This is a genomic window from Janthinobacterium sp. GW823-FHT03B06, from assembly GCF_058796955.1.
In genome coordinates this window covers 652,209-708,443 of record NZ_JBXAJE010000003.1, presented here as the reverse complement: position 1 = coordinate 708,443, position 56,235 = coordinate 652,209, and the positions used below count along the sequence as shown (strand labels likewise).

50 protein-coding genes (2 of these 50 running past the window's edge) are annotated in these 56,235 nt (G+C 62.5%); 28 read left to right on the top strand and 22 right to left on the bottom strand.

The annotated features are described in order from the left end of the window. On the top strand, nucleotides 1-615 hold the 3' portion of the coding sequence (locus AC1RBA_RS14265) for an insulinase family protein (protein WP_492418735.1). The gene continues 2,256 nt to the left of window position 1, outside the view; only the last 615 of its 2,871 coding nucleotides appear in the window; the start codon falls outside the window, past its left edge; the stop codon is at nucleotides 613-615. Between the two features lie 123 nt (nucleotides 616-738). Here the strand turns inward: AC1RBA_RS14265 and AC1RBA_RS14260 are convergent, their stop codons facing one another. Beyond that, the gene (locus AC1RBA_RS14260; protein ID WP_070223284.1) at nucleotides 739-1,143 is read right to left on the bottom strand and encodes a VOC family protein; all 405 of its coding nucleotides are present in this window, start codon (nucleotides 1,141-1,143) and stop codon (nucleotides 739-741) included. Nucleotides 1,144-1,200: 57 nt separating this feature from the next. Next, nucleotides 1,201-2,091: a helix-turn-helix domain-containing protein gene (locus tag AC1RBA_RS14255; RefSeq protein ID WP_492418733.1), complete on the bottom strand. Its 891-nt coding sequence runs from the start codon at nucleotides 2,089-2,091 to the stop codon at nucleotides 1,201-1,203. A 129-nt stretch (nucleotides 2,092-2,220) separates the two neighbouring features. On the opposite strand from AC1RBA_RS14255, the gene AC1RBA_RS14250 reads away from it, so the two are divergent. Beyond that, nucleotides 2,221-3,252 carry a methyltransferase domain-containing protein gene (locus tag AC1RBA_RS14250; protein WP_409027509.1) on the top strand — a complete coding sequence of 344 codons (1,032 nt, stop codon included), beginning with the start codon at nucleotides 2,221-2,223 and terminating at the stop codon, nucleotides 3,250-3,252. 117 nt (nucleotides 3,253-3,369) lie between these two features. Continuing rightward, nucleotides 3,370-4,122: an SDR family oxidoreductase gene (locus tag AC1RBA_RS14245; RefSeq protein WP_070223291.1), complete on the top strand. Its 753-nt coding sequence runs from the start codon at nucleotides 3,370-3,372 to the stop codon at nucleotides 4,120-4,122. Here the strand turns inward: AC1RBA_RS14245 and AC1RBA_RS14240 are convergent. Then, nucleotides 4,119-5,018, bottom strand: coding sequence for a LysR substrate-binding domain-containing protein (locus AC1RBA_RS14240; protein WP_070223293.1), 900 nt, complete (start codon nucleotides 5,016-5,018; stop codon nucleotides 4,119-4,121). The genes AC1RBA_RS14245 and AC1RBA_RS14240 overlap by 4 nt on opposite strands. Before the next feature lie 112 nt (nucleotides 5,019-5,130). Between AC1RBA_RS14240 and AC1RBA_RS14235 the strand changes: the two genes are divergently transcribed. Beyond that, nucleotides 5,131-6,396, top strand: a complete 1,266-nt coding sequence (locus AC1RBA_RS14235) for an MFS transporter (RefSeq protein ID WP_492418731.1) — start codon at nucleotides 5,131-5,133, stop codon at nucleotides 6,394-6,396. Here AC1RBA_RS14235 and AC1RBA_RS14230 read toward each other — a convergent pair. Further along, entirely contained in the window at nucleotides 6,393-7,052 is a 660-nt protein-coding gene (locus AC1RBA_RS14230; RefSeq protein ID WP_070223362.1) for a helix-turn-helix transcriptional regulator, read from the bottom strand. The two genes, AC1RBA_RS14235 and AC1RBA_RS14230, sit on opposite strands and share 4 nt — an antisense overlap. 125 nt (nucleotides 7,053-7,177) lie before the next feature. Between AC1RBA_RS14230 and AC1RBA_RS14225 the strand changes: the two genes are divergently transcribed. The 5 genes from AC1RBA_RS14225 (at nucleotide 7,178) to AC1RBA_RS14205 (ending at nucleotide 13,935) form a co-directional block, all read left to right on the top strand. Then, nucleotides 7,178-7,660 carry a DUF2165 family protein gene (locus AC1RBA_RS14225; protein ID WP_492418729.1) on the top strand — a complete coding sequence of 161 codons (483 nt, stop codon included), beginning with the start codon at nucleotides 7,178-7,180 and terminating at the stop codon, nucleotides 7,658-7,660. Nucleotides 7,661-7,743: 83 nt separating this feature from the next. Then, on the top strand, nucleotides 7,744-8,844 hold the full coding sequence (locus AC1RBA_RS14220) for an efflux RND transporter periplasmic adaptor subunit (protein ID WP_492418728.1): 1,101 nt from the start codon (nucleotides 7,744-7,746) through the stop codon (nucleotides 8,842-8,844). Between the two features lie 12 nt (nucleotides 8,845-8,856). Further along, the gene (locus AC1RBA_RS14215; RefSeq protein ID WP_492418726.1) at nucleotides 8,857-11,949 is read left to right on the top strand and encodes a MexW/MexI family multidrug efflux RND transporter permease subunit; all 3,093 of its coding nucleotides are present in this window, start codon (nucleotides 8,857-8,859) and stop codon (nucleotides 11,947-11,949) included. Next, entirely contained in the window at nucleotides 11,946-13,334 is a 1,389-nt protein-coding gene (locus tag AC1RBA_RS14210) for an efflux transporter outer membrane subunit (protein WP_492418724.1), read from the top strand. The genes AC1RBA_RS14215 and AC1RBA_RS14210 overlap by 4 nt, the downstream gene beginning before the upstream one ends. A 25-nt stretch (nucleotides 13,335-13,359) precedes the next feature. Next, nucleotides 13,360-13,935, top strand: coding sequence for a DUF1349 domain-containing protein (locus AC1RBA_RS14205; protein WP_492402488.1), 576 nt, complete (start codon nucleotides 13,360-13,362; stop codon nucleotides 13,933-13,935). Nucleotides 13,936-13,960: 25 nt separating this feature from the next. On the opposite strand, the gene AC1RBA_RS14200 is transcribed toward AC1RBA_RS14205, so the two are convergent. The 3 genes from AC1RBA_RS14200 to AC1RBA_RS14190 all read right to left on the bottom strand — a co-directional run bounded on the left by AC1RBA_RS14200 (nucleotide 13,961) and on the right by AC1RBA_RS14190 (nucleotide 16,246). Beyond that, on the bottom strand, nucleotides 13,961-14,305 hold the full coding sequence (locus tag AC1RBA_RS14200) for a hypothetical protein (protein ID WP_099408196.1): 345 nt from the start codon (nucleotides 14,303-14,305) through the stop codon (nucleotides 13,961-13,963). Nucleotides 14,306-14,417: 112 nt separating this feature from the next. Next, nucleotides 14,418-14,828 (bottom strand): DUF4440 domain-containing protein, encoded by a 411-nt coding sequence (locus AC1RBA_RS14195; RefSeq protein ID WP_492418722.1) that lies wholly within the window; start codon nucleotides 14,826-14,828, stop codon nucleotides 14,418-14,420. Further along, nucleotides 14,825-16,246: an MFS transporter gene (locus AC1RBA_RS14190; protein ID WP_492418720.1), complete on the bottom strand. Its 1,422-nt coding sequence runs from the start codon at nucleotides 16,244-16,246 to the stop codon at nucleotides 14,825-14,827. The genes AC1RBA_RS14195 and AC1RBA_RS14190 overlap by 4 nt, the downstream gene beginning before the upstream one ends. A 121-nt stretch (nucleotides 16,247-16,367) precedes the next feature. On the opposite strand from AC1RBA_RS14190, the gene AC1RBA_RS14185 reads away from it, so the two are divergent. Continuing rightward, nucleotides 16,368-17,270, top strand: a complete 903-nt coding sequence (locus AC1RBA_RS14185; RefSeq protein WP_070223312.1) for a LysR family transcriptional regulator — start codon at nucleotides 16,368-16,370, stop codon at nucleotides 17,268-17,270. Nucleotides 17,271-17,385: 115 nt separating this feature from the next. Beyond that, complete coding sequence (locus AC1RBA_RS14180) at nucleotides 17,386-18,219, top strand: hypothetical protein (RefSeq protein WP_162995800.1); 834 nt, start codon at nucleotides 17,386-17,388, stop codon at nucleotides 18,217-18,219. Between the two features lie 22 nt (nucleotides 18,220-18,241). Here AC1RBA_RS14180 and AC1RBA_RS14175 read toward each other — a convergent pair whose 3' ends face one another. From AC1RBA_RS14175 to AC1RBA_RS14160, 4 genes are all read right to left on the bottom strand, one after another. After that, complete coding sequence (locus tag AC1RBA_RS14175) at nucleotides 18,242-19,297, bottom strand: bifunctional nicotinamide-nucleotide adenylyltransferase/Nudix hydroxylase (protein WP_492418718.1); 1,056 nt, start codon at nucleotides 19,295-19,297, stop codon at nucleotides 18,242-18,244. Beyond that, nucleotides 19,294-21,009 carry an NAD+ synthase gene (locus AC1RBA_RS14170; protein ID WP_492418716.1) on the bottom strand — a complete coding sequence of 572 codons (1,716 nt, stop codon included), beginning with the start codon at nucleotides 21,007-21,009 and terminating at the stop codon, nucleotides 19,294-19,296. The genes AC1RBA_RS14175 and AC1RBA_RS14170 overlap by 4 nt, the downstream gene beginning before the upstream one ends. A 96-nt stretch (nucleotides 21,010-21,105) precedes the next feature. Then, nucleotides 21,106-21,621 (bottom strand): ClbS/DfsB family four-helix bundle protein, encoded by a 516-nt coding sequence (locus AC1RBA_RS14165; protein WP_275527878.1) that lies wholly within the window; start codon nucleotides 21,619-21,621, stop codon nucleotides 21,106-21,108. Beyond that, entirely contained in the window at nucleotides 21,618-22,262 is a 645-nt protein-coding gene (locus AC1RBA_RS14160; protein ID WP_070223320.1) for an ArsR/SmtB family transcription factor, read from the bottom strand. Before AC1RBA_RS14160 ends, AC1RBA_RS14165 begins: the two co-directional genes overlap by 4 nt. Nucleotides 22,263-22,325: 63 nt before the next feature. Here AC1RBA_RS14160 and AC1RBA_RS14155 point away from each other — a divergent pair, with 63 nt between their 5' ends. After that, nucleotides 22,326-22,814 carry a DUF2938 domain-containing protein gene (locus AC1RBA_RS14155; protein ID WP_492418714.1) on the top strand — a complete coding sequence of 163 codons (489 nt, stop codon included), beginning with the start codon at nucleotides 22,326-22,328 and terminating at the stop codon, nucleotides 22,812-22,814. A 9-nt stretch (nucleotides 22,815-22,823) separates the two neighbouring features. On the opposite strand, the gene AC1RBA_RS14150 is transcribed toward AC1RBA_RS14155, so the two are convergent. Then, nucleotides 22,824-25,253: a DUF3772 domain-containing protein gene (locus AC1RBA_RS14150; protein ID WP_070223322.1), complete on the bottom strand. Its 2,430-nt coding sequence runs from the start codon at nucleotides 25,251-25,253 to the stop codon at nucleotides 22,824-22,826. A 268-nt stretch (nucleotides 25,254-25,521) separates the two neighbouring features. On the opposite strand from AC1RBA_RS14150, the gene AC1RBA_RS14145 reads away from it, so the two are divergent. Continuing rightward, nucleotides 25,522-27,201, top strand: coding sequence for a methyl-accepting chemotaxis protein (locus AC1RBA_RS14145; RefSeq protein ID WP_492418712.1), 1,680 nt, complete (start codon nucleotides 25,522-25,524; stop codon nucleotides 27,199-27,201). 112 nt (nucleotides 27,202-27,313) lie between these two features. On the opposite strand, the gene AC1RBA_RS14140 is transcribed toward AC1RBA_RS14145, so the two are convergent. The 3 genes from AC1RBA_RS14140 to msuE form a co-directional block, all read right to left on the bottom strand. Continuing rightward, nucleotides 27,314-28,342, bottom strand: a complete 1,029-nt coding sequence (locus AC1RBA_RS14140) for a methionine synthase (RefSeq protein WP_492418710.1) — start codon at nucleotides 28,340-28,342, stop codon at nucleotides 27,314-27,316. 24 nt (nucleotides 28,343-28,366) lie between these two features. Beyond that, nucleotides 28,367-29,347, bottom strand: a complete 981-nt coding sequence (locus tag AC1RBA_RS14135) for a DUF1852 domain-containing protein (RefSeq protein ID WP_492418709.1) — start codon at nucleotides 29,345-29,347, stop codon at nucleotides 28,367-28,369. A gap of 70 nt (nucleotides 29,348-29,417) precedes the next feature. After that, nucleotides 29,418-29,999 (bottom strand): FMN reductase, encoded by a 582-nt coding sequence (gene msuE, locus AC1RBA_RS14130; RefSeq protein WP_492418707.1) that lies wholly within the window; start codon nucleotides 29,997-29,999, stop codon nucleotides 29,418-29,420. 127 nt (nucleotides 30,000-30,126) lie between these two features. Between msuE and AC1RBA_RS14125 the strand changes: the two genes are divergently transcribed. Beyond that, nucleotides 30,127-31,026: a LysR family transcriptional regulator gene (locus AC1RBA_RS14125; RefSeq protein WP_492418705.1), complete on the top strand. Its 900-nt coding sequence runs from the start codon at nucleotides 30,127-30,129 to the stop codon at nucleotides 31,024-31,026. 27 nt (nucleotides 31,027-31,053) lie between these two features. Here AC1RBA_RS14125 and AC1RBA_RS14120 read toward each other — a convergent pair whose 3' ends face one another. Both AC1RBA_RS14120 and glmS read right to left on the bottom strand, forming a co-directional pair. Then, nucleotides 31,054-32,097, bottom strand: coding sequence for a serine hydrolase domain-containing protein (locus tag AC1RBA_RS14120; protein WP_492418703.1), 1,044 nt, complete (start codon nucleotides 32,095-32,097; stop codon nucleotides 31,054-31,056). A gap of 262 nt (nucleotides 32,098-32,359) precedes the next feature. Further along, complete coding sequence (gene glmS, locus AC1RBA_RS14115) at nucleotides 32,360-34,189, bottom strand: glutamine--fructose-6-phosphate transaminase (isomerizing) (RefSeq protein ID WP_492418701.1); 1,830 nt, start codon at nucleotides 34,187-34,189, stop codon at nucleotides 32,360-32,362. A gap of 161 nt (nucleotides 34,190-34,350) precedes the next feature. Between glmS and AC1RBA_RS14110 the strand changes: the two genes are divergently transcribed. Beyond that, the gene (locus tag AC1RBA_RS14110; protein WP_070217697.1) at nucleotides 34,351-34,824 is read left to right on the top strand and encodes an Lrp/AsnC family transcriptional regulator; all 474 of its coding nucleotides are present in this window, start codon (nucleotides 34,351-34,353) and stop codon (nucleotides 34,822-34,824) included. Between the two features lie 652 nt (nucleotides 34,825-35,476). Here the strand turns inward: AC1RBA_RS14110 and glmU are convergent. After that, nucleotides 35,477-36,853, bottom strand: a complete 1,377-nt coding sequence (glmU, locus tag AC1RBA_RS14105) for a bifunctional UDP-N-acetylglucosamine diphosphorylase/glucosamine-1-phosphate N-acetyltransferase GlmU (protein ID WP_492418699.1) — start codon at nucleotides 36,851-36,853, stop codon at nucleotides 35,477-35,479. Between the two features lie 26 nt (nucleotides 36,854-36,879). Here glmU and AC1RBA_RS14100 point away from each other — a divergent pair, with 26 nt between their 5' ends. The 5 genes from AC1RBA_RS14100 to AC1RBA_RS14080 all read left to right on the top strand — a co-directional run bounded on the left by AC1RBA_RS14100 (nucleotide 36,880) and on the right by AC1RBA_RS14080 (nucleotide 40,264). Further along, nucleotides 36,880-37,785 carry a DUF6279 family lipoprotein gene (locus AC1RBA_RS14100; protein ID WP_492418697.1) on the top strand — a complete coding sequence of 302 codons (906 nt, stop codon included), beginning with the start codon at nucleotides 36,880-36,882 and terminating at the stop codon, nucleotides 37,783-37,785. A 211-nt stretch (nucleotides 37,786-37,996) separates the two neighbouring features. Beyond that, nucleotides 37,997-38,656, top strand: a complete 660-nt coding sequence (rsmD, locus tag AC1RBA_RS14095; RefSeq protein ID WP_121670785.1) for a 16S rRNA (guanine(966)-N(2))-methyltransferase RsmD — start codon at nucleotides 37,997-37,999, stop codon at nucleotides 38,654-38,656. A 112-nt stretch (nucleotides 38,657-38,768) separates the two neighbouring features. Continuing rightward, complete coding sequence (gene coaD / locus AC1RBA_RS14090; RefSeq protein ID WP_034752633.1) at nucleotides 38,769-39,266, top strand: pantetheine-phosphate adenylyltransferase; 498 nt, start codon at nucleotides 38,769-38,771, stop codon at nucleotides 39,264-39,266. Between the two features lie 14 nt (nucleotides 39,267-39,280). Next, entirely contained in the window at nucleotides 39,281-39,547 is a 267-nt protein-coding gene (locus AC1RBA_RS14085) for a YfhL family 4Fe-4S dicluster ferredoxin (RefSeq protein ID WP_070218911.1), read from the top strand. Between the two features lie 108 nt (nucleotides 39,548-39,655). Beyond that, nucleotides 39,656-40,264, top strand: a complete 609-nt coding sequence (locus tag AC1RBA_RS14080; protein ID WP_492402474.1) for a chalcone isomerase family protein — start codon at nucleotides 39,656-39,658, stop codon at nucleotides 40,262-40,264. A 65-nt stretch (nucleotides 40,265-40,329) separates the two neighbouring features. Here the strand turns inward: AC1RBA_RS14080 and AC1RBA_RS14075 are convergent, their stop codons facing one another. Next, the gene (locus AC1RBA_RS14075) at nucleotides 40,330-40,635 is read right to left on the bottom strand and encodes a hypothetical protein (protein WP_070218913.1); all 306 of its coding nucleotides are present in this window, start codon (nucleotides 40,633-40,635) and stop codon (nucleotides 40,330-40,332) included. 206 nt (nucleotides 40,636-40,841) lie between these two features. Between AC1RBA_RS14075 and AC1RBA_RS14070 the strand changes: the two genes are divergently transcribed. Next, the gene (locus tag AC1RBA_RS14070; protein ID WP_034783859.1) at nucleotides 40,842-41,822 is read left to right on the top strand and encodes a LysR family transcriptional regulator; all 981 of its coding nucleotides are present in this window, start codon (nucleotides 40,842-40,844) and stop codon (nucleotides 41,820-41,822) included. Between the two features lie 46 nt (nucleotides 41,823-41,868). Here AC1RBA_RS14070 and AC1RBA_RS14065 read toward each other — a convergent pair whose 3' ends face one another. Then, nucleotides 41,869-43,428 (bottom strand): methyl-accepting chemotaxis protein, encoded by a 1,560-nt coding sequence (locus tag AC1RBA_RS14065; protein WP_492418695.1) that lies wholly within the window; start codon nucleotides 43,426-43,428, stop codon nucleotides 41,869-41,871. A gap of 204 nt (nucleotides 43,429-43,632) precedes the next feature. Beyond that, the gene (locus AC1RBA_RS14060; protein ID WP_010393827.1) at nucleotides 43,633-44,088 is read right to left on the bottom strand and encodes an Lrp/AsnC ligand binding domain-containing protein; all 456 of its coding nucleotides are present in this window, start codon (nucleotides 44,086-44,088) and stop codon (nucleotides 43,633-43,635) included. A gap of 207 nt (nucleotides 44,089-44,295) precedes the next feature. On the opposite strand from AC1RBA_RS14060, the gene putA reads away from it, so the two are divergent. Then, nucleotides 44,296-47,949: a trifunctional transcriptional regulator/proline dehydrogenase/L-glutamate gamma-semialdehyde dehydrogenase gene (gene putA, locus AC1RBA_RS14055; protein ID WP_492418693.1), complete on the top strand. Its 3,654-nt coding sequence runs from the start codon at nucleotides 44,296-44,298 to the stop codon at nucleotides 47,947-47,949. Between the two features lie 75 nt (nucleotides 47,950-48,024). On the opposite strand, the gene AC1RBA_RS14050 is transcribed toward putA, so the two are convergent. Beyond that, the gene (locus AC1RBA_RS14050; RefSeq protein WP_492418804.1) at nucleotides 48,025-48,783 is read right to left on the bottom strand and encodes a 5'-methylthioadenosine/adenosylhomocysteine nucleosidase; all 759 of its coding nucleotides are present in this window, start codon (nucleotides 48,781-48,783) and stop codon (nucleotides 48,025-48,027) included. Nucleotides 48,784-50,254: 1,471 nt separating this feature from the next. Here AC1RBA_RS14050 and AC1RBA_RS14045 point away from each other — a divergent pair. From AC1RBA_RS14045 to AC1RBA_RS14020, 6 genes are all read left to right on the top strand, one after another. Next, complete coding sequence (locus tag AC1RBA_RS14045) at nucleotides 50,255-51,880, top strand: GMC family oxidoreductase (protein WP_492402470.1); 1,626 nt, start codon at nucleotides 50,255-50,257, stop codon at nucleotides 51,878-51,880. Nucleotides 51,881-52,013: 133 nt separating this feature from the next. Continuing rightward, nucleotides 52,014-52,784, top strand: a complete 771-nt coding sequence (locus tag AC1RBA_RS14040; protein WP_035823437.1) for an ABC transporter ATP-binding protein — start codon at nucleotides 52,014-52,016, stop codon at nucleotides 52,782-52,784. Continuing rightward, nucleotides 52,784-53,512 carry an ABC transporter ATP-binding protein gene (locus AC1RBA_RS14035; protein ID WP_492418691.1) on the top strand — a complete coding sequence of 243 codons (729 nt, stop codon included), beginning with the start codon at nucleotides 52,784-52,786 and terminating at the stop codon, nucleotides 53,510-53,512. Before AC1RBA_RS14040 ends, AC1RBA_RS14035 begins: the two co-directional genes overlap by 1 nt. Nucleotides 53,513-53,582: 70 nt before the next feature. Next, complete coding sequence (locus AC1RBA_RS14030; protein ID WP_492418690.1) at nucleotides 53,583-54,791, top strand: ABC transporter substrate-binding protein; 1,209 nt, start codon at nucleotides 53,583-53,585, stop codon at nucleotides 54,789-54,791. Nucleotides 54,792-54,952: 161 nt separating this feature from the next. Continuing rightward, nucleotides 54,953-55,837: a branched-chain amino acid ABC transporter permease gene (locus tag AC1RBA_RS14025; protein ID WP_070218919.1), complete on the top strand. Its 885-nt coding sequence runs from the start codon at nucleotides 54,953-54,955 to the stop codon at nucleotides 55,835-55,837. Nucleotides 55,838-55,868: 31 nt separating this feature from the next. Then, nucleotides 55,869-56,235, top strand: the start of a protein-coding gene (locus AC1RBA_RS14020; RefSeq protein ID WP_492418688.1) for a branched-chain amino acid ABC transporter permease. Its footprint extends 614 nt past the window's final position; 367 of the gene's 981 nt are visible here — the first part of the coding sequence; it begins with the start codon at nucleotides 55,869-55,871; the stop codon falls past the right edge of the window.

The window sequence follows — 56,235 nt, the reverse complement described above, 5'->3', positions numbered from 1 at the left end:
CCAGCCGTTGCCGCCGCTCCGGCTGCCTTGCCACTGGCCAACACGGCCCTGCATGCGACGAGCCAGATCAACCATTGCTTCGTTTCCTGGGCCGTGCCCGGCGTGCACAATCCGGACGCTGCGGCCCTGGCCGTCGCTGCCGAGCTGATGACCAACCAGGTGCTGCATACGGCCCTGCGCGAAAAAGGCGGCGCGTATGGCGGCAGCGCCAGCTACGCGGCCGGCGCCGGCACGTTCACGCTGAGCTCCTACCGCGATCCGCGCCTGGCCGGCACGTTCGCCGACTTCGGCACGACGCTCGACCAGATCCTCGACGGCGATTTCTCGCAAGAGCAGGTGGAAGAAGCGATCATCTGCGTCATCAAGGGCCTCGACAAGCCGCACTCGCCGTACGCGGAAGCGCTGACGGCGTGGAACATGCAGCAGCGGGGCACGACGGAAGCTGTGCGCCAGCAGTTCCGTACCGGCGTGCTCAATTGCACGCTGGCGCAGATCAAGGACGTCACGCGCACCTGGCTGAAAAACGGCCAGCAAAGCCGCGCCGCGTTTGCGGGCAATACGACGCAAGACCTGGCCGGCCTGGACGTGGTCGATTTGCTGGCGCTGGCTTCCTAAGCTGGCCGCAGACGTCGGATTACGCGCGGCTTTGCCGCGCTAATCCGACCTACCCGATCTGCCTGAGCCGTAGCGTAGGTCGGATTAGCGACGGCACGCCGCGTAATCCGACACCACCACCGATCAGCCAGGTACGGCGCCTGCTTCCATGTACATCAATTCCCACTGATGCCCATCGGGATCCTGGAAACTGTGGCCATACATGAAGCCGAAATCGATCGGCTCCTTGTAGATGCTGCCGCCCGCCTGGACGGCTTTTGCCACCAGCGCATCGACTTCGCCCCGGCTCTCGGCCGACAAACACACGAGCACTTCCGTCGCCACCTTGGTATCGCACAGCTGCTTGGGCGTGAATTGCTTGAATTTGTCGTGCGTCAACAGCATCACGAAGATATCGTCGGCAACGATCATGCACGTCGCCGTTTCATCCGTGAAATGGGCATTGAAACTGAAGCCCAGCGCCGTGAAAAACGCCACGGAGCGTTCCAGCGACTGGACGGGCAGATTGACAAAGATTTTGCGGGCCATCATGTCTCCTTGTGGGTCGTAGTTATGGATGCTGCCCGCCGATTCTACACCGCCTTTTTACGCGCCCGCGCGTCCCACAGTCTTCGGCGCGTAGCCGAAATAGCGGCTGAAGGCGGCACTGAAATTGGCCGGGTGACGGTAGCCCGTTTGCCAGCCCGCCTGCGCCACCTGGCAACCATTTTCCAGCAGTAACTTTGCCCGCTGCATGCGCAGCGCCAGCAGGGTGCGCTGCGGGCTGTCGTTGTAGCGGTAACGCCATCCCTGCTTGAGCTTGAACAAACTCAAGCCCGCTTGCGCGCACAGGTAATCGAGCGTGAGTGCCTGCGCCATCTGCTCCTGCATCAGCGCGTAGACGCGTTCCAATTTGACGATGTCGGCCTCGGACCAGCGCGGTACAAGAACGGGCACAGGCCGCAGTCCCCGCAGCTGTTCCGCCAGGATACTGAGCACGCTGATATGCACGGCCAGCGGGTCCGTCGCGCGCAGCAGCGAGCGGGCGTGCAGGGTAGCGGCCGCCGTGGTGGCCGCATGCGCCAGCTGGCGCGCGCCGCCGTGGGGCAGCAGAGACGCCAATCCCTCCGGCCAGTAGCGCGCCAGCGCCTCTTCATCGACCAGCACGCGCAATTGCGCCGCCCGTTGATGCGCCTCGAAACGGCGCTCGCCGCTGACGTGGCGAAACACCGTCATGGTCGTGTGACCGCCCTGGAAGCGCAATTGTTCGCCATCGCGCGTGGCGTAGGCAGACGCGCCTTCCAGGCCGATGGTGATCACCATGCCGCCCCCGTCGTCATGCTGCGATGGCTCGACGAGCGCAAGCCGTGGCCGGTAGTCGGAATGCACGAGCAGCAAACCCTGGTCGACCTGGCGCTGGTCGGCGCGGCACTCTTTCAACCCCGGGTCCAGCTGGCGCCGCGTCCAGCCTGCCGCTTCCCTCTCCTGTCCCCTCATCGCTCCTCCCCGTTTTCCCGCGCGCCGTCCCGCATACGAAATACGCCGCCGCGCATACAAATGCAAATGATAATTATTCTCATTGTTGCATAAAATGATGCTGATGCCCACCTCGCCGAAAGGAAGATCATGTCATTCGATACGCAACACGCCTTGCAACCGTACTGGGACCTGGCCGTCGCGCCCGTCCAGGCCGATGGACTGGCCGCCGCCCTGGAACTGGGTATTTTCGAGGTGCTGGCAACGCCGCACACGCCGGCGCAACTGGCGGACGTCCTGTCGCTACATGGGCCGCACACGGCCCTGCTGCTGGAATTGCTTTGGAGCATGCAGGTGCTGGAGCGCGACGGCGCCGATACTGAGGCACTACGCTACCGCTGCACGGCCACCACCTTGCAGTATTTCTGCCGCGACGCTGTTGCCTTTTGCGGCGACGCCTGGCTGTACCGGCTGCACGCGCTGCGCCATTTCGCCACGCAGCTCAACACCCTGGTGCGCGACGGCGGAAAAGTAACGCCCTACAGCACGGCGAGCGGGGTCAACTGGGCCACCGCCGCGCAGCAGCAGATCGGCCAGGAGCAGCGCGCCGTCACCATGCGCGCCGCCCTGTGCGTGATGCAGCGCGTCGCCCCGTTTGCGGACGGCAACACGCCGCTGCGCCTGCTCGACGCGGGCGGCGGTCCCGGCTGGGTGGCCATTGCGCTGGCGCAAGCCCATGCGGGCGTGCACGGCTGCGTTTTCGACTGGCCGGAAACGGTGGCCGTGGCGGCCGCGAACATCGCCCATGCGCAACTATCCGACCGCCTGGAGACCCTGGGCGGCGACCTGGACAGCGACGATATCGGCGGCGGCTACGACCTCATCTGGTGCTCGTCCGTGCTGCATTTCGTGCCAGACATGGCGGCTGCCTTGCGCAAGATGCAGGCGGCCCTGAAGCCCGGTGGCGTGCTCGTCTGCGTGCAGGCGGAAATCGCGGCGGCGCCGGGCGACGCGGCGCGCGTGCTGCCGTATTACTTGCCAATGCGCATGCTGGGCCGCACGGTGACACGGCACGGTGAATTGGCGCAGCTGCTGCGCGACACGGGCTGGCGGCAAGTGGAGCAATACGGCGCCAGCGATTTTCCCATGGCCCCCGTGCAGGTGCTGATTGCTCGTGCCTAACAATTACCATTTAGCAATTATCTTTTTTATAGCAAAAAAGGACGCAAATGCGCTAAGCTGTGCCGGCATTGATCGATGTCATCCGCAGCACTGTGCTGCCTTCACAAGGAACCCATCATGAGTCAAGCTATTGCAGGGAAAGTCGTCCTCATCACCGGTGCCAGCAGCGGCCTGGGCGAAGCCACCGCGCGCCATCTGGCCGCATTGGGCGCCTGCGTCGTGCTCGGTGCGCGCCGCATGGATTTGCTCAATACCATCGCCGAGGAAATCACGGCCGCCGGCGGCCAGGCCGCCATTGCCCAGACCGACGTCACTCAGGCGGGCGACCTGAAGCGCCTGGTCGACACGGCCCTGGCCGTGTTCGGCAAGGTCGATGTGATGATCAACAATGCGGGGCTGATGGCCATCGCGCCGATGAGCGCCTTGCAAGTCGACGAGTGGAACAACATGATCGATATCAACATCAAAGGCGTGTTGAACGGCATCGCCGCCGTCCTGCCATACTTCCAGGCGCAAAACAGCGGCCACTTCATCAATATCTCGTCGGTGGCGGGACAAAAAGTCTTCAGCCCGGGCGGCACCGTCTACAGCGGCACCAAGTTTGCCGTCAGCGCCATTTCAGAAGGCTTGCGCCACGAGCTGGCGGCCAGCGGCGGCACCATCCGCACCACCGTCATTGCGCCGGGCGCCGTCGACACGGAATTGAGCCAGGGCAGCAGCCACGCCGAGAGCGCCAAGGCCGTCAAGGAGTTCTACCAGATCGCCATTCCCGCCGATGCCGTGGCGCGCGCCATCGCGTATGCGATCGAGCAGCCGGCCGACGTGGCTATCAATGAGATCGTGCTGCGCCCGACGGCGCAGGCGTTTTAAGCGGCATCCTGTTGCAGCGACTCGATGATCAAGCCGGCCAGGCGCTCGACGGGCGGCCTGGACACGCTTGAGGCGCGCAGCAATTCCAGCGACAGCGGAGGCAGGGCGGGCAAGCCCGCTTCCACGTGATCGAGCGCGCGCACGGTCGAGGGCAAGCCCAGGCCCGTGCGCACCGTCACGCCCAGTCCGGCCGCCGCCGCCGCCCACAGTCCCGCCAGGCTGGGACTGGTAAACGCCGTGCGCCAGGCGATGCCGGCCCCGTCGAGCGCCTGCGTGGCGCAGCGCTGGAACAGGCATTCGCGGTCGAACGTAATGAGCGGCAAAGGCTCGCCAGACTCGGGCCGCCAGGCCAGACTGGAGGAGGCGATCCAGCGCATGGACGGTTCGGCAATATGCTGGCGCTGCTGCTGCGGATATTCGGCCACGTCAGCGATGCAGGCGCCGCCCCACAGCAGGGCCAGGTCCAGCTGGCCCATTGCCAGCCCTTCCATCAAGGCCGTGTTGCGCGCCACGTGCGCCTCGATGCGCACTTTCGGATGCGCGCGGGCAAAACGCCCCAGCACGTCGGGCAGCAAGGCTTCGCCAAAATCCTCCTGCAAGCCCAGCCGGATCCACCCTTCCAGTTCCGCGCCGCGCAAGGCGACGGCTGCCTCATCGTTGAGTTCCAGCAGGCGGCGCGCATAACCGAGCAGCACGTCGCCGGCCGGCGTCAGCGCCAGGCCCCGGCCATCCTTGCGGAACAGGGGCATGCCCGCCTGCTCCTCGAGTTTTTTCAGCTGCGCGCTGACGGCCGAGGTGGAGCGGCCCACCTTGTCGGCCGCGCGGGCAAAGCTGCCCAGCTCGATGCCAGCCACATAGCTGCGCAGAAAGGCGATGTCGAAATTAAGCAGGCTCATGGCGTGGAAGCAATCGTCCGGTTTTTTGGGATGGTACAGCGTAAATTATCTGATATTCAGAATGATCGTAGCGCGCGACACTGTCAGGGTCAACCACTTTTCTCTCCCTGCCATGAACACCAGTTGCCAAGCCATTCCCGTTCCTGTTCCCGTCACCGCGCCCGTGCTGGGCGACGCCCACCGCTGGAAAGTGCTCGCCGTCGGCGTGGCGGCCAATGCCAGCTTTTCCGCCGCCGCCAACGGCATGCCCACCACGGCCATCTGGCTGCGCAGCGGCTATCACCTGAGCAATACAGAACTGGGGGTGGCGCTGGGCGCCATGGGCCTGGGCGTGGCCCTGACCGAATTGCCATGGGGCATGGCCACCGACCGCTGGGGCGACCGCCCCGTGCTGCTGACCGGCTTGCTGGGCACCATGTTGGCGCTGCTGGCCTTGCTGCTGTGGATTACGCCCGCTGGCGGGTCCGTGCCGCCCTTATGGGCGCTGGCGGCGGGGCTGGCGCTGGTCGGCGTGCTGGGAGGCAGCGTGAACGGCGCCAGCGGCCGCGCCGTGATGCGCTGGTTCGGCCCCGGCGAACGGGGTTTTGCCATGAGCATCCGCCAGACGGCCGTGCCGCTGGGCGGCGGCCTCGGCGCCCTCATCCTGCCCAGCCTGGCATCGCGCTACGGCTTCATGCCCGTGTTTGGCGCCCTGGCCCTCGTATGCGGCCTGTCGGCGTTTTTTACGTGGCGCTGGATGCATGAGCCCGATTTCTCTGCCGAGGCCGCCAAGGGGCCGCACAATGCGTCCAAAAGCCTGTCCGGGATCAAGCCACTGCCACCGTTACGCAATCGAAAGGTCTGGCGCATGGTAGCCGCCATCGGCTTGCTGTGCGTGCCCCAGTTTGCCGTGCTCAGCTACGCCACCGTCTTCCTGCACGACCATGGCGGCCTGGGCCTGGCGGCCATCACGGCCGTGATGGTGGCCCTGCAGGCGGGCGCCATGGTGATGCGCATCTGGAGCGGACGCCATACGGACCGCCACGCGAACCGGCCCGCCTACCTGCGCGGCTCGGCCCTGGTGGCGCTGGCGTCATTCATTTTTCTCGGATGCATCGCCTGGCTGGAGGCGCCGGGCTGGCTGCTGATGGCCGCCGTGGTGCTCGCCGGCATCGCCGTGTCCGCCTGGCATGGCGTGGCCTACACGGAGCTGGCCACGGAAGCGGGCGGCGCCAATGCGGGCACGGCCCTGGGCATGGCGAACACGGCCGTCTACGTGGGGCTGTTCCTCACGCCGATGGCCATCCCGCACCTGCTGGCGGCCAGCAACTGGTCCGTCGTATGGTGGCTGGCGGGACTGGTGGCGCTGCTGACCTGGCCGCTGTTTCCAAAGCCTTAAGAAAGCGGCGAAATCCTGTAAACGCAGCGCATCGCGTTCGCCAGCACGTGCTGCTCGCGCACGATGCTGGCGCTTGGCCCCACCACTTCCTGGAACAGCTGCAGTTCGGAGCGGCAAAAGCCCTGGCAGGTGCGCGCCGCGGCGCAGATGGGGCAGTGGTCTTCGATCAGCAGCCAGTCGTCGCCGTCCGCTTCCACGCGCGCCATATACCCCTCTTCATCGCGCACGGCGGCCAGCTGCTGCAGCCGCGTGGGCAAGTCCGGCGCCGAGCACGCAAGCGCATACGCGCTGCGGCTTTCCTCTTCGCGCTGCGTGATCAGTTTATCCAGGCCCGCCTCGCCGAACAGCTGGCGCACGGAGCCGATCAGCTTGATCGTCAGCTGCGCATGCGTGTCGGGAAAGCGCGCATTGCCCGCTTCCGTCAAGACCCAGTTCTGGCGCGGCCGTCCCGCGCCCGCCTGCGCTTCCTGGCGTCCTTCGATCAGGCCTGCCGCCACCAGCTTTTGCACTTGCTGGCGCGCCGCTTCGCCCGTCATGTCCAGGGTCTTGGCCAGGGTCGCCGTGGAGACGGGTCCCTTGGTCTTGATGAAATACAGGATGCGCTCCGTCGTTTGCGGCGCTTCGCTATTATCCAAACGTTTACTTGTGTAATTCATTTCGCTCAACTATCATGGGGCCAGTTAACCAACTAATTGCTTGCATAATAGGCCGGTAGCTCCCCGCTGTCGAGGAGTTTCCACGCCTGCATGCCAGCAAGGTACTCTTTTGACAGGATTTTCCCATGCAACTGTCTCACTCCATCTGGCTGTTTTACTCCATCCTCGCTACCGGCCTGGCCTCCTGGCTCACCCTGGCCGCCATCAACAACCTGCACGCCTTCCACGGCTCCGTCTGGGCCATCGGCAACACCATGCGCATGGACCCGCTGCGCCAGGACCCGACCATCCAGACGCCGCTGCTGCGCCGCGCGCTCACCTCATTGACCTTGCACCGGCTCTCGCTGGGCGTGGTACTGGCGCTGCAACTGCTGGCCGCCATCGCCGCCTGGACGGGCGTGGCGCTGTTGTTCGGCGGCGGCCTGGCTGCTGGCTTGCCCTGGCTGAACCTGGCCTTGTGCGCGATGGCCACCTTTTTGCTGCTGATGCACCTGGGCGGCCTGTGGTTCGGCTACTGGATCGCGCAGGAAGGCTTGCAGACGACGCACCTGGTGCTGCTGCTGTGGACCATAGCCCTGTTTGTACTCTTCAACGCGCAGCGGACCTGACCAGCCTCCGCTGCGCCTCTTCTTCCCTTTGTACTTTTCCCTCTTTGTACTTTTCCCTTTGTACTGCTGTAAAGGACTTCATCATGAATACGAAAATCGTCGGCGCCTCCGCGCTGGCCATCGCCCTGGCCGTCGCGGGCGCCGCGCTGACCCCGCGCGCAGACTCGCATGCGGCCGATGCCGCCGCCTCCCCCGCCACCAAGGTGGCGCTGGTCCCCGTCGTGCTGGGCACGCAGGAACGCTTTTTTGCGGGCGTGGGCGAACTGGAAGCGGCGCGGCAAGTACAAGTGGCCGCCGAAACGGGCGGCCGGATCACGCAGATCCGCTTCGAATCGGGGCAAACCGTGGCGGCCGGCGCCGTGCTGGTACAGCTCAATGACGCGCCGGAACAGGCGGCCCTGCTGCGCCAGCGCGCACAGCTGAAAAACGCGGAAAGCAGCCATGCGCGCACGGCGCAGATGGTCAAGGAAAAAGCGGCCACGCAGGAGCAATTGGATAGCGCCCTGGCCGCGCGCGATGCGGCCCTGGGCGACGTGCGCCAGACGGAGGCGCTGATCGCGCAAAAGACCATCCGCGCCCCGTTCGCGGGGCAGCTGGGCATCCGCAAGGTGCACGCGGGCCAGTACCTGAACGCGGCCGACACGGTGGCCAGCCTGATCGACACGAAGTCGCTGATGGTGAACTTCGCCCTCGATGAACAGAGCAGCGCCAAGCTGGCGCCGGGCCAGGCCGTGCAAGTGCTGGTGGACGCGTATCCGGGCGACGTCTTTACGGCGAAGATCAACGCCATCGACCCGCTGATCGCCCGCTCGCGCATGGTGCAGGTACAGGCGGCGCTCAGCAATCCGCGCGGCGCCTTAAAAGCCGGCATGTACGCGAATGTGCGCGTGGCGCGCGAGGCGGGCCAGCAGCTGACGGTACCGGAAACGGCCGTGACCTACAGCGCGTATGGCGACACGGTGTTTGTCGCGCAGCAGGAGGGCAAACAGCCGCTCACCGTCAAGCGCGTGGGCGTCAAACTGGGCGAGCGGGCAGGGGGCCGTGTCGCCATTATCGATGGCTTGCGCGAAGGGCAGCGCGTGGTCGCTTCGGGCCAGCTGAAACTGGCCGACGGCATGGCCGTGCAAGCCGTGGCCAATACCCTGGACGAGGCCAAGCGCGCCGCGCCCAAGGCCGGTTCCTAAGGAGCGCACACGATGAAATTTACCGATTTATTCGTGCGCCGCCCCGTGCTGGCGCTGGTGATCAGCACCCTGATTTTGATGCTGGGCGTGATCGCCATCCTGCAGCTGCCGATACGCCAGTATCCGATGCTCGAATCATCGACCATCACGGTGAAAACCACGTATCCGGGCGCCTCGGCGGAACTGATGCAGGGTTTTGTCACGCAGCCGATCGCGCAAGCCGTGTCGTCCGTGGAAGGCATCGATTACCTGACCTCGTCGTCGGTGCAGGGCAGCAGCACCGTCACCGTGCGCATGGAACTGAACCGCGATTCCACGCAGGCGTTGACGGAAGTGATGGCCAAGGTCAACCAGGTGCGCTACAAGCTGCCCGAAGGTGCTTTTGACCCCGTCATCGAGCGCTCGGCCGGCGATTCCTCGGCCGTGGCCTACGTGGGCTTTGCCAGCGAGAGCGTCTCGGCGCCCGCACTGACGGACTACCTGGCGCGCGTGGTGCAGCCGATGTTCGCCACCATCGACGGCGTGGCCAAGGTCGACGTGTATGGCGGCCAGCAGCTGGCCATGCGTTTGTGGATCGACCCGGCAAAATTAGCGGCGCGCGGCTTGACGGCAGCCGACGTGGCCGACGCCGTGCGGCGCAATAACTACCAGGCGGCGCCGGGCAAGGTGAAGGGACAATTCGTCGTCTCCAACATCAGCGTCAACACAGATCTGACCAGCGTGGCCGAGTTCCGCGACATGGTCATCCGCAAGGGCGGCGATGACAGCGCGTCGCTCGTGCGCCTGAAGGACGTGGGCACGGTGGAACTGGGCGCGGCCGCCACGGAAACGAGCGGCATCATGGACGGCGTGCCGGCCGTGTACCTGGGCCTGTCGCCCACGCCGGGCGGCAACCCGCTGGTGATCGTCGACGGCATCAAGAAGCTGCTGCCCGAGATCCAGAAAACCCTGCCGCCCGGCGTGAAAGTGGAGCTGGCGTTCGAGACGGCGCGCTTCATCCAGTCGTCCATCGACGAGGTGGCGCACACCCTGCTCGAAGCGCTGCTGATCGTCGTCATCGTCATCTACCTGTGCATGGGTTCCCTGCGCTCCGTGCTGATTCCCGTCGTGACGATTCCGCTGTCGATGCTGGGCGCGGCGGCGCTGATGCTGGCCTTCGGCTTCAGCATCAATCTGCTCACCCTGCTGGCGATGGTGCTGGCCGTGGGCCTGGTGGTCGACGACGCCATCGTCGTGGTGGAAAACGTGCACCGGCATATCGAGGAAGGCAAGACGCCCGTGGCCGCCGCGCTGGTCGGTGCGCGCGAAGTGGCCGGCCCCGTGATCGCCATGACGATCACGCTGGCGGCCGTGTATGCGCCCATCGGCATGATGGGGGGCCTCACGGGAGCGCTGTTCAAGGAATTCGCGCTGACCCTGGCCGGCGCCGTGGTGGTGTCGGGCGTGGTGGCATTGACCCTGTCTCCCGTGATGAGCTCCTTGCTGCTGCAGCCGAAACAATCGGAAGGGCGCATGGCGCGCGCCGCCGAGCATTTCTTCGAAGGTTTGACCAGCCGCTATGCGCGCCTGCTGGACCGCTCGCTGCACCACCGCTGGCTGAGTGCCGGTTTCGCCGCGCTGGTGATGGTGAGTCTGCCGTTCCTGTACCTGCTGCCGCAGCGCGAACTGGCGCCGGCGGAAGACCAGGCCAGCGTGTTGACGGCGATCAAGGCGCCGCAGCACGCCAACCTCGATTACGTCGAGCGCTTTTCGTACAAGCTCGATGCCATCTACAAGCATATCCCCGAAACGCACTCGCGCTGGATCATCAACGGCGGCGAAGGTCCGGCATCGAGCATCGGCGGCATCAACCTGACGCCGTGGGCCGAACGCGCGCGCAACGCGGCCGTCATCCAGGCGGAATTGCAGCACGCCGTGGGCGACGTGGAAGGCACCAGCATCTTCGCCTTCCAGCTAGCGCCCTTGCCCGGATCGAGCGGCGGCTTGCCCGTGCAGATGGTGCTGCGCAGCGCGCAGGATTACGCCACCCTGTTCCGCACCATGGAAGACGTCAAGCAGCGCGCGCGCGACAGCGGCCTGTTTGCCGTCGTCGACAGCGACCTCGATTACAACAACCCCGTGGTGAAAGTGCGCGTGGACCGCTCGAAGGCGAACAGCCTGGGCATCCGCATGCAGGACATCGGCGAATCGCTGGCCGTGCTGGTGGGCGAAAATTATCTGAACCGCTTCGGCATGGATGGCCGCGCCTATGACGTCATCGCGCAAAGCCCGCGCGAACAGCGACTCACGGCGCAAGCCCTGACGCAGCAGTACGTGCGCGCCGACGATGGCAGCCTGCTGCCCCTGTCCGCCGTCGTCTCGGTGACGGAACAGATCGAGCCGAACATGCTGACCCAGTTCAACCAGCAAAACGCGGCCACCTTCCAGGGCGTGCCGGCGCCCGGCGTGACCCTGGGCGACGCCGTCGCCTTCCTCGACGGCGTGGCGAAAACCCTGCCGCCCGGCTTCAGCTACGACTGGCAGTCCGACGCGCGCCAGTTCGCCACGGAAGGCAATGCCCTGCTGCTGGCCTTCCTGGCGGCCGTCGTCGTCATCTACCTGGTGCTGGCGGCCCAGTACGAAAGCCTGACGGACCCGCTGATCATCCTGATCACGGTACCGCTATCGATTTGCGGCGCGCTGATTCCGCTGGCGCTCGGCTATGCCACCGTCAACATCTACACGCAGATCGGCCTCGTGACCCTGATTGGCTTGATCAGCAAGCACGGCATCCTGATGGTGGAATTTGCCAACGAATTGCAGGTGCATGAACAGCTCGACCGCATCACGGCCATCCGCAAGGCGGCGCAGATCCGCCTGCGCCCGATCTTGATGACGACGGCCGCCATGGTGGTGGGCCTCGTGCCGCTGCTGTTCGCTTCCGGCGCGGGCGCCAACAGCCGCTTCGGCCTCGGTGTCGTGATCGTCTCGGGCATGTTGATCGGCACCTTCTTTACCCTGTTCGTGCTGCCCACCGTGTACACCTTTCTGGCCCGCCGCCACACGGCCGACCATGCCACGCCGCGCGCCCGCGACCTGTCGCAGGCGCTGAAGGAATCCCCATGAAAAATTACCGCTATCTTGTCGCCCTTTTCCCCGTGCTGGCCGGCTGCGCCGTCAGCCCCGCCTACGTCACGCCGGGCACGCCCGCCATCACCCTGGCCAGCCCGCAGCAAGCGCAATTCGCAGCTGGCACGGGCGCCGTCAGCGAGGCCGCTTGGTGGACGTTTTTCGATGATGCACGGCTGTCGCAGCTGATCGCCAGCGCGCTCGCACACAACCTCGATATCGCGCAGGCGCAGGCCAACCTGCTGGCCGCGCGCGCCGTCTTCGACGAGCGCCGGCTCGATGAACTGCCCGCTGTCACGGGGCAGGCGGGCTGGCAGCGCACGGTGCAGCAGGACACACCCGATAGCCGCACCGCCAGCGCCAGCACGCGCGTGGGATTCGACGCGCAATGGGAGATCGACCTGTTCGGCCGCCTCGCGCACATGAGCCGTTCGGCGCAGGCGCGCGCCGATGCGGCGCAGGCGGACTTGCGGCAAGTGCGGCTGACGATCGCCGCCGAGGTGGCGCGCAATTACTACGAGGCGCTGGGCTACCAGCAAAACCTGGCGCTGACGCAGGCGCAGGTGCAAAGCTGGCGCGACACGGTGGCATTGATCGACGCGCGCATCCGCGCCGGCAGCGGCTTGCCGGAAGAACGTCACAACGCGCTGGCCAACCTGGCGCGCAGCGAGGCGGCATTGCCACCGTTGCAGGCGGGCCTGCGCCAGGCGCAGTACCGGCTCGATGTGCTGAGCGGGCAAGCGCCTGGCGCCATCGCGCTGGCGACCACACCGCGCCAGCAGGCGCCGCTGGCGGGCCAGCTTCCCCTCGGTGACGTGAATCAGCTGATCAAGCAGCGGCCCGACGTGGTGCGCGCCGAGCGCCTGCTGGCCGCCTCCAGCGAAGACGTGGGTGCCGCCACGGCCGACCTGTATCCGCGTCTGAGCCTCGGCGGTTTCCTGGGCTTCTTTGCCCTGCGCGGCAGCGGCGTGTTCGATGGCGGCGCGCGCGCCTTTGAGGTGGCGCCCTCCGTCAGCTATCCGGCCTTCCGCCTGGACAGCGTGAAGGCGCGCTTGCGCGGCACGCAGGCCGAGGCGCAGGGCGCGCTGGCACGCTATGAACACACGATGTTATTGGCGCAGGAAGACGTGGAAAACGCCGTCACGCAGCTGGCGGAAAACCAGACGCGATTGGCCTCCCTGCTGGAATCGGCGCGCCACGGCAACGCGGCCCTCGGCATCGCCAGCACGCGCTATGCGGGCGGCGGTGGCAGCTATCAGGCCGTGCTGGAAAACCAGCGCGCCTTGTACGATATCCGGCGCGAAGCGCTGCTGGCGGAGACGGCATCCTACATCGATGCGATTGCCCTGTACAAGGCGCTGGGATGGGGGCAAACTATGTAGCATTTTTCGATCAGGAGGAAATCCGATGTTCACGCAAGGCAGCTGGCTCAATCCACCGGAAAACTGGTCCGCCGACGGCGCGCAATTGCGCGTGACGACGGATGCGAACACGGATTTCTGGCGCAAGACCTCGTATGGTTTTATCCGCGACAGCGGCCACTTTTTCGGCACGGAAGTCGATGGCGATTTCACGGCGCAGCTGCACGTGGCGGCACAGTATTCCGCACTGTACGACCAGGCCGGCATGATGGTGCGCATCGACGAGCAACACTGGATCAAATGCGGCGTCGAATTTTCCGACGGCCAGCTGCTGTTGAGCACCGTGCTGACGGTGGATAAATCGGATTGGGCCGTCAGCATCGCGCCCGCCATGCCGGACGGTTTCTGGCTGCGCGTGACGGTGGAAAAGGGCGTCATCCGGGTGCAGTATTCGACCGATGGCAAGCTGTGGCCGCTGCTGCGCCTGGCGCCGTTTCCCGAGGCCAGCCACTACCGCGTGGGGCCCATGTGCTGCACGCCGGAACGCGGTGGCCTGGAAGTGGTTTTTTCGCAGTTTTCCACCGGTCCTGCGCTGCAAAAAGCGTTGCATGATTTAAGCTGATTTTCCAGCATAAAATCACGGCTGTTTATTCGTGCTGGTTGAGCGAGCGGTGCACGTCTTTCGACTCGTTGCGCCCCGGCCTGTCATCGGCCAGCTTGCCCGCTTCGCTGTGCGGCTGCTGGGCCACGCCCTTGACGTGGTCGCGGTGTTCCGGCTGTCCCAGGCCAGGCAGGTTTTCCTGCTCCACGACATCTGGCGGGCTCTGTGGCGTAATCACATTGTTCGCCCAGTGGCCACTGGCGACATTGCCGCTGGCGGGCTTGCCGCCGCCCTGGTTGGCATAGGCGTCGCCATCCGCTTGCGCGGCAGCGGTCTTGTCCATGCCGCTATTGCGGGCCTGGTCTGCGGGCTTCGAGGGGGTATCGTTCATTGCGCTTCTCCTGCCAATAGTCGATAAAATCCCATCTTGAGCCGATAATTCCTACTGCGCAGCCAGCGCGCGGCTAGTCTTCCTGTAGGAAAATGCCGCGCGCGGTGCCGCTTTACGCGGCCGCCGGCGCCACCCACGTCTCGTGCAAATGGCGCCACAGCAGGGCGCCGCTGGCCGTTTTTTCATACACGACGGTGGACCAGCGCTCGGTGTTTTCCGCGCCGGGCAGCGACTGGAATTCGCGGTAGGACACGGTGGCGCCGGCCGCACTTTCCTGTATCAGAACGAGATCCGAAATGCGCATCTGCAAGCCCGGACGGCTGCCGCCGGCGGCGCGGAAAAACGCCGCCAGGCCAGCGCCATCGAGCTGCTTGCCACCCGGTGACACCATCGTGAAAGCGGGCGAGAAACGCGCGAGCAAATCAGCGCAATGTTCGGGCGCCGTGGCTGCGCCGGAAAGCCATGCGCGGATCAGCACATGCGTGGATAAAACGTCGTCAAAATAAAGATTTGTAGCATTCATTTTTTGCTTGCTCCATGGTGATGTAACAGGTCGAGAACGGCGCGGTTGTCGATGCGCAGGCACAGCACCAAAGGCAGCACGCACACGCTGGCGGCCAAGGCAAAGCACCAGTGAAACACCTGCGCCGCGCGCGCATGCAGGGCGGGGTCGTCCAGCGATGCGATACCGTGCGCGGCCAGCAAGCCATTGAGCAGTACGCTGAGCAGCGCCACGCCCAGGCAAAAGCCCAGCTGGCGGTTGATATTCCACACGGCGCTGGCCTGGCTCAGCTGCGCGTCCGGTGTGCGCAAAAACGCCGTGCTTTGCGCCGTGCTGCTGCACAAGCCGCCGCCAAAGCCCATGACGGCATAGGCGCCGGCCAGCCAGAATAATTGATCTGCGGAGTCCACCCGCAGCAGCATCAGCATGCCCGCCGCCTGCAGCAGGGCGCCCGCGATGAACAGCGGCTGCGGCCCCACGCGGCGGTAGCTTTTGCCGGTGAGCGAAATGGCCGCAAACGAGGCCAGCGCCCACGGCAGCATCAAGGCGCCCGCCGTCGAGGCCGGCATGCCCAGCACGCCCTGCAGATACAGCATGGCCAGCAGGCTCACGCCCATGAACACGCCCGGCACCAGCAGGTACATCAGCATGGCAATGCGCAGCAGCGGCTCGGCGGCCAGGCGCAGGTTGAGCAGCGGCGTCGACTTGCGCAACGCGCCGCGCACATAGCCCCACGCGCAGGCGGCGCCCAGCGCCAGCACGCCGGCGCCGGTCAGCAACTCGCCCGGCGTACCGAGCATGGTCAAGCCCAGCAGCAGCAGCAAAATCGCCGTGCTGCCCGCCAGCAGGCCGCCCACGTCGAGACGGGGCACGGCCGCGCGCGGGGGATCGGGACGCAGCCAGCAGGCGGCCAGCAGCAGCGCCAGCGCCGCGAACGGCACGTTCAAATAAAAAATCGCCCGCCACGACAGGCTGTCGACGATCACGCCGCCCAAGGCGGGCGACAGCGCGGGCGCCAGCAAGCCCACCAGCATGATGACGGAGGACAGGCCGGGGCGCTCCGCAGGTTGATATAGCTGGTAGGTCATGCTTTGCCCCAGCGGAATGAGCAGGCCGCCACCGAGGCCCTGCACGCAGCGCCAGGCAATCAGCGCCTCGATCGAGGGGGCCAGACCGGCGCCGATGCTCGCGCATAAAAAAGTTAGCAACGATGCCATGAACACGGTTTTGCTGCCATAACAGGCAGCCAGCCAGGCACTGGCGGGAATGACGATGGTCAGGCCGAGGATATAGGCGGTGCTGATCCAGGCCAGCTGCGCCACCGAGGCGTGCAGGGCATGGCCGATGTCGGGGTAGGCGACGCTGGTGATGAACATGTTGATCAGGTCGACGAAAAACCCCAGCAGATAGATGGCCGCCACTTTTTTGCGATAGTCCATGGTGCTCCAAATGGCAAACGGCCAGCTTAAACGCCCATCGTCATTTGCGTAACGGGCCAGCGCCGATTACACTGTCAAACCCATTTTGACAAAGCCCCGCAACCCGCATCTCTTCTTATTTATGATCAGTCTTGACCGCCTGGGTATTTTCATTGCCATCGTCGACGCCGGTTCGCTGACGGCCGCCGCCGCCGTGCTGGGCCAGAGCAAGGCCGTCGTCAGTTTTAATTTGAAACAGCTGGAGGCGGAGCTGGGCGTGTCGCTGCTCACGCGCAGCACGCGCAGCCTGGCGCTGACGGACGTGGGGCGGCGCTTTTACGAGGATTGCCAGCGCGTGCTGAGCGAAGCGCATGGCGCCATCGAGACGGCGCGCCAGGGCCAGCAAGGCTTACGCGGCACCCTGCGCCTGACCACCACCGTCGAATACGGCAGCCGCACGGTGATCCCCGCACTGATCGCCTTCGCCGCCGCCCACCCGCAGCTGCAGATCCAGCATTCGTCTTCATCGTCGCACGAAGACCTGATCTCGGGCCGCTATGACCTGGCCATCCGCATGGGTTCCCTCAACGATTCGAGTTACCGCGCCGCGCTGATCGAGCCGTACGCGATCTGGCCCGTCGCCTCGCCCGCCTACCTGGCCAGCCGGCCCGGCACGAAGATCGCCACCTTGGACGACTTGCAGCGCGCGCGCTGGCTGGCGCACAGCCGCCTGGCCTCGCCCCTGCGCTGGGACGTGCAGACACCCGACGGCCCCGCCGCCTTCGCCGTGCAGGACGACGCCGCCATCCATTCCGACTCCGCCTCGGCGCTGCTGGGCTTTGCCCTGGGCGGCTGCGGCGTGGCCCTGCTGCCGCAGTGGCTGGTGGAGGGGGAGGTGCGCGCGGGACGCCTGCGCCGCCTGCTGCCCGACGTCGTCTTCCCGGAACAGGGCGTGTATGCCGTGTATCCGAACACCCAGCATATTGCGGAAAAAGTGCGCGCCTTTATCGACTTTTTGCGCGCGTTCGTGGGCGCGCCCGACTGAGATTTCAATTCGTCAATATTTGATGAGGTCAACGATTTCCAAGGGGCAAACGGGCGCCCCTTTCGGTGTGTACGGCCTACACTGAAGGGACGTTGTTCATCGAATGGAGACCATCATGGCACATACATTGGCAGCAGTTTTCGCCGTGCGCGACATGGCCGAGCGCGCCCGGCACGACCTGATCACGGCGGGATTTCCCAGCGCCAACATCCGCCTGCACGATGCGGGCAGCGACGAATTTTCCGCCACGGAAAATATCCGCCGCGACGACAGCGACAGCCTGCTCGACAACATCAAGCATTTCTTCACGGACCTGTTCGGCAGCCACGCCGACCGCCACATCTATGCGGAAGCCGTGCGACGCGGGCATGTCGTGCTGACCCTGGAAGGAGCGAGCGACGCCGATATCCAGCGCGCCACCGACCTCGTCGAGCGCTACGCGCCGCTCGACATCGATGCGCACGCCGAGCACTGGCGCGCCGGCGGCTGGCAGGGCGCGCCGCAAGACGACAGCGCGAGGCGCCAGGGCGCCAGCATGCAGTCCGGCGCGCCATCGCAGCAGGGCACGTCCGCCGGCAATATGAACGAGGCGCCAGGGTCGCAGCAGTTTGCCAGCGACATGGCGTCGCCGCCGCCGTCGTCCGGCGCGGGCGCCAACGTGCGCCGCTATCCCGGCGCCGATAACCTGCCCGGCACCAGCTACGACGACGAGCAGTACTACCGCAGCCACTGGAGCGCCACCTATGTCGCCACCGGCGCGCGCTTCGAGGACTACGATCCCGCCTATCGCTATGGCCATTCCATGGCCAACAGCGACAGCTACCGGGGCCGCCCATGGGACGAGGTGGAAGCGGACCTGCGTTCCACGTGGGAGCACACGTATCCCCAGTCGGCGTGGGACAACTTCAAGGCGGCCATCAAGCATGGCTGGGAACGCATGACCTCCTGACGCGCTGAGGGGTTTGCGCCCCTCAGCGCCCCTCTTGCGTGAGCTTGAGGAAGTGGTTCAGGATGTGGAAGTGGTCTTCGAAGAATTGCTCTTCCATGGCCGGCAGCGACGCCACGGGCACCCACTGCGCCAGCGCCGCATCGTCGGCCGCCGTCACGGCCGGCAACTGGCGCGTCTTCAGGTCGAAATAATGCGCGTGCGTGATGGTACGCCCGCGCTGGCTGCGGTCCGGGTGGTCGAACACGGCCACGCCCACCAGCGCCTCGACGAGGGTGGGCGCCAGCACGCCCAGCTGGGTTTCTTCCGCCAGCTCGCGCAACGCCCCCTGCAGCAGCCGTTCGCGCGGCTCGAGGAAGCCGCCCGGCAAGGCCCACAGGCCCTTGCCCGGATAGCCGCCACGGCGCACGAGCAGCACGTGGCCGCCCGTCTGCACCAGCGCATCGACGGTCGTGAAGATGGGCGCATACGGCGCCACTTTCCAGCGCGCCTTGTAGGCCTCGATGGCGCGGTATTCCTGCACCAGCGGCGCGTACCACGGCAACAAGGTCCACGCTTTCAGATACTGGCCGATGGCCGCCGGCAACAGCTGCGCCACGGCGCTCAGCGACACGTCGACATCTTCCGCCTCGAACAGCACGTTGCGGATGGCCGTCGCGCCTATCGGTGCGCCAGGATCGATCTCCAGATTGAGCAGCTGCCAGTGCGGAAAGTGGTGCAGGTAATAACTGGTGGCGTCCTTGAAGCAGGCCACCAGGGCGATGCGCTGCGCCGTGGCCACGGCGCCCGCCACGGCGCGCCGCACGGCATCGGCCCACAGGCCATCGTCGTAGTAATCGCGCACGGCCACGTAATGCACGCGCGCGCGCTGATCCTCGGGCAAGGTGGCGGCGATCATGGCGGCCCGCTCCTGCCACGTAAACGGGTTCTTCGGGCTGCGCGCATGGAAGGCGGAACCGAGCACCACCACCACTTGCGCGGCCGTCGTCAGCGCCTTCTGCAGCAGGCCGGCATGGCCGTTATGAAAAGGCTGGAAACGGCCGATCAGGATGGCCGCGTCGGCGGAATAGGCGAGGGTCATGCGTCGTCTCCGGTGGGGTAGTGGGCGGCGATCGGCAATTGACGGCCGCTGCCAAAGGCGCGCGAACGCACGCGGATGATGGGCGCCGCCTGGCGCCGTTTGTACTCGTTGCGGGCGACCATGCCGAGGATGCGCCTCACGAGCGCGCGCCCCTCGTCCGTCTCGCGCAGCTGGTCGACCAGGGTCAGCGCCTGCGCGCTTTCTTGCGCCGGCAGGCGACGCCCTTCGATATGCCATTTGAGGATTTCATCGAGCACGGGATACGGCGGCAAGCTGTCGGTGTCGCGCTGGCCCGGCGCCAGTTCCGCCGACGGGGGTTTCTCCAGCACGGCGGCAGGAATCAGTTCGCGCCCGGCGCTGGCATTGATGTGGCGCGACAGGGCGAAGACCTCCGTTTTATACAGGTCGCCGATCAAGCCCAGTCCCCCGTTCGTGTCGCCGTACAGGGTGCAGTAACCGACCGAGATTTCGCTCTTGTTGCCGGTGGTGAGCAGCAGGGCGCCGAACGCGTTCGAGTATTCCATCAATATCGTGCCGCGCACACGCGCCTGCAGGTTTTCCAGCGGCAGTCCTTGCAGCTTGCCGTCGAAGGCGGCCGCGTAACCGGTTTCGTATTGCGCCACGATGTCGCGGATGGCATGCGTGTACAGGGCGATGCCGAGGTTGGCGCACAGGGCGACGGAGTCGGTGACGGAGCCGGCGCTGGAAAACACGGATGGCATGGTGATCGCCACCACGTTATCGGCACCGAGCGCCTCGACGGCCAGCGCCAGGGTCAGTGCCGAATCGATGCCGCCCGAGCAGCCGACGACGACTTGCGTAAAACGGCAGCGGCGCGCGTAGTCGCGCAGGCCAAGCACGATCTGGCGCCGCGCAAATTCGACGGCGGGGATGCCGTCCGGGTCCGGCACGGGAAACGCCGCGCCGTCCTTCTGCGCGAAACGCCCATCAGCAAAGCGCAGCAGCTGGAAATCCTCGACGAAGCGGGCCGCCTCGTACTGCACGCCGACGCCCGGCGAGATGGCGAACGAGGCGCCGTCGAACACGAGCTGATCCTGGCCGCCCACCTGGTTGACGAACAGCAGGGGCAGATTCACGCGCTGGCAGGCGGCGCCAAACACGGCGTGGCGCTGCGCGCGCTTGCCGATGTCGGACGGGCTGGCGTTGATGCTGACGATGAGATCGGGCCGCGCCGCATGCAAGGTTTCAAACGGGTTGACGGCGTAGGTGCGGCCGTCGTCGTTCCAGCCATCCTCGCAAATCATGAAACCGACCTTGCAGCCGGCGATATCGAGGGTGCAGGCGCCGGGCGGGCCCGGCTCGAAATGGCGGCCCTCGTCGAAGATGCCGTAGGTCGGCAGCAGCTGCTTGTAGTATTCGGCGACGATGCGCCCGTCGCGGATGGCCAGCAAGGCGTTGTACAGGGGCTTGCCGACGCCGGGGTTGGGCCGCGCCGTGCCGATGACGGTGACCAGCGCCGGCCAGCGCGTGGACGCTTCCAGCAGCTTGTTCAGCGCCTGCTGCAGGCCACGCAGGAAGGCGGCATCTTCGAACAGGTCGCCCGGGTAGTACGCGCACAGCGACAGTTCGGGGCACACGAGCAAGTCGGCGCCATCGCCGCTGGCGCGGGCCATGCGCGCGGTGATGGCGGCGACATTGGCGTCGAAGTCGCCCACGGTGGGATTCATCTGGGCGAGGGCGATGGTCAGCATGGTGATCCTTCAATTGGTTCCGCTTGAAACCACTATCCTGCCTGAAAAGTTTTCTGAGCGTACTGATGCAATCGTGCAAGCCTGCCAGTCGCTGCGCTACAAGGTCTTGCGCCAGGCCCGCAAGCGCGTGCACGCGTTGGCATACGGCGACGCCGTATTGAACTGGATCATGCGCCCCATCGTGTAATGCGTGTACCAGGGCTGGCCATACAATTGCGCGTCGTCGTGCGCGTCGACCAGCGCCAGCAGCTGGTTTTTCGCCTGCTCCAGGCGCTGCAGCAAGTCGTCCATGCCCAGTTCAGCATAGTCGGCATAAAAGCGCTGCGCCAGTTTTCCCAGAGCGTTCCACGTGAAACCTTCGGCGGGAAAGGCGATATCCTCGATGCGTTTGCCGTCGCGCAGCTGGGCATGCCAGTGCAAGACCAGCTCGTTCCAGCCCACCAGATAGGCAAGCAGATCGCACACGCTCATGCGCGTGCCTTTCACTTGCCCCTCCAGCACGGGATCGCGTGCCAAGGCCGGCGGCACGCGTGCCAGCTCCTGCATCAGCTTGGCGTACGTGCTGTTGATGGCGTCGACCAGTTCCTGCTTGCTGTTCGGGATCGCCATCATGCCGCCTTCACAACAGGCAAGCCGGCTGCCTGCCAGTCGTCGTAGCCGCTGCCCAAACGGCGCGCCTGCAAGCCGTGCTGGCGCAGGGCCGCCACGGCTTGCACGGACAGCACGCAGTACGGGCCGCGGCAGTAGGCGGCGATCTCCGCGTTCGCGGGCAATTCGCCCAGGCGGCGCTGCAAGTCGTCAAACGGAATATTGATCGCGCCGGGCAAGTGGCCGGCGGCAAATTCCTGCGCGGGCCGCACGTCGAGCACGGTGATGCTGGCTTCCTGCATGCGTTCCCGCAGTTCGTCGCCCGTGATCGCTTCCACATGGTCGCCCCGGCCCAGCGCCTGCAGCTCGCTGCGCTGGTGCTGCGCATACACGTCCAGCGCAGCGAGCAACTGCATGACAGGGCCGTTGCCGAGCCGGTACAGCACGCGCTTGCCGTCGCGCCGCGCCTGCACGAAACCGGCGCGCCGCAACTGTTGCAAATGCTGCGAGGTATTCGCCACGGACAAGCCCGTCAACTCCACCAGTTGCTCCACCGCATACTCGCCGTGCGCGATCTGCTCGAGCAGGCGCAAGCGCGGCGCGCTGCCTAAAATATGGGCAAACCCGGCAGAACCGGTAAGCAATTCAATATCGGCATTTTTCATTGACACGATGCTAGCACCCTTATAACATTCAAGCAATCAATTGAATGTTATAAGGGAGACACGATGCAAATACTCTGGCTCGATGCCCTGGCGATCGGCGTGGGCGCGACGGCAGTGATGGATGTGTGGGCGGTGGCATTAAAGCGCTTCTGGTGCATACCCTCACTGAACTTGGCGATGGTGGGACGCTGGCTCGGCCATCTTCCGCGCGGTACCTTCACCCACGTCAACATCGCCCAGGCGGCGCCCGTGCGCGATGAAGCCATCCTCGGCTGGACGGCCCATTACGTGATCGGCGTGCTGTTTGCGGCCGTGCTGCTGGCGCTGGTGGGACGGGAGTGGGTGCAAGGGCCGACGTTCGCGCCGGCCTTGCTGGCGGGCCTGGTGAGCGTGGCCGCGCCGTTTTGCATCTTGCAGCCGGACATGGGCGCCGGCCTGGCCGCCAGCAAGACGCCGCATCCGGCGGCCGCCCGCCTGCGCAGCCTGATGGCGCACACGGCGTTCGGCATCGGCCTGTACCTGGCGGCCCTGCTGTGGTCGACCGTGCGCTGACTTGTCCGGCTAGCTCGTCAGCGGCGGCACGGGCGCCGGTGCCGGTGCGGCGGCCACCGCTGACATGGCCGGCGCCTCGGGCTGCGCCGGCAAGGTGCTCAGCACCATCGTGCTGGGCTTGGCGATCGCGATGTGCGCATCGTCCAAGCGCTTGAGCAGTTCGAACAGCAGCGCGCTGCGGATGCCCGATGTCAGGCGCGGCGACGAGGCAAAGCCGGTGGCGTTGAACAACAACAGGCCATTGTCGATGCCATCGAGCTGCACGCTGGGCGCCGGCGTATCGAGCACGTCGGGATTGTCGACAAAGACGGACAGGATCAGCGCGCGCGCCTCCTGCGCATCCGTGCCCAGCGGCAGCGGCAGCTTGACTTGCACCAGACCCAGCGGATTGGCCAGCGTGACATTGCGCACCGTCTTGGTAATGAATTCCGAGTTCGGCACGATCACTGTCGAACGGTCGCTCAGCTGAATTTCCGTGGCGCGCACATTGATGCGGCGGATATCGCCCTCCACGCCGCCGAGCGAGACCCAGTCGCCCACTTTCACAGGGCGCTCGGCCAGCAGGATCAAGCCGGAAACGAAGTTCTGCACCACCGCCTGCAAGCCGAAACCGATACCCACGGACAAGGCCGACGCCACCCAGGCGATGCGTTCCAGGCCGATGCCGGCCGCCGACAGGGCCAGCGCCACGGCCAGCACGCCGCCGATGTAGCCGAACAGGGTGATGAACGATACTTGCATGCCGGTATCGAGATTGGTGGTCGGCAAATAACTGTTTTGCAGCCAGCGCTTGAACAGGCCCAGCGCGATAAAGCCGACGACCAGCACCAGCAGCGCCTGGATCATGGCGGCCGGGCGGATCGCCACCTCGCCGATGGCCAGGCCATCCTGCAGCTTGCCCACGCGTTGGAACAACTCGCCCGGACCTTCGCCAAACGGCGCCAGCAGCAGCATCAGGGCCAGCAGCACGACGATGGCGCGGCCGATGCCCGACAGCAGCACGGCCGCCTGGTCGCGCGCCTTGGGCGTGGCCAGCACAGGATGGGCGGCGTCCGGCGGGGGCGGGGTCGAGGCCAGCAGCATGCAGATATCGTCGACCAGTACCGTCAGCAGATAGGTGCTGCACAGCACCACGATGACCCAGGCGATTTGCTTGGCAATAAAACTGCCGAACGCCACATAGCCGACCAGCAAGCTGATGACGCTCGATGCCAGCGCCAGCCACAGCAGCACCGTGACGCAGCGCAGCCACAGCGGCGTGACCAGGGTGGCGGGATCGGCCTCGCGCAACTGGCGCCAGCAGCGCTCGGCGCGCATCAGGCCGTAGGCGATGGTCGTGCTCATCACCAGGGCGACGATGCAGTTGACGGCCACGGCCGTCGACAAGCCCGCATTGATGACGATGGTGACCCGTTCCGTGGCCCACACGAGCACGACGATGAAGGAAAACATCGATGGAAAATTGCGCATGCGGTGCGCCAGCGCATCGGGCAGGGGCAGCAAGCGCCACGATACACGGCGCGGCGACAGCAGCGCGTGGCCGAGCCCTGCCGTAAAGCCGGCAAAACAGATGATGCCGATCAAGCTGCTGAGGAAAGTCGAGGTTTTTTCAGACAGACCGCCATCCCAGCGCAGCCCCATGGCCAGCAATTCGGCCACCAGGCCCGGCGTGGCCGCCGCCAGCACCAGCACGGCCAGCGCATGCAGCGAACGGCGCAAACGGCCATGCGGCACGCGCGTGGCCGTGATCACCAACAGATAGCGCGAAGCCCAGACGCTGGCGCCGAACACGGCCACGATGCCGGCCAGCAAGCCACCCCAGGCCGACCACGGCGTGGCGCTTGCCGCGTTCGTCAATTCCCCCTCCAGCGCCCGCAGGCGCTGCAGATTCTGCGGCAATTCCGCATGCAGTTGCTTCCAGAACGAACCGGCCAGTATCGACGCCGTGCGTTCACCCAGGCGCGCCTGCAACTGCGCGCGGCGCACCGTCGACACTTGCTCCGACGCCTGCGTCGCTTCCACGGCCAGCAAGCGCGCCAATTTCACCTGCGCATCGAGCGCGCTGCTGGTGCGGTCCAGCTGGCTGCGCTGGGCCGCCACGTCGGGGGCGTCTTTCGTGCCCGCCGCCGGCTTGCCCAGCTCGGCCAGCCGCGCCTGCACGCTCGACAGCGTGGGCACGAGCGCATCGGCCACCTTGTCGGCCTCGGCGCTGGCCGCCAGCGCATCGGCGCGCATCTGCGACAGGGTCGCGTCATCGAGCTCCGCCTCGCCATCGAGCGCCTTCTGGATGGTTGTAATCTGCTTGCGCAAGCCGTCGAGGCGCTGGTCGGCCGTGGCGGCGTCATCGACGGGTTGCGCCCAGGCGGGCGGCGGGGCCAGCGAGCAGGCCAGCAACAACGCCAGCAGGAAGGGAAAGAAACGGAGACGGAAAGAAGTCATGCGGACCTAAGGCTGAAAATGGGAAAAATTGCCGAATCGGCGGCGACGCCGGTCATGGCCTGCCGCCCGGCGGGTGCCTGCCAATATAGCTGAAAACGCGCGCAAGCCGCAGAACAGGCGGAACCGGCGTGTATCCAAGGGGGCGACTAGGCATATTGCCCTATGGAAATATCACATAAAAAGGTCTAGGATCGTCCTCCGCTTGGCGGCACGGCCCCCAATCCGCAGCCGCCGACCTTTTGACCATTCCCTCCGTATTGAGACCGCCATGAAGTTTTTATCCAACCTGACCATCGGCACCCGCCTCGCTGTGGGCTTTGGCGCCATCGGCGCCATGCTGATCATCATCTCTTGCCTGGGCATTGCCATGCTGGGCAAGATCAACCAAGGCACCGGCCACATCGTGCATGACAGCATGCCCAAGATTGCGCTCGCCAACAGCGTGTCGGCCAACATCAACGACATCGCCATTGCCCTGCGCAACATGATGCTCAGCGCCGATCCGGCCGACCAGCGCAAGCAGACCGAGGCCATCCTGGCCGCGCGCCAGGCGGCGGCCGGCAATCTCGGCAAGCTCGCGAACATGCTCGATTCGGACCGTGAACGCGCGCTGATGGCCAAGATGAACGACGCCAACACGCGCTACGCGCAGGGGCAGGAAGCGCTGCTGGCGCTGATCAAAAGCGGTACGGCGGACGACAGCAGCGCCTACCTGTACGGCCAGCTGCGTCCCGTCTTGCTTGTCTACAAGCAGTTGATTGCCGAACAAATCAGCTTGCAAAACACCCTGGCCACCACGGCGGGCGACAACGCCAACACCACCTATGCCAATACGCGCACCTTGCTGATCGGCATGTCGCTGGCGGCCTTGGCCATCGCAGCGGCCTTGGCGTATGGCATCACGCGCTCGATCACCGGCCCCGTCGCCACGGCACTGCAGGTGGCCAACACGGTGGCCGCGGGTGATTTGCGCAGCCATATCACCGTGCAGTCGCGCGATGAAATGGGGCAACTGTTGCAAGCGCTCAAGCGCATGAACGACAACCTGGCGCACACGGTGGGCACGGTGCGCGCCGGCACGGAAACGATCGCGTCGGCCTCGTCCGAAGTGGCGGCGGGCAGCCTGGACCTGTCTGCGCGCACGGAGCAGCAAGCCAGTTCGCTGGAAGAGACAGCCTCATCCATGGAAGAGCTGACCTCGACCGTCAAGCAGAATGCCGACAATGCGCGCCAGGCGCACGTGCTGGCTGACACGGCCTCGGGCGTGGCGCAGCGCGGCGGCGCCGTCATCGCGCAAGTAGTGGCGACCATGCGGCAAATCGACGCCTCGTCAAACAAGATTGCCGACATCATCGGCGTCATCGATGGCATCGCCTTCCAGACCAACATTCTGGCCTTGAACGCGGCCGTGGAAGCGGCGCGCGCGGGAGAGCAGGGCCGCGGCTTTGCCGTGGTGGCCACGGAAGTGCGCAGCCTGGCGCACCGCTCGGCGGCGGCCGCCAAGGAAATCAAGACCCTGATCGACGACTCGACCCAGACCGTGGCGGCCGGCAGCGAACTCGTGCACCAGGCCGGCAACACCATGAACGACCTGGTCGACAGCGTGCGCCGCGTCACCGACATCATGGAAGAGATCACGTCCGCCAGCGCGGAACAGACGGCCGGTATCGAGCAAATCAACCAGGCCATCAGCGAGATGGACAACGTCACCCAGCAAAACGCGGCCCTGGTGGAAGAATCGGCGGCAGCGGCGGCGGCCATGCAGGAGCAGGCGGCGACCCTGGCGCAGGTGGTGAGCGTATTTAAACTTGACGCCGGCAAGGCGCAGACCAAAGCGGCAGTCGCCACGCCAACCGCACCGCGCCAGCAAGCCGTCGCCCTGCGCGTGCCGGCGACAAGGAAAGCTGCGACGGCAACAGCGGCGTCATCCGACTGGGAAGAGTTCTAAGACAGCAACGCCACAGGTGCCTCTCGGCACCTGTGGCGTCATGCAGCATAGGATGCTTCTTGTTACGCGACCTGATCCATGTCAATAAACGATCAAGTTTGACACGGCGCGGCTAGGCCGAGATTTCTCTGCGGATGATCTCCGCACCGGCGCTGAGCGCATTGAGTTTGCCTCTTGCCACGCGACGAGACAAGGGTGCCATGCCGCAGTTGGTGCTCGGGTAGAGCTTGTCGGCATCGACAAAGCGCAGCGCGTTGCGCAGGGTGTTGGCCACTTCCTCCGGCGTTTCAATGGTATTGCTGGCCACGTCGATGGCGCCGACCATCACTTTTTTGCCGCGTATGAGTTCAATCAGGTCGATGGGCACACGCGAGTTGTGGCACTCGAGCGAGATGATGTCGATATTCGATTGCTGCAGCTTGGGGAACGATTCCTCATATTGACGCCACTCGGACCCCAGCGTATTTTTCCAGTCCGTATTGGCCTTGATGCCGTAACCATAGCAAATATGCACGGCCGTTTCGCATTTGAGCCCTTCGATCGCCCGCTCCAGGGTGGCGATGCCCCAATCGTTCACTTCATCGAAGAACACATTGAAGGCGGGTTCGTCAAACTGGATGATGTCGACGCCGGCCGCCTCCAGTTCCCGCGCTTCCTGATTGAGGATCTTGGCGAATTCCCAGGCCAGTTTTTCGCGGCTTTTATAGTGGCTGTCATACAGCGTATCGATCATCGTCATGGGACCCGGCAGCGCCCATTTGATCGGCTGCGTGGTCTGCTGACGTAAAAATCTGGCGTCATCGACAAACACCGGCTTGCTGCGGCTCACGGCGCCCACGACGGTCGGCACGCTCGCATCGTAGCGGTCACGGATTCGGACGGTCTCGCGTTTGTCAAAATCGACGCCGCTCAGATGCTCGATAAACGTGGTGACAAAATGCTGGCGGGTTTGCTCGCCATCGCTGACGATATCGATGCCTGCCTGCTGCTGCTCCTGCAGCGATAAACGCAGCGCATCCTGTTTGCCCTCGATTAACTCCTCGTCCTGTAATTTCCACGGCGACCAGAGTTTTTCAGGCTGCGCCAGCCAGGAAGGTTTGGGCAAGCTGCCGGCGGTTGATGTAGGCAATAATTTTTTCATGATCAGCGATTTCGTGTATTTGGATTAATCAGCGAGCGTGGCGGCAGCCCATTGTTCAAGAACATGCTTGTATGGCTTGATGAAGTGCTCTTCCGTATATTTGCCCTGCTTGACAGCCAGCTGGCTGCGCTCTTCCCGGTCATAGACAATTTGCGTCAGTGAATAATCCTGATTCTTCAGGCTGGGCTGATAGCATTTCCCCGCCGCGGCATTGGCGTTGTAAATCTCGGGCCGATAGATCTTTTGAAAGGTTTCCATCGTGCTGATGGTGCCGATCAGCTCCAGATTGCTGTAGTCAGCCAGCAGGTCGCCGATAAAATAAAACGCCAGCGGTGCGGCGCTGTTTGGCGGCATGAAATAGCGCACCTGCATCCCCATTTTCTCGAAATAGGCATCCGTCGAGGAGAACTCGTTTTGCTGATACTCAACGCCCAGGATGGGGTGCTGGTTTTCCGTCCGCTGATAGGTCTTGCTGCTCGAAGCGCTGAGGCAGATGACCGGCGGCTTGCTGAAACGCTCTTGATAAGCATCGGATCTGACAAAGTGCTTGAACAGCTTGCCATGAAAATCGCCGAAGTCATCTGGTGCGCTGAATGCGGATTGATTGTTGTTGTGTTCTGGCAGCAGCACGCTGAAGTCGTAATCGCGCACGTAAGAGGAGAAGTTATTCCCCGCAATGCCGTCGATGCGTTGTCCGGTTTTTTTATCCAGGATATTCGGCTTCAATATCTCGATCAACGGGATATTGCCGCCTTTGACATCGATATTCAGCTCGACGGAAATGATTTCGAGCTCGACAGAGTAACGGTCAGCGTTCGGGTTGTCCCAGTGCGCCAGGCTGTTGAAGCGGCTGTCGATCATTTTCAGGGTGTTGCGCAAGTTCTCCTGGCGGCTCTTTCCCCTGGCCAGATTGGCAAAGTTGGTCGTCAGGCGCGTAGTGTCCGATGGGTGATAGTTTTCATCGAAAACAATGCTCTTGATGCTGAATACAAAGTCGTTGCTCATGGTGATCTGCTGTCCTGATTTCTGCGAAAAGGTGAATGTGTTAATTGCTTGGTACCCGCGGTGATGCGTCTCAGGCTACGGCCAGCTCGTCAGCCGTGGCCGAGCTCGCATGGCGCGTCAATGCGATCACGGGCAAGGCCCGTTGCACCGCCAGTGCGGCCCGCTGGAGCAGCGCCTCGTCCTGCAGACGGTAGTCGAGGAAATCCTTGTCGGTCGCATAGACGCCCAGCGGCAAGGTGCGTGCCTGGAAAAAGCTGAACAGCGGCCGTAACTGGTGGTCGATCATCAGGGCATGGCGCTCGCTGCCACCGGTGGCCGCCAGCAGGACGGGCTTGTCGATCAAGGCATCCTGATGAATGAAGTCGAAGAAGTGCTTGAACAGCCCCGTGTAGGCGCCGCGATAGACCGGGGTTGCCACCACCACGATGTCGGCTTGCTCGACCGCCGCAAGTTCCCGCTCCACCGTCTCGGGCAGCTGCGAGCGCCAGACGGCGCCGGCCAGCTGCGGCGCCAGCTGACCCAGTTCGACCAGGCGTTGTTCGCACAGCACTTCGTCGGCGATCAGGTCCATCAGGTGCTCGGCCAGGGCTGCCGCCTTGGAAGGGCGTTGCAGCCCGCCGGAAACGGCGACTATACGCAATGGACGTGTCATGGTTGCTTTCATAGGGATGGATGCGCGAAGGCGAAGAACGCCGGCAACAGGGAAGTGGATGATAGCGGGGGAAATCGATGAAGTATAATGGTCATATTTCATACATCCATGAATATGGCTCATTCCAATGCTTGAACGCATCCACCTCAGCATCGTCCAGCAGGTCGAAAAACAAGGCTCGTTGACGGCCGCCGCAGGCGTGCTGCACCTGACCCAGTCGGCCTTGAGCCACAGCATGAAGAAGCTGGAACAGCAGCTAGGCACCGACGTCTGGCTGCGCGAAGGGAGAAATTTGCGCCTGACGCAGGCCGGCCAGTATCTGCTGGCGGTGGCGAACCGGGTGCTGCCGCAACTGGACCTGGCCGAAGAACGCCTGGGCCAGTTCGCGCAGGGCGAGCGCGGTGCGTTGCGCATCGGCATGGAATGCCACCCCTGCTACCAATGGCTGCTCAAAGTGGTGTCGCCGTATCTGACCGCTTGGCCCGACGTGGATGTGGACGTCAAGCAGAAGTTCCAGTTCGGCGGCATCGGCGCGCTGTTCGGCTACGAGATCGACCTGCTGGTCACGCCCGACCCGCTGTACAAGCCGGGGCTGGCCTTCGAACCCGTGTTCGACTACGAGCAGGTGCTCGTCGTGGCCAAGGGCCATGCACTCGCTTCAGCGGCGTATGTGCAGCCCCGGCAACTGACGCAGGAAGTGCTCATCAGCTACCCCGTCGACATCGAGCGCCTGGATATTTACAATCAATTCCTCTTGCCGGCCGGTGTCACACCCAAGCGCCACAAAGCCATCGAAACGACCGACATCATGCTGCAGATGGTGGCCAGCGGCCGCGGCGTAGCCGCCCTGCCGCGCTGGCTGGTCGAGGAATACGCGGCCAAGATGGACGTGGTACCGGTGCGCCTGGGCGCGCGCGGCATCGCCAAGCAGATCTTCTTGGGCGCACGCGAGACGGACACCGCCATCGACTACGTGCGCGCCTTCATCGCACTGGCGCGCCAGCCTGTCATTGCGCCGCGAAGCTAAGCACGCGCGCGTGTTCACTGGGGCCGGCTACCGCGCGCCTTCCATGGCTTCCACGGTGTCGAACATATGCGCCAGCGCGCTTTCCATGGCGCCGGCCGTAGCGTCGCCGCTCTGGTTGGTGATGATGAAGACGCCAAGCTGATATTTGGGAACGACGTAGGCGTAGCTTTGCGCACGGGGCACGCCGCCATGGTGGACATAATGCGTGCCCAGCTGGCGATTGCTGCCGATGTTCCAGAAATAGCCGATGCTGAAGTCGTCCTGAAAGCGCGCCAAAGGCTTGTGCGATTCAACGACGGCAGGATGGGCGCTCAATTGCAGGCGCAGGTATTTCGCCATGTCCGGCATCGTCGACTTCAGGTTGCCTGCCGCCCCCCAGGGCAGTTGCGGCATCGGCGTGGTGACGACGGGATTGTCGCTGTGGTAGCCCGGCGCCAGCCGGCCGGCATCCGCGGCGGTGATGCTCAGCCTGGTATCCTGCATGCCCGCTTCGCGCGCGAGCCATTGCGTGAGCAGGACTTCATAGGGCATGCCATAGATTGTTTCGAGCGTGTGCGCAACGAGTTCGGTACCGGCGCTGGAATAGGCGTAGTCCTTGCCCAGCGGCCCCTTGATGCTGACGGTGTGCAAGTCCTGCCAGAATTGCGGTTGTCCGTAGTTGGCGTAGGCGGCATTGAGCTTTGCCGGCGTGGCGTGTGCCGTGAAATCCTGCAAGACGGTGTTCACCTGCAATGGCAGCATGCCAGGCATATTGCTCGTGTGCGTGATCAAATGGCGCAAGCGTATGGGCTGCCCCTGCGACTGCAGGTTCGGGTAGGCGGCTGGCAGGTACTTTTGTATGGGATCGTCGAGCGCCGCCTTCCCATCGAGCACGGCGTTCGCCAGCAGCAGGCCGGCAAAAGTCTTGCTGACCGAGCCGATTTCATACAGCGTCGTATCGTTCGGCGGATTGGCTTTGCCGGTCTCCAGCTCGCCTTGATGCAGCATGAATTGCTTGCCACGATACACGACAGCAATCGAGGTCGCGTGCAGCAATGGCGACTGCAGCAGGGCGGTCGCGGTCTGGCGCATGGCCGCAGGAATGTCGTGCGCAGGTGCCGTGGCTGCGGGCTTGCAAGCTGGCAAGCTGCCAGCACGAGTGTCATTCCAGTCATGATTGCGGCGAGTTTGGTCATCATGCGCACCATCGAAGGGGGATGGGCATTCTCGCACAATGGATTCAGCGGCGGCAGAAAAAAGTCACGCGCATGGTTTTTCCAGACTAAAAGAAAACGCCACCCGGAGGCGGCGTTTTCTTTCTATTCCTGGTGGCCCGGGGCGGCCCCCGCCAGGCTTACTCCACCGTCACCGACTTCGCCAGATTCCTCGGCTTGTCGACATCCGTGCCCCGCGCCAGCGCCGTGTGGTAGGCCAGCAATTGCAGCGCGACCACGTGCAGGATAGGCGACAAATCGCCGTAGTGCTCGGGCAGGCGGATGACGTGCAGGCCTTCGCCGGAGCTGATGCGCGAGTCCACGTCGGCGAAGACGTACAGCTGGCCGCCGCGGGCGCGTACTTCCTGCATGTTCGATTTGAGCTTTTCGATCAGGGCGTCGTTCGGCGCGATGGTAACGACGGGCATTTCATTCGTCACCAGGGCCAGCGGGCCGTGCTTCAGTTCACCTGCCGGATACGCTTCGGCGTGGATGTACGAGATTTCCTTCAGTTTCAAGGCGCCTTCCAGGGCGATCGGGTAGTGCATGCCGCGGCCCAGGAAGAGGGCGTTTTCCTTGCGGGCGAATTCTTCGGACCAGGCGATGATCTGCGGCTCGAGCGCCAGCACGGACGCGATGGCGACGGGCAGGTGGCGCATGGCTTTCAGGTGCGCCGCTTCCTGCTCTTCGGACAGGTGACCGTTGACTTGCGCCAGGCACAGCGTCAGCAGGAACAGGCCGGCCAGCTGCGTCGTAAACGCCTTGGTCGACGCCACGCCCACTTCCACGCCGGCGCGCGTGATGTAGGCCAGGGCGCATTCGCGCACCATGGCGCTGGTGGCCACGTTGCAGATGGTCAGGGTGTGCTGCATGCCCAGGCTGCGTGCATGTTTCAGGGCGGCCAGGGTATCGGCCGTCTCGCCGCTTTGCGAAATGGTGACGACCAGGGTGTTCGGATGCGGCACGCTGTCGCGGTAACGGTATTCGCTGGCCACTTCCACGCTGACGGGCACCTTGGCGATCGACTCGATCCAGTACTTGGCCGTCATGCCCGCATATGAGCTGGTGCCGCAGGCGAGGATCAGCACGCGGTCGATCTGCTTGAAGATTTTATACGCGTCATCGCCGAACAGTTCCGGCATGATGCCCGTCACGCCTTCCAGGGTGTCGCCGATGGCGCGCGGCTGTTCGAAGATTTCCTTCTGCATGTAGTGGCGGTACGGGCCCAGCTCGGCCGCGCCCGTGTGCGCGTGCACGGTTTTCACTTCGCGCTCGACGGGCTTGCCATCGACGTCGGCGATCCAGCAGCGCGACAGTTGCAGGTCGACCACGTCGCCTTCTTCCAGATAGATGATCTGGTCCGTCGTGCCGGCCAGCGCCATGGCGTCGGACGCGACAAAGTTTTCACCATTGCCCAGGCCGACGATCAGGGGCGAGCCCTGGCGCGCGGCGACCACGCGGTGCGGCTCGTCGCGGCAGAAGACAGCGATCGCGTACGCGCCGTCGAGGCGTTTCACGGCTTGCTGCACGGTCTCGAACAGGTCGCCGTTATACATGTGCTCGACCAGGTGGGCGATCACTTCCGTGTCCGTCTGGCTCTGGAAGACGTAACCGAGGGCCGTCAGTTCGGCGCGCAGTTCGTCGTGGTTTTCGATGATGCCGTTATGCACCAGTGCCACGCGGGCGTTCTCTTCCGTCGGGGAAAAGTGCGGGTGGGCATTGAAGGAGACCGGGGCGCCATGCGTGGCCCAGCGCGTGTGGGCGATGCCCGTAAAACCGCTCAAGCCTTCTTCCGCGATCTGCTTTTCCAGCTCGGCCACACGCGCGGTGGAACGCGAACGCTGCAGCCGGCCATCCGCATGCAGGGCGATGCCGCAGGAATCGTAGCCGCGGTATTCCAGGCGCTTCAAGCCTTCGACCAGGATGGGAGTGATATTACGTTGCGCTACCGCGCCGACGATGCCGCACATGGAAACCTCTGTCTAAAATTTAATCAATGCACGCATGCTAATGCAGAGTGCGTGAAATATGCTTTCTAAATCCGCATATTTTTGACCGAATATTTCATGACTATTTCACTGTGAAATATTATTTCATTTATACTCGATATATTTTCCAATTCATCAAAATCATGAGCGAGCACAATATTACCCTCGATGAAATCGATCGTCGCATCCTGAATGCCCTGCAAATTGATGCGTCGCAAACCAACAGCGAGCTGGCGCAAGCCGTACACGTCTCGGCGCCCACATGTTTGCGGCGGGTCAAGCATTTGCGGGAAAGCGGCGTCATCGAGCGGCAAGTGGCCATCGTCGCGCCGCAGCTGGTGGGCGCGCGCCTGACGGCCATCGTGGAAATCACGCTCGACGTGCAGGCAGCGGAACGCATGGCCGAATTCGAGCAGCTCGTGGCGGACGAGCCCGCCGTGCTGCAATGCTACCGCGTCTCGCCCGGGCCCGACTTCGTGCTGATGGTGCAGGTGGCCGACATGCCCGCCTACCACGCGCTGGCGCACCGCCTGTTTGCCGCGCACGCGAATGTGCGCAACGTGAAAAGCTATTTTTCCACGTTTCGCAGCAAGTTCGAGACGCGCATCGCTGTGTGAAGCCGGCGGGCAGAGAAGTTACCCCCGCTTATCCCAGCCTTTCTGCCCGCTTATGCACAAGTTTATCCACAGTATGAACATCACGGATTTCCACGGCCGCCGCCATCCAGCCGCGCATGAGGCCTTTCAATAAATAGACATCAGTTCCCGGATAAAACTTATCCCGGCTTATCCAGCGTTTGCCCACGCTTTAATCACAGGCTTTTGCACAGCTTTACCCACAGCAAGGCTTTACAAATTTGTCTTAAATATCCTTGCAATACAATGACTTATAAGTTATTCATGACTTATTCGCCAATTACGCACAAGCTTATCCACAATCCGGGCAGGCAAAAATCTGAGGCTACTTTCGTCGTCTGCGAGACGAGCGTGTCTGCTGGGGCACCAAACTTCGCCAGATAACTTATCCCGTCTTTCCCACAGGTTTTTCACCATTTATACGCAGCTTATACCGGGCTTATCCATCACTTGTCCGCCTGCTTGTTCACATGTTTATCCACACACCAAAATACAGCAGAAATACTTGATGGAAATAAAGCTGCGACTTATCCCGGGTTACCAGCCAGCTTTCCACAGGATTATCCACAGGCGCAAAAAAACGCCGCCAACCCGGACAGGCTGGCGGCGTCATGCCGGGTGAGGGCGATATCGCTTACTTGGGGATTTTTACGGGACGCGTCCAGCCGTCGATGGTCACCTGCCGCGCGCGCGAGACCGTCAGCTTGCCGGCCGGGGCATCTTTCGACAAGGTCGTGCCGGCGCCCAGGGTGGCGCCCTTGCCGACGGTGACGGGCGCGATCAGCTGGCTGTCGCTGCCAATGAAGGCGTCGTCTTCAATCACCGTGCGGAACTTGTTCACGCCATCATAGTTGCAGGTGATCGTGCCGGCGCCGATGTTGACCTTCGAGCCGATGGTGGCGTCGCCGATGTAGGCCAGGTGGTTGGCCTTGCTGTGCGCGGCGACCTGGCTGTTTTTCACTTCGACGAAGTTGCCGATGTGCACGTCTTCCGCCAGAACCGTGCCCGGGCGCAGGCGCGCGTAAGGGCCGATGATGGAAGCGGCGCCGACGACGGCGTCCTCGAGATGACAGAACGGCTTGATGTGCGCGCCGGCGGCCACGGTGGCATTGATGATGACGTTGTTGGCGCCCACGCGCACGCCGTCGCCCAGTTCCACGCGGCCTTCGAACACGCAGCCGACGTCGATGGTGACATCGCGGCCGCAAATGAGTTCGCCGCGCACATCGATGCGGGCCGGGTCCAGCAAGGTCACGCCGCGCTCGAGCAAGGCTTGCGCGATATTGTTCTGGTGGATGCGTTCCAGCTGGGCCAGTTGCACCTTGCTGTTGACGCCCGCCACTTCCCACACGGCCGCCGGGTGGGCCGAGGTGACGGCCACGCCATCGGCGACGGCCTGGGCGACGATATCGGTCAGGTAGTATTCCCCTTGAGCATTGTCATTCGACAAGGCCGACAGCCATTGCTTCAGCTGCACGGTGGGCGCGACCATGATGCCGCTGTTGATCTCGCGGATGGCGCGCTCGTCTGGCGTGGCATCTTTTTCCTCGACGATGCGCACGATGGCGCCGTGCTCGCGCACGATGCGGCCCAGGCCGAAGGGATCGTCCTGTTCCACGGTCAAAATGGCCAGCTTGTCCTTGCCGGCCGCCTGCACCAGTTGCTGCAGGGAAGCGGCGCTGGTCAGCGGCACGTCGCCGTACAGGATCAGGGTGGGCACGCTGTCATCCAGCAACGCCACCGCTTGCTGCACGGCATGACCGGTGCCCAGCTGCTGCGTTTGTTCCGCCGCGTCGATCGCCAGGTCCTGCTTGGACTTGTAGCCGTCCAGCAACTTCAGCACCGCTGCGCCCCCATGGCCGTAAATCACGCATAATCGGGACGGCGCCAGGACGCGCGCCGTGTCGATGACGTGCGACAACAGCGGCTTGCCCGCCAACGGGTGCAATACCTTGGGCAGTGCCGACTGCATGCGTTTGCCCATACCGGCAGCGAGAATGACAACGTTCATAGACCGTAATTTTATAAGTTAAGAATATGAAAAAGTTTAACACGCAGGCCCCGTCTTCCACGTCCTTCCAGCGGTTTACTTATGCCGTGCTGGCCATCATGCTCGTCGTCATGGCCGGCTGCAGCGGCTTGCGCCTGGCCTACAACAACGGCGATACCGTGCTGTACTGGTGGCTGAATGCGTATGTCGACCTGGACCGCGACCAAAAGGGCTGGGTGCGCGAAGACATCGACAAGCTGTTCGACTGGCACCGCAAGACGCAATTGAAGGATTACGTGGAAATCTTGCGCACGGGCCAGAAACAGCTGCAAGGCAATATCACGCAGGCAGACCTGATGGCCGACTACGGCGAGATCAAGCAGCGCACCCAGGCGCTGCTGCTGAAGGCGGCGCCCGAGCTGGCCGACCTGGCCCGCTCGCTCAAGCCCGAGCAGATCGCGCAGATGGAAAAGAAGTTCAAGTCGAACAATGACGATTACCGCAAGAAATACCTGAGCGGCGACCAGGACAAGCGCCAAAAACTGCGTTACAAGAAAGCCATGGAGCAATTCGAACTGTGGTTCGGCAGCTTCAGCAGCGAGCAGGAAGCCATCATCCGCAAGGCGTCCGACGCGCGTCCGCTGAACAATGAGATCTGGCTCGACGAACGCATGCGGCGCCAGCAGAATGTGTTGACCCTGGTCAAGAAAGTCCACCAAGAAAAACTCGGCAAGGAAGCGACCGCGGCCTTGATCACGACCCTGATCAAGGACAGTTTCGAGCGCTTGGAACACTCGGAGCGCAAGGCCTTTTTTGACGCCTACGAAAGCAGCACGGCGCAGATGGTCATGACGGTGATCAAGATCGCCACGCCGGCGCAAAAAGCCCATGCCGTCAAGCGCATGCAGGGCTGGATCGACGATTTCAATTCCCTGGCCACGCAAGCCAAATAGGCAGCCAGCGCCAGCAGGGGGGGATGGGGCCATATGCTATAGTGGCCGCCATCGAATTGAAGAAATGGAACGCCTAACAAACCGTAGCGAGCGGCAGTGAGTTGTGGCTAAGAAGCGCAGCTGTGCGAATGCACGGGGCCGCCGAGGCAGTGAGCATCGCAGGCCGCAAATCGCGACGCGCAGTAGGTTTTGTTAGGTGTTTTAAATGCCCATGCAAAAAAAAATTAAGAAACCCGCCAAAGTCCCCGTCCACCACGCGCCGCCACCGAACCAGGTGCGCATCATCGGCGGCCAGTGGAAGCGCTCCGTGCTGCCTGTTTTGCAGGCACTGGGCTTGCGCCCGACACCGGACCGCGTGCGCGAAACTGTGTTCAACTGGATCAACCACTTGCGCGACGGCGACTGGGCCAACGCCCAGGTGCTGGACCTGTTCGCCGGCAGCGGCGCACTGGGCTTCGAAGCGGCCAGCCGCGGCGCGGCATCCGTCACCATGGTCGATACGCATACGCCCGTGATCCGCCAGCTGGAAGAAAACAAGACGAAATTGCGCGCCGACAATGTGCAATTGCTGCGCGGCGACGCCCTGCTGACGGCGCAAGGCCTGGCAGCGCGCGGCCAGCGTTACGACCTGATCTTCCTCGATCCGCCTTACCAGCAGGATTTCCTGGCGAAAGTGTTGCCGATGTGCGCCAACCTGCTCAAGGAAGGCGGCATCGTGTACGCGGAATCGGGCTTGCCGCTGGTCTTCGATGAAGCCAGCGCACTGGAAAAGCCCGAGTGGATGGCGCCGTGGGAAGTCATCCGCGCCGACAAGGCGGGCACCGTTTATTATCATTTGCTAACTTACAACAAAGTGCCGGCAACTGCCTGAATCTGCCTATAAATGAGGCAAAAAGGCTCCCTGGCCCGAGGCGCAGCACCAAGGTGGTCACCAATTTCAGGCATAATGCGCGTCTATATTGGTGCATCATCAGGGAGCCGCAATGGTTGTAGCCGTTTATCCAGGAACATTCGATCCGCTCACGCGCGGTCATGAAGATTTGGTGCGCCGCGCATCGGGTCTGTTTGACAAGCTGATCGTCGGTGTGGCCGACAGCAAGAACAAGCAGCCGTTTTTCTCGCTCGACGAACGCCTGGAAATCGCCAACGAAGTGCTCGGTCACTATCCGAATGTGCAAGTGGAAAGCTTTTCCGGCCTGCTCAAGGATTTCGTGCGCAAGCATGAAGCGCGGGTCATCGTGCGCGGCTTGCGCGCCGTCTCCGACTTCGAATACGAATTCCAGATGGCGGGCATGAACCGCTACCTGCTGCCCGATGTCGAAACCATGTTCCTGACGCCATCCGACCAGTACCAGTTCATTTCGGGCACCATCGTGCGCGAAATCGCGGCGCTGGGCGGCGACGTCTCCAAGTTTGTCTTCCCCTCGGTGAACCGCTGGCTGCAAAACAAGATTGCCGCCAACGCTGCCTCATCGCAATAAGTAAGAGTGAAATTATGGCATTACTGATCACCGACGAATGCATCAATTGCGACATTTGCGAGCCCGAGTGCCCGAATGACGCGATCTACATGGGCGCGGAAATCTACGAAATCGATCCCAACAAGTGCACCGAATGCGTGGGGCACTTTGACGAGCCGCAATGCCAGCAAGTGTGCCCTGTCAGCTGCATCCCCTTCAATCCCGCCTGGCGCGAAAGCCCGGAGCAATTGATGGCCAAGTACGAACGCCTGCAGGCGGAACTGCCTGCCGCCAAACCCTAAGCATTTCTTCCTCGCCACTTCTGCGTGGCGCCAGCTTCTGCCAACTGTTCTACACTGTGTGCTTGTGCGGACTTATCCACAGCACATGTTTCTCTACGGAGGCAGAAGATGCAAATACGCACATCCCGTTTGGGCCGCTCCCTGGCCGTCGCCTGCCTGTGCGCGGGCTTGTGCGCCGCCCTGGCGCAACCTGCGCTGGCCGTCGAAGTGGGCGGCGTCAAGCTGGACGACACGGTGCAGCTGGCCAGCCGCGAGTTGAAACTCAACGGCGCCGGCGTGCGCTACAAGGTCATCTTCAAGGTCTACACGATTGCGCTGTACCTGCCGGAAAAGAAAACCCAGCTGGCCGACATCCTGGCACTGCCCGGGCCGCGCCGCCTGGAAATCGTCATGCTGCGCGACATCACGTCCGACGAGCTGGGACAAGCGTTCATGCAGGGCTTGAAGCGCAGTTCCGACCAGGCCGACCGTACGCGCCTGCTGAGCCAGACGATGCAGTTCGGCGCCATGTTCGAAACGGTGCCCGGGCTGAAAAAGGGCGATATCCTCACCGTGGACTGGCTGCCGGAAGAGGGAACCTTGTGCAAGCTGAACGGCAAACAGGTGGGCGACATGGTGCCGGACCTGGCTTTTTACAATGCGCTGCTGAAAATCTGGATCGGCGCCCATCCGGCCGACACGGTATTGCGCGCGCATTTGCTGGGCGACGTGGCGTAATCGGCTGGCGGCGGGCGTAAAAAAAGCCGGCGCAGGCCGGCTTATCATTTGCAACAGTTGACCGCTCAGGCGCGCGTCGACAGGGCGCGCAATTCTGCGGCGTTGCTTGGCGACACGCCATCCATCTTGCCCAGAGTGCGTTGCAAGGCTTGCGCTTCGCGCATCTGCTGGCGCGCCAGGCGCTCTTCACGGCTCAGCTTGGGACGCACCACCAGCACCATGGCGCGGGCAATGCCCACCAGCAATGGCTTGAACAGCAGGGCGAAGGCGCCCACGGCAACGATCACCAGCACGAGTTGCAGGGCGTTCAGCAGGGAAATCTCCAGCACGGGTGCGGATACTGCGTACAGGGCGGAGGCGAAGGTAGACATACTGTTCCAGTGCATTATAGAATTTGCCAGTACTATAGTGCAGTGCAACATATAAATCTAATTCCATTTCTTGATACCAATTATATGAATCGTGAATGGAAAACTGTAATATTTTTTAACGAGTGAAAATATTCGTGCCCGGCGCGGTTTACACTCCTAAGTAATCAATTTTAAGTAATCAATTCAACTTTTATCTTGGGCTTTCCATGAGTTTTCTGACGCTGGATCTGAACTTGCTGCGTGTTTTCGACGCCGTCATGACGGAACAAAACCTGACGCGCGCAGCGGGCCACCTGGCGATGACGCAGCCGGCGGTATCGAACGCCATCAAACGGCTGCGCGAGAGCCTCGGTGACGAATTGCTGATCCGCACGGCATATGGCGTGAAACCCACGCCCCGCGCCGAAGCGCTGTGGCCGTCCGTACGCTCGGCCCTGGCCAGCCTGGAAGCGGCCGTCACGCCGGAAACTTTCGATGTGTCGAAGACCCACGCCACCTTCCGCATGGCCATGGCCGACGCGACGGCCGCGTTCTGGCTGCCTTCATTGATGCGCTCGATCGAACGGGAAGCGCCCGGTGTCAACGTGCGCATGATGCCGCTGACGACGCGCGAACCGCGCCCGATGCTGCTGCGCGGCGATATCGACCTGGCCGTGGGCTTCTTTCCCGGCGTGGCGGCGCAATTGTCGAGCGAAACGGGTTCGCCCATCCGCCACGAGCGCCTGTATTCCGGCAAATATGTATGCGTGATGCGGCGCGGCCATCCGCTGGCCGACAAGGAATTGACCCTGGATAACTATTGTGCGGCCAACCATTTATTGGTGAGCTTTTCCGGCCGCGCGCATGGCTTGATCGACGAAGCGCTGTCGCAGATCCACCGCGAACGGCGCATTTTGTTGACGGTCAACCAGTTCTTCACGGCCGGGCGCGTCGTCGCCAATTCCGACCTGATCACGGTCTTGCCGCGCCATCTGATCGCCTCGACGGGCATGACGGAGTCCTTGCTGTACAAGGATTTGCCGTTGACCCTGCCGGCCGTCCACCTGGACATGCTGTGGCACGAACGCGACGCCCGCAGCCCCGCCCACAAATGGCTGCGCAACCACCTGGAAAGCATGAACACGCCCACCCTGCGCACGGCCACGGCGGCCGGCGGCGGCGTGGCACCGAAGCCGCACGTCGAGTAAGTGACTGCCAGCAAAAAAAACGCCTGATGAAACATCAGGCGTTTTTTTATGCGTGATTGCTGGACCGATAACCGATTCTGAAACCGCCCCAGTGCTTGCCCTCGACGTGGATCGGCACGGATAAATCGTGCATGACTTCGCCCGTGTCGCGTTTATAGGTCTGCAACAGGAAGGGCTTGGTGTTGCTGCCGCAGCGCTTGCCCGTACGGTCGCTGAAGATGCGCTTGGTGCGGTTATTCACGATATCGGTCGCGTAGTCGCCCGTCAGCGGCTGGGAAAACTTCTTGTTATGCGTTGGAAAATAGCCATTGTTGTCGACGGCGCCCGCATACGCCAGATGGGGTAATGCCGCCAGCACGCCTTCCTGCAGGTCGGGCAACACCTTGTCCGTAAACGCGTCGAACTTGGTGTTGTGCTTGGGCGGATTAGTGTTCGGGATGGGGCGGTAGTGGCGGTCGAACAGGGCTTCGCGCGTGATGCGGCCCGAGGCGATCGCCTGCTCGAACAGTTTGCCTACCTCGCGCGCGGCGCGCTGGGCCGCCTCGCGGATCTCGTCGTGCGGCGTGGCAACGCTCGATTCGCCCAGCGCGCCGGCGATCACTTCGGCCCGCTCGGCCAGGGCCATGGCCGACTGCGTGGCACGCGGCAATTCGGCATTCGTCGACAACATGCTGTCGCGGATTTGCAGGATGGCGTCGGCGATCAGCTGCGTCGTGTCGACGTGCTCGCGCGAGGCGCGGGCGATTTGCCCGATCTCGTCTTCCGACTCGCCCGACGATTCCTCGATATGGCTGAGCGAGGCATGCACGCTTTCCACATTGCGCGCCGCTTCCGTGACACCGGTCGCCAGCGAACTCATGCCACGTGCGGCTTTTTCCGCCTGTTCATTGATTTCCCGCACCATCACGCTGATTTCATCAGAGGCTTCCTTGGTGCGCTGCGCCAATTGCCGCACTTCGCCGGCCACCACGGCAAAACCGCGCCCGTGTTCGCCGGCGCGCGCCGCTTCGATGGCGGCGTTCAGCGCCAGCAAGTTGGTGCGCGCGGAAATATCGGAAATGGCTTCCGTAAAGCCGGTGATGCGTTTGGATTTTTCCTGCAAGCTCAGCATGTTGCTGGAGGCGCCTTGCGCTTCCTCGCGTGCATGATTGATGCGGCGCAAGCCCTGGTCCACTTCGGCGCGCGCCGCCACGCTTTCCACACGCACACCGGCGGCCACCTTGGCGGCCCGTTCCGCATTGGCGGCGATCTTTTCCGTCATCGCGGCATTTTGCACGGAGCTGTCGGCAATGTCGCTGGCCGTGCGGACGTCGAGTTCCACCTTCTGTTTGACGGAATCGACAAAATAAGAAGTTTCCGCCGCGCCGATCATGATGGCGTCGATGGCGTTGCCCACGGTGCCGGCGAACTCGTGCAAGCCCGGCTCGCCGCGCGCACGGCTGGCCGCCGCCAGCAGCGCGGCGCCGATGGCGGCGGCCACGCAAGCGATCAGATACGGATGGTCGCCGCCCGACAGCAGCAACAGATAGGCCAGGCAACAGGCGATGGCCATGGCCAGGATCGTGAATACAAAGAAACGCACCAGCTGATGCTGCAACTGCTTCATTTGTCCCCCGCTGCGCGAACCCGTCACGTCCCGTTGAAGGGACGTGCTGTAACCGTATGCGGGTGGGCACGATTGCCCGCCTTGCACCCTGAACGTCACGTCTATGCGGCGTTTCAGGCGGCTACCGGATAGCAGATTTGTAGTTCTACCCTACAACATTTGTTCCGATAGCTCAATCAGAAAAGTGGGGCGGCTGCACCAAGGTCACTTAATTGGCAATTTGGTGGTGTTTTTGACCTCTTCCATGACGGCATAAGTGTGGGTTTCCCGCACACCTTTCTGCAACAGCGTCTTGCCCAGGAATTCGCGGTAGGCGGCCATATCCTTGACGCGCGCCTTGACCAGGTAATCGAAGCCGCCGGCCACCATATGACATTCCAGTACCTCTGGAATGATTTGTACGCTATGCTTGAAGGCGTCGAACACTTCCGGTGTCGTGCGATCGAGCACCACTTCGATGAACACCAGCAACGACACGTCGAGCAACTGCGGGTTCAACTGGGCCGTATAGCCCATGATGTAACCGGATTCGTGCAACTTGCGCACGCGCTCCAGGCAGGCGGCCGGCGACAGGTTCACGCGCGCGGCCAGCTCCACATTGCTGATGCGTCCATCGCTCTGCAATTCCATCAAGATTTTCTTACTGATCTTGTCCAGCATTCCTATCACCCCCAAATTAATATTATTTGGTTAAATTGTCGCATCAAAAACTATCTATTGCTAGTCCCCTGTATTACCAGAATTAATCCATAAGAATCCCCTTTACAATCGAATCATCTTAACGTCCGACTTTCTGTATTTTTTTGCACCAAAAAAGAGCAAGAATTACGTCAGTTTTCGTCCCCTTTTTCCTTGTAAAGAGCACTTATGCACCCTGCAGGCCCCTCGGCTTTTACCCCGATTCCTTTTGCTGCGTTCCAGGCAGAAATCCTGCCCGAAGCGACACCCCAGCGCGCCGCCATCACTGCCGCCTATAGGCGCGATGAGGTTTCCGCCGTGCAGTGGCTGTTGCAACAAGTGCGCCCCAGCAGTACCGAAACGATCGCCGAAGGACAAGCGCTGGCGCATCGTCTGGTCTCGAACGTGCGCCAAAAACGCACACGCGCGTCCGGTGTCGATGCACTGATGCACGAGTTCTCGCTATCTTCGGAAGAGGGTGTTGCATTGATGTGTCTGGCTGAAGCGCTGTTGCGTATACCCGACAGTCAAACGGCCGACCGTTTGATCGCCGACAAAATCAGCAAGGGCGACTGGAAGAAGCACCTGGGCGAATCGCCGTCGCTGTTCGTCAATGCCGCCACCTGGGGCTTGCTGATTACGGGCAAACTGGTCAGTACCAGCAGCGAATCGGGCCTCGGTTCGGCCATGACCAAGCTCATCGCCAAAGGCGGCGAACCGCTGATCCGCAAGGGCGTCGACCTGGCCATGCGCATGCTGGGCAATCAGTTCGTGACGGGCCAGACCATCGAGGAAGCGTTGAAGAACAGCCGCGAGAATGAAACGCGCGGCTACCGCTACTCGTACGACATGCTGGGCGAGGCGGCCCTGACGCAAGCCGACGCGGCCAACTACTACGCTTCGTACGAAACGGCGATCCACGCCATCGGCAAGGCGTCGAACGGGCGCGGCATCCGCAATGGCCCCGGCATTTCCGTGAAACTGTCGGCCCTGCACGCGCGCTACAGCCGCGCCCAGCGCGCCCGCGTCATGGAAGAATTGCTGCCGAAGGTCAAAGCGCTGCTGTTGCTGGCAAAACAGTACAACATCGGCTTCAACATCGATGCGGAAGAAACGGATCGCCTGGAATTGTCGCTCGACCTGATGGAAGCACTGGCGTTCGATGCGGACCTGGCCGGCTTCGACGGCATCGGCTACGTGGTGCAGGCGTATCAAAAGCGCTGCCCGTTCGCCATCGATTTCCTGATCGACCTGGCGCACCGCAGCGGCCGCAAGTTCATGGTGCGCCTGGTCAAGGGCGCGTACTGGGATGCGGAAGTCAAGCGCGCGCAGGTTGACGGCCAGGAAGGCTATCCCGTCTACACGCGCAAGGTCTACACGGATGTCTCTTACCTCGTGTGTGCGCAAAAACTGCTGGCTGCCAGCAGCCTGATCTACCCGCAATTTGCCACGCACAACGCGCAAACCCTGTCGACCATCTATACCTGGGCAAAACGCGACGGCATCACCGATTATGAATTCCAGTGCCTGCACGGCATGGGCGAAACCCTGTACGACCAGGTCGTCGGCCCCGACAATCTCGACAAGCCGTGCCGCATCTACGCGCCCGTCGGCTCGCATGAAACCCTGCTGGCCTACCTGGTGCGCCGCCTGCTGGAAAACGGCGCCAACTCATCGTTCGTCAACCAGATCGTCGACGAAAGCGTGGCCATCGATAGTCTGATCCGCGATCCGCTGGAACAGGCACGCCTGCAGGGCGGCTTGCCGCACCCGTCGATTCCGCTGCCGCTGGACATGTTTGGCAGCGAGCGCAGAAACTCGGCCGGCCTGGACCTGTCGAATGAAGACACCTTGCGCACCCTGGCCACCGGCCTGGCGCAGCAGCAGACATGGCAGGCGGCGCCGCTGATCGATGGCGCCGTCAGCCTGAATACGCCGATGCAAGTCATCCACAATCCGGCCCAGCACGACGATGTCGTGGGCAAGGTCATGGAAGCCGGTCCGGCGGACGTGGAAACGGCGCTGGCCAGCGCCAGCGCGTATGCCATGGATTGGCAAACGACGGAACCGTCGGTCCGCGTGCAAGCATTGCTGCGCGCGGCCGACCTGTTCGAGGAACACCATATCGAGCTGATGGCCCTGGCCGTGCGCGAAGCGGGCAAGTCGCTGCCGAACGCGATCGCGGAAATCCGCGAAGCCGTCGACTTCCTGCGCTATTACGCGGCGCAGGTGGAACATGCGCCAAACACCCTGGCGCTCGGTCCCGTCACCTGCATCAGCCCGTGGAACTTCCCGCTGGCCATCTTTACGGGCCAGCTGGCCGCCGCGCTTGCCGCCGGCAACGTGGTGCTGGCCAAGCCGGCCGAGCAAACGCCGCTGATCGCCCACCGCGCCGTGCAATTGCTGCATGCGGCGGGCGTGCCGCGCGGCGCGCTGCAATTCTTGCCCGGCAGCGGAGAAGTGGTTGGCGCCGGCCTGTGCAACGACGCGCGCGTGAAAGGCGTGATTTTCACGGGCTCGACGGAAGTGGCGCAATTGATCAACCGCAACCTGGCCGCGCGCGCCGTGGCCGAAGGCATCGACATTCCCCTGATCGCCGAAACGGGCGGCCAGAACGCGCTGATCGTCGATTCGTCCGCCTTGCCGGAACAGGTGGTGCAGGACGTGATGTCGTCCGCCTTCGACAGCGCCGGCCAGCGCTGCTCGGCCTTGCGCGTGCTGTTCCTGCAAACGGAAATCGCCGACAAGACCATCCATATGCTGAAAGGTGCCATGCAGGAATTGCGCGTTGGCAATCCTGACCGCCTGGCGACCGATATCGGTCCCGTCATCGATGCGGAAGCGCAAGGTAATCTGCTGGCGCATATCAACAAGATGAAAACCATGGCCATCGACCATTATTCGCTCGATTTGCCGACCGTCAAAGGCACGTTCGTTGCCCCGACCGTGCTGGAAATCAAGTCGCTGGCGCAATTGACGCAGGAAGTCTTCGGCCCCGTGCTGCACGTGATCCGCTACAAGCGGGCCGAACTGCCGCAACTGGTGCAATCGATCAACGACAGCGGTTATGGCTTGACCCTGGGAATTCATACGCGCATCGACGAAACCATCGCTTTCATCACCCAGCGCGCGCACGTGGGCAATATTTATGTGAACCGTAACATCGTTGGCGCCGTCGTCGGCGTGCAGCCGTTCGGCGGCGAAGGCAAATCGGGCACGGGACCGAAAGCCGGTGGCCCCCTGTATCTGAAACGCCTGCAGCGCAATGCGCCGGCCGGCGCGCAGCACCAGCGCCAGGCGCCGCCCGCGCTCGACGCGCTGACCGTGTGGGCGAAGATGCATGGCCACGACAAGGTCGAGCAACTGGCGCAGGAATACGCACGCACCACCTTGCTGGGCAGCACCACCGTCTTGCCAGGCCCGACGGGCGAGCGCAATACCCTGAGCTTTGCCGCACGGGGCACGATTCTGTGCGCGGCGGCCACGTCCGGCACCTTGATGAACCAGCTGGCGGCCGTCCTGGCCACCGGCAACCAGGCCCTGGTGCTGGCGCAAGCGCCGGAGCTGATCCCGGGCGATTTGCCGGCCGCGCTGAAGGACCGCATCCAGATCGTCAGCAGCCTCGAGTCCGTCAAGCATGATTTCCAGATCGCCATGATCGAGCCGAGTCTCGATGGCCAGCTCAAACCGCTGCTGGCGGCACGGGAAGGGGCCCTGGTGGGCACGATCGCCACCACGCAGGACGGTGCCATCCCCCTGTGGCGCCTCGTCGCTGAGCGGGCGCTGTGCGTGAATACGACGGCGGCCGGTGGTAATGCCAGTTTAATGATGTTAAGTGTCTAAATTTTAAGCAGGTAGTTAACAAGGAAGGGCAGAACCAGTGGTTCTGCCCTTTTTTTATGCACGCTAGCTGAAACATCAGCCAGCCAGGCGCTGGCATAGCTGCTGAATCACCGCAAACGCATACGGCGAAGCGACGGATTGCACGAAACGCATGAAGTCGACGGCCGCCTCTTCGTTGGCGTTGTCGGAAATGGTGCGCATGACCGTAAACGGCACACCGAGTTCAAAACACACTTGCGCCACGGCGGCGCCTTCCATTTCGACGGCCAGCAAGTCAGGGATATCCGCTTTCAGCTGGTTGATATGCGCGGCGCTGCTGATGAACTGGTCGCCGCTGGCGATCAGGCCGCGGTGTACTTTGGCGTGCTGCAAGCTAAATGCCGCGATATCGGCCGCCTTGAGCACGCTGGAAACATCGTCACGCAGGAAATCTTCCGCGGCAGCTGCCAGTTGCGTGCTCAGTTCCAGGTCCGTGGCGAAGCGCTGCAGTCCCGTCAGCGGCACTTCGAAGCGGGGAAACAAAGGTCGGGCGTCCATATCATGCTGCAGCAGCGATTCTGCCACCACGATGTCGCCCACTTTCACGTGTTTATCCCCACTGCCGGCCACGCCGGTGAAGACGATGTGGGTAACTCCGTACTTTTCCACAAGGATAGAAGCTGTCATGGCAGCGGCAACCTTGCCCAGACGCGACAGGACGCACACAGCGTCGATATTCCAGAGGTTCCCCAGGGTGTAGTCACGCATGCCGTGCGAACGCCTCTGGGGGCCTTGCATGGCTTCTACCAGCCCCTGCTGTTCTTCGTGCAAGGCACTGATGATGCCTAAACGCATTTTTTTGTGTGAATTCATGCTGTTTTTACAGGTTTTTGAGATTGCAAAACGGTTTACAGGGTGAAAACAGCCGTTTCGGTGACTTTTCCACCGTGCGCGTTTGTCTCTGTGTTTTAAATAAAGATGTATACATAAAAATAGTAGTGATAGTAAACGGCCATTTTTTTGTGGATAAGTCGGTATACCATCGAAAAATCATCAACTTAGCGCACAAAAAAGTAGGCGCACAAGCATTGTATCCAGCGAGGACTTGTTTGGGATAAAAATTGGCTTGTGGACAAAGATCGACTTTTCCCACATCTCATCCTGTGGATATGCAGGCACTTATCCACATCAACAAGCAAAAATCCCGTTTTTTCTTGCTGCAGTGACATGTTTGACGGAGTTTGCGTGCACGATTCCTGCCTGGCAATCGAAGCTGAGCGATCATGAACGCTGTTCTTTCACGAACATCGGCATCCAGGTGATTCCTGGAAGACGGTTTGGCAGTGGGTAGTACTGTTGCCGTTGGCTTTTTTTTTGACGGTTTTTGCATGCTTTTTGGAAATATCCCCGGACTTCCGCTTTTTTTGTCGGTTTACAATAGAGCTATATATAAAAATAGTAGTAATAGTAAACGCGTTTTTTTCTGTGGATAAGTCACTTTTTTTCAACAGGATCAACCGTTTACGCGCAAAATAAAGCGTGCATAATCGCTGTATCCCGCGAGGAGCAAAATTGTATAAAATGCGGGCCTGCGCAAAAGTTCGTGTTTACTCACAAGTCATCCTGTGGATATCAAGTGACTTATCCACAATCGTCTTAAATACCCCCTCTTTTCGACATCGCACCGTCTCTTGGCTGAATACCTGGCCAGGACGGTTGACGTTTCCATTTTGCAAAACGGTTTGGCAGTGAAGTGCGCGTGATGCCGGCCGTGCCGGTTTTCGTCGCTCAGTTGTTGGCGCGATTTTTTTTGTCAGTGAAAGCAGCTCGCCGTTTTTTTTTGAAGACAGGCTTGTGAACCTTCCCGAAGGAGAAGGGCAGGCAAAGCGCGCGTTGTCGGGTTTACCTTAACAAGATCGTATACAAGAATAGTAATAGTAGTTAACGGCGACATCTTCTGTGGATAAGTCCTGATTTATCCTTGTAAACAATCGCTTGGCGTACGGATAAACGCTGAGTAAGGGTTGTATCTGCCGGGGATGGTTTTGGGATAAAAAAAAGCGTCCAAAAAAATTTTCGTTTACTCACATATCGTACCTGTGGATATCCATACGGTTATCCACAGCTTGGCGGCCTTGTTTTTGAGCTTAGCGTGACGCTCGCCCATATCGCTGGCCACGATTAATGTCGCCCTGGCCCGGCACTGGTGGTAATCTCAAGGCGGCTCAGCAGCCATGCATGCATGAAGAAAGACAGACTCTGGTAAAGGGACGCGGTGGGGAGACACGCCGCGCGACAGCTTGATGGCATACCGAAAGGAGCTTCATTGGAATCGGCAGGCGAATACGACTACATCATCGTGGGCGGCGGCACGGCAGGTTGCGTGCTGGCCAACCGGCTCACGCGCGACAAGGATGCCAACGTTTTGCTCGTGGAAGCGGGCGGCAAGGACGATTACGTGTGGATCCACATCCCCGTCGGCTATCTGCATTGCATCGGCAACCCCCGCACGGACTGGTTGTATACCACGCAGGCGGACGCGGGCCTGGGCGGGCGCAGCCTGATCTATCCGCGCGGCAAAGTGCTCGGGGGCAGCTCTTCCATCAACGGCATGATCTACATGCGTGGCCAGGCCGGCGATTACGATCACTGGGCCGACCTGACGGACGACGCTTCGTGGCGCTGGGACAAAGTCTTGCCGCTATTTAAACAAAGCGAGGATTATTACGGCGGTGCCTCGGAAAACCATGGCGTCGGTGGCGAGTGGCGCGTGGAAAAACAGCGCCTGTCGTGGGATATTTTGAATGCGTTCCGCGACGCGGCGCAGCAGGTGGGCATCCCGAAAACCAGCGATTTCAATGGCGGCGACAATAGCGGCAGCGCGTATTTCGACGTCAATCAGCGCCGCGGCATTCGCTGGAATACCTCGAAAGCGTTCTTGAAACCGGCCGCGCGCCGGCCGAACCTGACGATCATGACGGGCTGCCACGTGGAACGTCTGCTGCTGGAAACGACGGAAACGGGGCCGCGCTGCACGGGCATCGTGTTTACGGGCGGCGGCACGCAGTGGCAGGCGACGGCCAAACGGGAAACCTTGCTGACGGCGGGTGCCATCGGTTCGCCCCAATTGCTGCAATTGTCCGGCATCGGCCCGGCCGCCTTGCTGCGCGAACACGGCATCACGCCCGTGCTGGACTCGGCTGGCGTGGGCGGCAATTTGCAAGACCATTTGCAGCTGCGTATGGTGTACAAGGTGCAGGGCGTCAAGACCTTGAACGTGATGGCCAGCAATATCGTCGGAAAAATGCAGATCGGCTTGCAATATGCGCTGTTCCAGAGCGGGCCCATGTCGATGGCGCCGTCGCAGCTGGGGGCGTTCGCCAAGTCCGACCCGCAGCAAGCCACGCCGAATCTGCAATACCACGTGCAGCCGCTGTCGCTCGACAAATTCGGCGAACCCTTGCATGCGTTTCCCGCGTTTACGGCCAGCGTCTGTAATTTGCGTCCCACCTCGCGCGGCCATGTGCACATCGCCAGCGCCGACAGCTATGCGGCGCCGAAGATCGTGCCCAATTACCTGAGTACCGAGCAGGACCGCGCCGTGGCGGCCGACGCCTTGCGCCTGACGCGCGCCATCGCCGCCGCGCCGGCCCTGAAAAAATTCGCTCCCGAAGAATACAAGCCGGGCGTGCAATTCCAGAGCCAGGAAGAGCTGGCGCAGGCGGCCAGCCAGATCGGCACCACCATCTTCCACCCGGTGGGCACCTGCCGCATGGGTCTGGCCAGCGAGGCCTCTAGCGTGGTCGACAGCTCCCTGCGCGTGATCGGCGTAGATGGTTTACGTGTCGTCGATGCCTCGATCATGCCGTACATTACTTCTGGTAACACGAACTCGCCCACCGTGATGATCGCGGAAAAAGCGGCGCAAATGATACACGCGGCCTGGAAATAGCGGGGCAAGCGTGCGAGTTTGCGCCATTCGGGCTGGCGAAAAATCCCCGTAGTTATACTGTATTGTGCGTTAAATTTAAGTTGTGTATTATAAAAATGACTAAGTAGTACAAAAAGTACAACTAGGAGACACGATGTCAAACGTAATCTTGGAAACAAGAAATTTGACCAAGGAATTCAAGGGTTTCACCGCTGTGAGCGAGGTGAACCTGAAGGTAGAGCGGGGCCATATCCACGCCTTGATCGGTCCTAACGGCGCCGGCAAGACCACGTGTTTCAACTTGCTCACCAAATTCCTGGTCCCCACATCCGGACAGATCCTGTTCAATGGGAAAGATATCACGGCCGCCAAACCGGCCCAGATCGCGCGCATGGGCGTGATCCGTTCCTTCCAGATTTCCGCCGTCTTCCCGCATCTGTCCGTGCTGCAGAATGTGCGCATCGGCTTGCAGCGCCAGCTCGGTACCTCGTTCCATTTCTGGCAAAGCGAACGTGCCTTGAACCAGCTCAACGACCGCGCCATGGCCTTGCTGGCCGAAGTCGACCTGACGGAGTTTGCCGACACCATCACGGTCGACATGCCCTACGGACGCAAGCGGGCGCTGGAAATCGCCACCACCCTGGCGATGGAGCCGGAAATGATGCTGCTCGATGAACCGACGCAAGGCATGGGCCACGAAGACGTGCACCGCGTCACCGAGCTGATCAAAAAAGTGTCGGCCGGCCGCACGATTTTGATGGTGGAACACAATATGAGCGTGGTCTCTGGCATCTGTGACAAGATTTCCGTCCTGCAGCGCGGCGCCATGCTGGCCGAAGGCAGTTACGCGGAAGTGTCGCGCAATCCGCAAGTGATGGAAGCCTACATGGGCACCACCCACGCCGAACTGGAAGGGGCGCATTGATGGCGACACAAGTAAATGGCGGCGCACCCGCGCTGGAAATTACGCAACTGCACACCTGGTATGGCGAATCGCACATCCTGCACGACGTGAACCTGAAAGTGGAGCAGGGTGAAGTGGTGACTTTGCTGGGCCGCAACGGCGCCGGCCGCACGACCACCTTGCGCGCCATCATGGGGCTGACGGGCGCACGCACGGGCTCCATCAAAGTCAATGGCAGCGAAGCGATAGGTTTGGCCACGCACAAAATCGCCCACCTGGGTATCGGTTACTGTCCCGAAGAGCGCGGCATTTTCTCGTCGCTGTCGACCGAGGAAAACCTGCTGCTGCCGCCGACCCTGGCCAGCGGCGAGAAGGGTATGTCGGTGGAGGAAATCTACGCCATGTTCCCGAACTTGCAGGAGCGCCGCCACAGCCAGGGCACGCGCCTGTCGGGCGGGGAACAGCAGATGCTGGCCGTGGCGCGCATCCTGCGCACGGGCGCGCGATTGCTGCTGCTCGATGAAATTTCTGAAGGCCTGGCGCCCGTCATCGTGCAGGGCCTGGCGCGGATGATCACCACCCTGAAGGAAAAGGGCTACACCATCGTCATGGTGGAACAGAATTTCCGGTTTGCCGCGCCGCTGGCGGACCGGTTTTATGTGATGGAGCACGGTCAGATCGTCGAGACTTTTGCTGCATCCGAACTGGAAGCCAAGATGCCGGTATTGACCGAGCTGCTTGGCGTGTAATGCCCATGTAGTTCCGTATCGTCGTCGAGCAATCGTTTAAATAGCAAACAATAATCCCAACGGAGACACTATGAAACGTAACGCTATCGCCATTGCCACCGCCACTCTTTGCGCACTGGGCTTTTCCGCCGCCGCGCACGCCCAGGTATCGGGCGATACCATCAAGATCGGTTTTATTTCCGACATGTCAGGCGTGTATTCCGACGTCGACGGCCTCGGTGGCGCGGAAGCCATCAAGATGGCGATCGCCGATGCCGGCGTGGTACTGGCCGGCAAGAAGGTGGAATTCATTTCCGCCGACCATCAAAACAAGGCCGACATCGCCGCCTCGAAGGCGCGTGAATGGTTCGACCAGCAAGGCGTCGACATGCTGATCGGCGGCACCAATTCCGGCGCCAGCCTGGCCATGGCCAAGGTCGCGGCGGAAAAGAAGAAAATCTTCATTGCCATCGGTGCCGGCTCCTCGCGCCTGACGAATGAAGAATGCACGCCATACACCGTGCATTACGCCTACGACACAGTGGCGCTGGCGCGCGGCACGGGCGGCACCATCGTCAAGCAGGGCGGCAAGAACTGGTATTTCATGACGGCCGACTATGCGTTTGGCCATTCGCTGGAAAAAGACACGGCCGAGGTCGTCAAGGCGGCCGGCGGCAAGGTGCTGGGCAGCGTCAAGCATCCGCTGGGCGCGTCCGATTTCTCGTCCTTCCTGCTGCAGGCGCAAGCGGCCAAACCGCAGATCCTCGGCCTGGCCAATGCGGGCGGCGACGCCATCAACAGCATCAAGGCGGCCAACGAGTTCGGTTTGACGAAATCGATGAAACTGGCCGGCTTGCTGATCTTCATCAATGACATCCATTCGCTGGGCCTGAACCTGACGCAGGGCATGTACCTGACGGACGGCTGGTACTGGGACTTGAATCCTGAAACGCGTGCCTGGTCGAAACGCTATTTCGCCAAAATGAAGAAGGAACCGTCGATGCTGCAGGCGGCCGACTATTCGGCCGCGGCCAACTACCTGAAAGCCGTCAAGGCCGTCGGCACGGATGACACCGAGAAAGTCATGGCGTATCTGAAAAAGACCAAGATCAACGACATGTTCACCCAGAATGGCGAAGTACGCCCCGATGGCCGCATGGTGCACGATATGTATTTGATGGAAGTCAAGAAACCGTCCGAGTCGAAATACCCATGGGATTACTACAAGGTGGTCGCCACCGTGCCCGGTGCACAGGCGTATGTGACCAAGGCCGAATCGAAGTGTTCGCTGTGGAAGTAACGCTGTAGCAATCCCTGTGGATCGCCCGCCGCCGCGCGGGCGCTCTGTCCTGCATGCGCTTCGCTCGCAGGGTTCGCCTTGCGCCGCCGCACCCGTTTGCGGTGGCGCGTTTCCCTTGATACCACACCGCTACCCGGCGGTGCTTTTTATACTGTGATGCCATGGAAATTTTCGGCGTTCCATTACAAGCGATGATGAGCCAGCTGCTGCTGGGTCTCGTCAACGGCTCGTTCTATGCCATGTTGTCTCTCGGTCTGGCCGTCATCTTCGGCTTGCTCAACGTTATTAATTTCTCGCACGGCGCCATGTATATGATGGGTGCCTTCCTGGCCTGGATGGGCCTCAGCTATTTCGACATCAATTACTGGGCCATGCTGGTCATCGCCCCGATCCTCGTCGGCCTGCTCGGCATCCTGATCGAAAAGACCATGCTGCGCTGGCTGTATAAACTCGACCACCTGTATGGCTTGCTGCTGACGTTCGGCATCACCCTGATCATGGAGGGCGTGTTCCGCTCGTTCTATGGCGTCTCGGGTCAGCCGTATGCCGTACCCGAAGCGCTGGCCGGCGCGACGGACCTGGGCTTCATGATCTTGCCGAACTACCGCGCCTGGGTCGTGATCGCCTCGCTTTCCGTTTGCCTGGCCACCTGGTTTGTCATCGAGAAAACCAAGCTCGGCGCCTACCTGCGGGCCGGCACGGAAAACCCGAAACTGGTGGAAGCGTTCGGCATCAACGTGCCGTTGATGGTGACCTTGACCTTCGGCTTCGGCGTGGCGCTGGCCGGTTTCGCCGGCGTGCTGGCCGCGCCGATCATCCAGGTTTCGCCGCTGATGGGCTCGAACCTGATCATCGTCGTGTTTGCCGTGGTGGTGATCGGCGGCATGGGTTCCATCATGGGTTCCATCCTGACGGGCCTGGGCCTGGGCGTGATCGAGGGCCTGACCCGCGTGTTCTACCCGGAAGGCTCGGCCACCGTGGTGTTCGTGGTGATGGTCATCGTGCTGCTGCTGCGTCCCGCCGGCCTGTTCGGCAAAGAAAAGTAATCCTCATCAGTCATGTATTGGAGCTACCACGATGAATAAGAATGTAGGCTACGCCATTGCCCTGCTGCTGGCGTTGGCGGCCCCGTTTTACGGCTATCCCGTCTTCCTGATGAAGTTGCTGTGCTTTGCCCTGTTTGCCTGCGCGTTCAACTTGCTGATCGGCTACACGGGCTTGCTGTCGTTCGGCCATGCGGCCTTCTTCGGCGGTGCCGGTTATGTCACCGGCTATGCGCTGCGCACCTGGGGCTGGCCGACGGAACTGGGCTTGCTGGCCGGCGTCGCCACGGGCGCCTTGCTGGGCCTCGTGATCGGCGGCCTGGCGATCCGCCGCCAGGGCATCTACTTTACGATGATCACCCTGGCGCTGGCGCAGATGGTGTACTTCCTGGCCTTGCGCC

Bases quoted from the DNA above. Each gene is read 5' to 3' on its own strand.
- AC1RBA_RS14260 (WP_070223284.1), bottom strand. From the start codon at position 1,143: ATGGCCCGCAAAATCTTTGTCAATCTGCCCGTCCAGTCGCTGGAACGC.
- AC1RBA_RS14255 (WP_492418733.1), bottom strand. From the start codon at position 2,091: ATGAGGGGACAGGAGAGGGAAGCGGCAGGCTGGACGCGGCGCCAGCTG.
- AC1RBA_RS14250 (WP_409027509.1), top strand. From the start codon at position 2,221: ATGTCATTCGATACGCAACACGCCTTGCAACCGTACTGGGACCTGGCC.
- AC1RBA_RS14245 (WP_070223291.1), top strand. From the start codon at position 3,370: ATGAGTCAAGCTATTGCAGGGAAAGTCGTCCTCATCACCGGTGCCAGC.
- AC1RBA_RS14240 (WP_070223293.1), bottom strand. From the start codon at position 5,018: ATGAGCCTGCTTAATTTCGACATCGCCTTTCTGCGCAGCTATGTGGCT.
- AC1RBA_RS14235 (WP_492418731.1), top strand. From the start codon at position 5,131: ATGAACACCAGTTGCCAAGCCATTCCCGTTCCTGTTCCCGTCACCGCG.
- AC1RBA_RS14230 (WP_070223362.1), bottom strand. From the start codon at position 7,052: ATGAATTACACAAGTAAACGTTTGGATAATAGCGAAGCGCCGCAAACG.
- AC1RBA_RS14225 (WP_492418729.1), top strand. From the start codon at position 7,178: ATGCAACTGTCTCACTCCATCTGGCTGTTTTACTCCATCCTCGCTACC.
- AC1RBA_RS14220 (WP_492418728.1), top strand. From the start codon at position 7,744: ATGAATACGAAAATCGTCGGCGCCTCCGCGCTGGCCATCGCCCTGGCC.
- AC1RBA_RS14215 (WP_492418726.1), top strand. From the start codon at position 8,857: ATGAAATTTACCGATTTATTCGTGCGCCGCCCCGTGCTGGCGCTGGTG.
- AC1RBA_RS14210 (WP_492418724.1), top strand. From the start codon at position 11,946: ATGAAAAATTACCGCTATCTTGTCGCCCTTTTCCCCGTGCTGGCCGGC.
- AC1RBA_RS14205 (WP_492402488.1), top strand. From the start codon at position 13,360: ATGTTCACGCAAGGCAGCTGGCTCAATCCACCGGAAAACTGGTCCGCC.
- AC1RBA_RS14200 (WP_099408196.1), bottom strand. From the start codon at position 14,305: ATGAACGATACCCCCTCGAAGCCCGCAGACCAGGCCCGCAATAGCGGC.
- AC1RBA_RS14195 (WP_492418722.1), bottom strand. From the start codon at position 14,828: ATGAATGCTACAAATCTTTATTTTGACGACGTTTTATCCACGCATGTG.
- AC1RBA_RS14190 (WP_492418720.1), bottom strand. From the start codon at position 16,246: ATGGACTATCGCAAAAAAGTGGCGGCCATCTATCTGCTGGGGTTTTTC.
- AC1RBA_RS14185 (WP_070223312.1), top strand. From the start codon at position 16,368: ATGATCAGTCTTGACCGCCTGGGTATTTTCATTGCCATCGTCGACGCC.
- AC1RBA_RS14180 (WP_162995800.1), top strand. From the start codon at position 17,386: ATGGCACATACATTGGCAGCAGTTTTCGCCGTGCGCGACATGGCCGAG.
- AC1RBA_RS14175 (WP_492418718.1), bottom strand. From the start codon at position 19,297: ATGACCCTCGCCTATTCCGCCGACGCGGCCATCCTGATCGGCCGTTTC.
- AC1RBA_RS14170 (WP_492418716.1), bottom strand. From the start codon at position 21,009: ATGCTGACCATCGCCCTCGCCCAGATGAATCCCACCGTGGGCGACTTC.
- AC1RBA_RS14165 (WP_275527878.1), bottom strand. From the start codon at position 21,621: ATGATGGCGATCCCGAACAGCAAGCAGGAACTGGTCGACGCCATCAAC.
- AC1RBA_RS14160 (WP_070223320.1), bottom strand. From the start codon at position 22,262: ATGAAAAATGCCGATATTGAATTGCTTACCGGTTCTGCCGGGTTTGCC.
- AC1RBA_RS14155 (WP_492418714.1), top strand. From the start codon at position 22,326: ATGCAAATACTCTGGCTCGATGCCCTGGCGATCGGCGTGGGCGCGACG.
- AC1RBA_RS14150 (WP_070223322.1), bottom strand. From the start codon at position 25,253: ATGACTTCTTTCCGTCTCCGTTTCTTTCCCTTCCTGCTGGCGTTGTTG.
- AC1RBA_RS14145 (WP_492418712.1), top strand. From the start codon at position 25,522: ATGAAGTTTTTATCCAACCTGACCATCGGCACCCGCCTCGCTGTGGGC.
- AC1RBA_RS14140 (WP_492418710.1), bottom strand. From the start codon at position 28,342: ATGAAAAAATTATTGCCTACATCAACCGCCGGCAGCTTGCCCAAACCT.
- AC1RBA_RS14135 (WP_492418709.1), bottom strand. From the start codon at position 29,347: ATGAGCAACGACTTTGTATTCAGCATCAAGAGCATTGTTTTCGATGAA.
- msuE (WP_492418707.1), bottom strand. From the start codon at position 29,999: ATGACACGTCCATTGCGTATAGTCGCCGTTTCCGGCGGGCTGCAACGC.
- AC1RBA_RS14125 (WP_492418705.1), top strand. From the start codon at position 30,127: ATGCTTGAACGCATCCACCTCAGCATCGTCCAGCAGGTCGAAAAACAA.
- AC1RBA_RS14120 (WP_492418703.1), bottom strand. From the start codon at position 32,097: ATGCGCCAGACCGCGACCGCCCTGCTGCAGTCGCCATTGCTGCACGCG.
- glmS (WP_492418701.1), bottom strand. From the start codon at position 34,189: ATGTGCGGCATCGTCGGCGCGGTAGCGCAACGTAATATCACTCCCATC.
- AC1RBA_RS14110 (WP_070217697.1), top strand. From the start codon at position 34,351: ATGAGCGAGCACAATATTACCCTCGATGAAATCGATCGTCGCATCCTG.
- glmU (WP_492418699.1), bottom strand. From the start codon at position 36,853: ATGAACGTTGTCATTCTCGCTGCCGGTATGGGCAAACGCATGCAGTCG.
- AC1RBA_RS14100 (WP_492418697.1), top strand. From the start codon at position 36,880: ATGAAAAAGTTTAACACGCAGGCCCCGTCTTCCACGTCCTTCCAGCGG.
- rsmD (WP_121670785.1), top strand. From the start codon at position 37,997: ATGCAAAAAAAAATTAAGAAACCCGCCAAAGTCCCCGTCCACCACGCG.
- coaD (WP_034752633.1), top strand. From the start codon at position 38,769: ATGGTTGTAGCCGTTTATCCAGGAACATTCGATCCGCTCACGCGCGGT.
- AC1RBA_RS14085 (WP_070218911.1), top strand. From the start codon at position 39,281: ATGGCATTACTGATCACCGACGAATGCATCAATTGCGACATTTGCGAG.
- AC1RBA_RS14080 (WP_492402474.1), top strand. From the start codon at position 39,656: ATGCAAATACGCACATCCCGTTTGGGCCGCTCCCTGGCCGTCGCCTGC.
- AC1RBA_RS14075 (WP_070218913.1), bottom strand. From the start codon at position 40,635: ATGTCTACCTTCGCCTCCGCCCTGTACGCAGTATCCGCACCCGTGCTG.
- AC1RBA_RS14070 (WP_034783859.1), top strand. From the start codon at position 40,842: ATGAGTTTTCTGACGCTGGATCTGAACTTGCTGCGTGTTTTCGACGCC.
- AC1RBA_RS14065 (WP_492418695.1), bottom strand. From the start codon at position 43,428: ATGAAGCAGTTGCAGCATCAGCTGGTGCGTTTCTTTGTATTCACGATC.
- AC1RBA_RS14060 (WP_010393827.1), bottom strand. From the start codon at position 44,088: ATGCTGGACAAGATCAGTAAGAAAATCTTGATGGAATTGCAGAGCGAT.
- putA (WP_492418693.1), top strand. From the start codon at position 44,296: ATGCACCCTGCAGGCCCCTCGGCTTTTACCCCGATTCCTTTTGCTGCG.
- AC1RBA_RS14050 (WP_492418804.1), bottom strand. From the start codon at position 48,783: ATGCGTTTAGGCATCATCAGTGCCTTGCACGAAGAACAGCAGGGGCTG.
- AC1RBA_RS14040 (WP_035823437.1), top strand. From the start codon at position 52,014: ATGTCAAACGTAATCTTGGAAACAAGAAATTTGACCAAGGAATTCAAG.
- AC1RBA_RS14035 (WP_492418691.1), top strand. From the start codon at position 52,784: ATGGCGACACAAGTAAATGGCGGCGCACCCGCGCTGGAAATTACGCAA.
- AC1RBA_RS14030 (WP_492418690.1), top strand. From the start codon at position 53,583: ATGAAACGTAACGCTATCGCCATTGCCACCGCCACTCTTTGCGCACTG.
- AC1RBA_RS14025 (WP_070218919.1), top strand. From the start codon at position 54,953: ATGGAAATTTTCGGCGTTCCATTACAAGCGATGATGAGCCAGCTGCTG.